Genomic DNA, 57111 nt, shown 5'->3' on the forward strand with positions numbered 1-57111 from the left:
GTTTTTCAACCAGTCTCAACCAAGCCCAAAGCTATCTGGCCAGCCACCATTTGGTGTTCGGTCAAAGCGCTCTAAGTCGGCTGCATGAAGAACAACAAATAGCAACGAGCATGGCTAAGAGCTTCACCCCCACCGAGCGCCAAAGCTACCTGGCGGCTTTGGTGGAAGCAGCACGGGCCAACCTTGAGCTATTGGCGGTACCCGACGCTGGTGCGGTTACTTTGGCCTCACGTGAAGGCGTAATTCCCTTGAGCGTGTTCAACTACAGCGGACAACCAGCCAAGGTTCAGTTGAGTTTGGAAAGTGACAAGTTGGTGTTCCAAGACGGAAACGTCATGGAACTAACTCTGACCGATGAGATCACCGCTCTAGAAATACCTGTGCGGGCACGTGCATCGGGTGCCTTTCCCATGCAAGTTCGCTTGGCCACACCTGACGGTGAAATTACCCTCGGTTCATTTCGTTACACAGTGCGATCCACCGCGGTTTCGGGTGTGGGTGTTGGCATTGCGGTTGCCGCGTTAGTAACAATCGGATTTTGGTGGCGAAAAACCACCGTTAAAGCACGTAAGGCCGCTGAATCCTAAGATTTATAAACCCCTGGCTCGGCCGGGGTGAACACTAGGCTTTGGCGACAAGAAATAGGGAGAGCATCGTGACCGTCAGAATCGTTACCGACAGCTCATGCGACTTGAGCCATGAAGAAACCACGGCCTTAGGAATTGAGGTGGTTCCACTCACCATCCGTTTTGGCCAAAAAGAATATGTTGATCGTGAAGAACTTTCGGTCGATGATTTTTATACAGAAATGGCCGCCAACGCTGAGCTACCTGAAACTGCGGCCCCCGCACCTGGTGCTTTTGAGATGGTTTTTCGCAAGCTGGCCGAAGAGGGCGCCTCAGGTGTGGTGTGCATAAACCTTTCCTCACAGCTCTCAGCTACTTTCCAATCAGCGCGCACGGCAGCCAACGCCCTTGAGGGTGGTGTTCCAGTTGCGGTCATCGATTCGAACTCCATTACCGCTGGCTTGGGGACCCAAGTATTAGAAGCCGCCAAAGCCGCGCAGCGCGGTGCCACGGTGGAAGAAATCACCGAGCTGGTAAACAACATGGTGAAACGAACCCATGTCGTAGGTGTTTTGGATACGCTCGAAAACCTTAAAAAGGGTGGGCGAATTGGTGGTGCGGCGGCACTCTTAGGCAGCATGCTGTCGATTAAGCCTGCTATCGATATTTCCTCTGGCGCTGTTAAAGAAGCTGGCAAACCTCGCACCCGCAAGAAGGCCATTCAATGGCTAGCCGACCAGGTGTTGGCATCAGGCGAGGTGGAACAGCTGGCCATTATGCATGGCAACGCTCCCGATGAAGAGATTGAGACGCTGCTTGGAATTTTGGCGCCACGCTTTGAACGCGAAAACATTCGCATCGGTAAAATCGGTGCCGTTATTGGCACTCATGGGGGGCCTCGAGTAATTGGGGCCTGCTTCCTGGCCGATAGTTAGACTCCAACCGGCGCTAACGTTACTAATGTGACCGAGTTCCGCCAACGCTCACCAGAGCCGTCGACAGGTGAGGCGCCGAGATTGTTGGCGGGCCGCTACCAGCTCCAAAACCTTATTGCTTCGGGCGGTATGGCAGAGGTTTGGCGCGCTCACGATCTGGTTTTAACCCGTGATGTGGCAGTTAAAATCTTGCATTCTCATTTCGCAACCGACGCTGCTTTGATTGAACGATTCGCTAGGGAAGCTAGGGCCGCCGCTCGTCTAACGCACCCCGCCATCGTGGCGATTTATGACACCATTGCTGATGGTGAAACAAACGCCATTGTTATGGAGCTAATCAGTGGCATAACGTTACGCGAATATATGGACTTGCAAGGTCCATTACCGCCTGAAGATGCCATCGAAATCGCGGCGGCGGTAGCTGATGCACTGCGTTGCGCCCACGAAGCGGGCATTGTGCACCGCGACATTAAGCCAGCCAATATTTTGCTGTGTGATGACCGGCGGGTGAAAGTAACCGACTTTGGTATTGCCAAAGTAGCGGTCGATGACGACATGACTCACGCTGGCACATTGTTGGGGACGGCTAAATATCTCTCACCAGAACAAGTTTCGGGTGCCGCCGTCGATCCACGAAGCGATATTTACTCCTTAGCGGTCGTTCTGTATGAAGCCCTCTGTGGCACCGTGCCCTTTAACGGAGATAGCGACGCTGCAATTGCCTTGGCCCGCCTGCAACGTGAACCTATTAGCCCTCGACAAATTCGGCCAAGCATTTCTCGTGATCTGGATGGTTTGGTGCGCCGGGCCTTGGCCGTGTCGCCTGAGGATCGCCCCCCCACCGCAGCCGCCTTTCGGGCCTCGTTACTAGGTTTATCGCACGACGCCGCGAGCGATTTGGGGCCCGACCCGACCACGGTGGCACACATTTTTGCCAACCCGGTTGACGATTCGTTCGTGAGAAGCGAGCGTCGCTGGATCGTACCCAGCCTGCTCATAGTGATTATTGGTGGCTCGTTGATTCTGGCCGGTGCGCTTTTCGGCCGCACCGACGCTGGTCAGAACCTATTTGAGCGGGCTCGTGAAGTGGTGCGATTCGAATCACCGCTAAGCTCCAAACCTAAATCGGCACCTTTACCAATTGTGGAAGCTATTCCCTTTGATCCCTTTGGAAGTGGTGCGCCAGGTGAAAACGATGAACAAGCCAGTGCCGCCATCGACGGCGACCCCAACACCTCGTGGCCAACCGAGTTTTATAGCGACCGAAACATGGGGGTTAAGCCAGGAGTTGGTTTTCGAATCAGCGTGGGCCAACCAACAACTCTTGACCGCCTCTCGATTACCTCTGAGAGCAGCGACTGGGCGGCTTCTATATATGTCCACCGTGGTGTTCCAGCAACTTTTGAGGAATGGGGCTACCCCATCACAACCGCCGAGGGCATTGCCCCCGGCGAAACTAACTTTGACCTTATGGGCAACACCGGGGACTCGGTGCTGATTTGGATCACCGACCTTGGACCAGGTCCACCAGGTGAGTTTCGGGTGCGGCTTGCTAATGTTGCGCTCTATGGGCAAGTACCAGGCTAAGTAGCAGCCACACCACATGGACGACACGGCGTTAGTAATAGCGGCGCAAAACGGTGACCGTGAGGCACTTCGCAAACTCTTGGCCAAACACCAAGACGGGATTTACGCTCTGATACGGCGGATCGTCGGCAACGACGCTGATGCGTATGACGCCACCCAAGAAGCGTTGCTCGCCGTGGTACGGGGCCTGCCGGGATTCAACCGCCAAAGCCGCTTCAGCACTTGGGTCTACCGAGTCGCTAGCAACGCCGCCGTCGATCAACTGCGTCGTAACCAACGAAACCCGGCACCCTCGGCCAATTTAGAAGACGATTACGCTAATACCATCGCTCGCCAAGACGCACACACGCCTAGCTTCTACACTGCGGTGGAAGATCGCCTCAGTATCGATCAGGCCCTCCAGCTTATTTCCCACGACTTCGCAATGGCAGTCGTTTTACGCGATCAACTGGGTTTCGACTATGCCGAAATTGGAAAGATTTTAGAAATTCCAATTGGCACCGTTCGTTCTCGAATCGCGCGCGGGCGACGAGAGTTAGCCCAGATATTAGGTCCGTTACGCCACAGCGGAGCGGAGGGAACTAATGAGAACCATCCAACGTCTAACTAATTGTCATGACTTCTGACACTCCCCAGACTCCGAACGAACCCCCGACTCCGCAAGGATCGGAAAGCGAAGACCCACAAGACGAGCTTGTTTCCAGTGTCCTCGACGGTGAGGCTTCGCCTGAAGAGGAAACCCAGGTTCGTGCGCAGTCCAAACTCTTTGAACGGCTCAGCACTTTTTCACGTGTTGCCAGCGCCGTTGGTGCCCCGGTTGCGCCTCTCAATGAATTAAGTGCTCGTCGCATGCTTGACGAAGTGATGGTTGAAGTCGTTCCTGGTGAGGATGCCCAAGCGCCACCACGCAATACAAGGTCACGGTGGCAGCGCCCCTGGCCTGCATTAGGCGCGGTGGCAGCGGTGATATTAATTGCTCTCGCGGTGCCTATCATCGGTTCACTAAACAATTCAGACTCAGCCAAGCAGACCACTGAAGAAGCCGGCGTGGCCGCAGATGCCACTCGAGAAGCGCACGATAGCGACAGCGCCGCCAGTAGCGTTCGAGGCCATGCCAGCGCTGACGGGAGCACTGACGAGCGCGCCAGTGATGAAAGTGACACCCACGCACCCTCTGCGTCTGCGGCCGCACAATCAACATGGCTGGGAGATTTCGACACCGTTGAGGGCCTAGCAAATGAGGCTTTACGCGTAGGCAGCTTGGATAATGCTCTCGATGCTTCCGGTGCCCTGGCTACCGACGATGATTCCGGCACGGCTGAATATGGTTCAGCCAACCCAAGTACCACGCCAGCTGATCGACGGCTTGAGGAAGAAATGGCCGCTTCGACCCCCGCGTTGTGTCCGCCGATATCACTAGAAACAGGCGAAACAATCGTGGAACGTTTCGCGGGCCGTGCCCAAGGCGTTGACTATTACGTATTGGTCACTGAGACCGCCTTATATACCCGACGGGTATATTTTCAACAGTGGGCAGACTGCGAGTCACACGAGATAGTGCCTTAAGTCTTGCTACTAGCTATGCGTGAGACGGGTAGGCTGAGTTTATGAACGACGGTGTGGCCCCGGAACCCGACCAACCTGAATCACTTCACCAAACGCCTCCCCCAGCTGGAACTCCACTTGGAGAACCGCTGGGAACAGCTGGCACCGGTGACCGAAATAGCGCTGGGCCAAGGTCGTATGGCCAAAGTTCCTACGGCCAAAATGGCTTTTCAGGAACATCCTTTGGGCCAGGCACCAAAGACGGCACTCGAAACGGTCCAAGCGGCTGGAGCGAACAGGCCGCTGATTTGGTAGTTGAAACCGTCGACAAAGTTCGGATTGCTACTACCGATCGCATTATCAAAGCTGCCAAAGCCGTGGTTTATGGCGTGACAATTGGGCTGCTCTTGTTGCTAGTGGTCCCATTGGTGCTAATTCTTGTTTTTAGAGTGGTAGACGTTTATCTTCCGGGAGACGTGTGGAGCACATACTTGCTCTTCGGTCTAGTTTTTGTGGTCGCCGGGTCAATAATGTGGGGGAAACGTAAGCCGCAAAACAGCCCTGTCCGCCACTAAACTCGACTTCCAGCACGGATTAAATACGGAATATACCCGGGTATGTATGTGTTAGAGATAGATGGTGCCCAACTTCTATTAGTTGACCAAACATACGTTCGCCCTTGTTAGTAATCTCAACAGGAGTTTCATGTCAGACAGCACTATTCACGACGTGATCATCGTCGGTTCAGGACCTTCAGGGCTTACAGCAGCCATCTATGCCGCCCGTGCTAGCCTCAATCCCCTAGTTATTGAGGGGGAACCCTCTTCCACCAGCGACCAGCCCGGCGGTCAATTGATGACCACCACCGACGTTGAAAACTTTCCGGGCTTCCCAGACGGAATTATGGGCCCCGAGCTGATGATGAACTTCAAGAGCCAAGCCCAACGATTTGGTACTGAATTTCTTACCGATAAGGTTACTCGGGTCGACTTTTCAGAACGTCCCTTCAAGCTATGGGTTGGCGATCCCAACGCCGACGAACCCAGCTACACCGCACACAGTGTAATTATTTCAACCGGTGCACGAGCTTTAATGCTGGGCTTGCCAAACGAACAAGAATTGACTGGTCATGGTGTTTCAACCTGCGCTACCTGTGACGGCTTTTTCTTCCGTGGCCACCATGTGGCCGTCGTTGGTGGTGGTGACACCGCAATTGAAGAAGCGATGTTCTTAGCTAAGTTTGCTGAAACCGTCACAATCATTCACCGCCGCGATGAGTTACGGGCCTCCAGGTTCATGCAAGACAAGGCCTTCGCAAACCCCAAGATCCAATTCATGTGGAACACCGTGGTAACCGCTGTTGAAGGTGACGATCGACTCAGTGGCCTCGAAGTAGAAAACGTCATCACCAAAGAACGAACCAAGCACCCCTTCACCGGCCTCTTTGTAGCCATCGGTCACAAACCAAACACCGACATCTTCCGCGACCAAGTGGAAATGCTTGAAGACGGCTATCTCGTCACCCAACCGGATAGCACTCACACCAATGTCGAAGGTGTCTTCGCCTGCGGTGACGTACAAGACTCAACCTATCGCCAGGCCATCACAGCCGCAGGTTCAGGTTGCATGGCAGCCCTCGACGCCGAACGGTGGCTACTGGCCAACCACGGCTAGCGCGCACGGCACTGGGGTCTGCCGCTAGGCCTCGACGGCTCGAACGCGGAATGTATGACCCCACCAATACGTTGAATACATAGGCATACCCTTTTCTGTCACTACCCCACCCCAAGGAGCACCCAAAATGGCTGCCTACATCAGTAATCTAACCGAATCTACCTTCGATGAAGAGATTGGCGCCGCCGACGAACCCGTACTTGTAGACTTTTGGGCTGAATGGTGTGGTCCTTGCAAAGTGGTGGCCCCAATTTTGGAAGAGATCGCCGAAGAACAACCTGAAAAGATTCGTGTTGCCAAGCTAAACGTCGACGATCATCCCGGCATTGCTCGCCGCTATGAGGTAATGAGCATTCCAACCATGATCCTCTTCAAAGATGGTCAACCAGCACACCGCATTGTTGGTGCGAAACCGAAGACCCAACTCTTGAACGAGCTAAATCCCCACCTTTAAACTCCCGCCAGCTAGGGTTCGAATATTACTAAATCACCCGATTAGGTAATACTTCAATCGTCATTGGTCGAATGACCTCGGCTGGCCTCGGTCATGGCACGATAAATTCGTTCTAAGTCTTCCAAGGTGGCGAACTCAACCACCACTTTGCCCCGTTTTGCGCCCATTGAAACTTGGACCCGGGTGGAAAGATGTTCTGACAAGAGCTCTTCTAGCTCCACTAGTCCTGGTGGGCGTAATCGCCGGGTGGCACCAGTAGCTTCCACCTTCGGTTTGTCAGCATCTTCCAGGTATTGGCGGACTGCATCTTCAACCTCACGCACACTCATTTGGCCGTCTGTTGATCGGGCGGCCAAACGTTCTTGTACCGCTCGATCAGGAATTCCAAGCAAGGCGCGAGCATGACCAGCCGATAAACGACCTTCGACTATCAGTTTCTGAATAGTGGGGGAGAGCTGGAAGAGCCGCAGAGCATTCGCTACCGCTGATCGACTTTTACCAACCCGCGAAGCCACCTGATCCTGAGTGAGATCAAAATCATCGACCAACTGCTGATAAGCAGCTGCCTCTTCGATCGGATTCAGATCAGCACGCTGTAGGTTTTCGACTAGCGCCTGTTCAAGCGACGCTAAGTTATCGGTGTCTTTAACAATGGCTGGAATTGCTGCCAAACCGGCACGCCTGGCCGCCCGCCAACGCCGCTCACCAGCGATCAACTCATACTTGTTCTCGCCTGACGGACGCACTCGGATTGGCTGCAGAACGCCCATCTCACGCACAGATTCAGTCAGACCCGCCAAATCTTCTTCATTGAAGACTGAGCGTGGCTGGTATTGATTGGGCTCAATCTGGTCAAGCGGAATATGCCGCAATTCGCCCTTTTCTTCGACGGAATCATTCGGAATCAGGGCATGAAGCCCTCTACCTAATCCACTACGCCGGGCCACCGCTTACCTCCTTAGCCAGTTCCCGATAGGCAATGGCCCCTCGAGATGTCGGATCAAAAGTGATTATAGGTTGTCCGAACGATGGCGCTTCCGACAGCCGAACCGTTCGAGGAATGATTTGACGACATACCTTGTCACCAAAATGCTCTCTGACTTCTGCCACCACCTGTTCAGAAAGTTTGGTACGGGCGTCGTACATGACCAACACAATGGTCGAGAGTTCCAATCCAGGGTTCAACTGGCGCTGCACTAAATCAACATTGCGAACCAGCTGGCCCAGCCCTTCAAGAGCGTAATATTCACATTGAATCGGAACTAAGACTTCGCTGGCCGCCACCAAGCCATTGACGGTAAGTAAGCCCAGCGAAGGGGGACAGTCGATCAAAATATAGTCGAACTGATCCAGAATCGGCTCTAACGCAATACGGAGACGTTGCTCCCGACTGAAAACCGGTACCAATTCAATTTCAGCGCCCGCCAGATCAAGATTTGCCGGCGCTACGAAGAGATTGCGAAGTGAAGTGGCCTCAATGCAGTCTTCCATAGGCAGATCATGGAGCAATACCCCATACATGGAATGCTCAATCGTTCGAGGATCTAGCCCCAAACCGCTGCTGGCGTTTCCCTGAGGGTCGAGATCAATAAGTAGAGTGCGATAGCCGAGCTCTGCTAACGATGCACCTAAGTTCACCGCGGTAGTGGTCTTTCCTACGCCACCCTTCTGATTCGCCAGCGCAATCACCCGAGGAAGGGGTCTTGACATCAATACCTCTTTCTAGCCACCCACACTGTGACAACCGTGCAATATCATAGACCGCCTGAGCGGGGAGAGGCCTATATACGTTAGCGCGATCTCTAATTTGCGGTCGGATTCAATCGATCAGAATGTTTCACGTGAAACATCACCCTCTACTAGACAGTGTTTCACGTGAAACATTGGTAGGGGCGATGTATTCGCTTAGGTTCCCCATAAGGGCCGTTTGGCAGGTACTCCCACCCGGCGTGGGTAGCGGCTCGAAGTTGGTTTAGTTAGCATAAGGCGGCGCCAACTATTGGTTAAACCTTGCAACTCCAGCCCGAGTTCGGCAAGACCCTCCGTTGACCAACGATCAGAGTCGACTACCGGAGGTTCACTTACGATTAAGTAACCTCGGAGCCTTAATAACGGTGCCGCGCATTCTGCTGTAATCGCTGGCAATCCGAAAGATCGACTACTTACCACATCAAAGATGCCTCGATACTGTTCATCGCGACCGACGGTTTCGGCCCGCTCGTTAAGCACGCTGACCCGCTGTGACAATCCAAGCTCGGCAACAGCCGCTTCCAGGAACTCCGCCCTTTTGACCATTGATTCCACGAAGATCCAACGGCTATTCGGGAAGTTCAAGGCTTCAATCAAACCCGGAACACCACCACCAGATCCGAGATCGGCACCTAGAAATTTGGCATCATCAAACAGATTATCGAGCTGAGCAATCAACCCTTCGGCATGTTCGATGTGAGCCAGGGGGTTTCCAGGCCCAAGGAAGCCAAGTTTCTGCGAACGACGCAGTAAGGCCTCCAAAGATTGCGATTCCTCTTCGTTCATTAGCCATTCCCGCGATCGATGCTTCTACAGACCCTGCTATACCTTCAGCAAGCTGGCAAAAGCCTAATGCACAAGCCGCTACATACCGTATTTGTTAGAAAATCAAGCGATTCAGGCGGAGCATCAGCGCTTCCGATGCTGAACCAGATCTGTGAATAAAGATCAAAAATGAAAATGGCCCCGAGAAATTTCGGGGCCATTACGACAACCGTTTGTTGGGTCGCATAGACGTATTAGGTCAGTCAGCCTTGTGTATCACCACACGGCGACGGGGTTCATCGCCTTCTGAGCTAGTCCGAATGCCCGCAACGCTTGTAGCGGTGTCGTGCACAATCTTGCGGTCAACTGAAGACATTGGCTCTAGAACCTTAGACACGCCGCTTTCCAAAACCTCGTCACAAATCTTTTTCACAAATTCTTCAAGGGCGCTGCGGCGTCGCGATCGATAGCCAGCCACATCTAGTCGTACCCGACCTTCATGTCGACCACTTGCACGGCGTTGGGTGACGGTGCGCGATAAATCATATACCGCCTGCAAAGTGTTCCCGCGAGGACCGACTAATAGGCCAAGTTGATCGCCCTGGATATCGATCTCAATGGTTTCTTCATCGATTTTTTCACTTGTAATGGTTGCGTCTAGTTCAAACGCCTCGAGCAGGCCGGTTAAGAATTCTGTAATGATCTCAGCTTGTTCATCGACGGTTAGATCGATTTCATCGCTTGCTTGGTCCATGGCGCCTGCACTCTCGGGGGTTTGCGCAGCATGCTGCGTTTCTGGATTTGATTGACTGACGCGAGAACCTGCCTTATCCGAGCGTGGCGAGGTTGGTTCTGGCTTGCTATCGGTACGAGACGGCGTGTTCGCCGAAGCCGATTCATCACTTTGGCGAGAACGGCTTTCACCACCGCGGCCGCCACGCCTGCGGTCGCGACGATCGATCTTGGCGCGGGCCTGCACCGGGCGCACTCGAGCCCGAATTCTAGCTTCGCCCTTCATCCGGCCGAAGATACCCTGACGTGGCTCTTCTAAAATTTCGAACTCAGCTTCTTGCTCATCGACACCAAGGCGATCTAACGCCAGGTCTTTGGCTTCTTCAACTGACTTTGCGGTGGTCTCAATCCACTCCAAGGTCAACTCCTCTTCTTCTTGCGAGGCTGTTGTACGCCTCGGGTAGCAGACTCACCGGCTTGGCGTTTAGATGGTGTCACTCGCCGACTTTGAGTGTGAGTCTTTTTCGGTGGGGAACTGTTTTTAGCCCCTTTACCCCCGGTTGGGGCGGACTTAGCGGATTTGCCGCTTCCACTGGTTTTCTTAGGCGCGGGTTTGCTGGTACTTTCCGACTTTTTCGGTTCGGCAATACCCTTAGCGGACTTTTCGGTCGCCGTGGTCTCAATGGCACCCTTGGTCATAACCGTGCCATCTGCCCCATAAATCTTCTTGGAAATATAGGCTTGTTGACCAATTCGATACAGGTTCGAAACCAGGAAGTAAACCACCAATGCGGCTGCAAACCGGAACGAAATGAAAGCAAAGAACACTGGCATTACTCGCAGTAGAATTTTCTGCTGCTGGGGAATTTCAGCGTTCGGGTTTCGGCCGGAAATCTGCTTCTGTTGGATGAATGAAGTGGCAGCTACTGCGATAATTAGCAATATGTATGGCAGGCCGGTGATGAAGTTGTCCGAGAGCATTGACGACGCAGAACTAGCTAAGTCGATACCCCATGAACGCATTTCAGTCTGCCCTTGAAGCGATTGGAATAGGTCGCTAGAAGACGAGATGTATTTGGGATCGAAGCCTCCACCCGCACCAGTTTGGGTGAGACCGGAAATAACCCGATACAAGATGATAAACACCGGTGCCTGCAGCAACATTGGCAGACAGCCGCCCACCGGGTTGATCTGGTTGTCCTTGTAGAACTCAAGCAGAACCTCGTTCATTTTGGCGCGATCATGCGCGTATTCTGCTTGAATTCGTTTCATTTCGGGCGCTAGGGCCTGCATGGCCATCATGGAGCGCGTGCCCTTAAGCGTTAAGGGCGTAACAATGATCATGACGGTGAGTGTGAGAAGGACAATTGCCCCACCGTAAGAGCCACCTACGATTGGTAGCTCATAAAACCAGGCCAGCAGCCCAGCGATCGCATTAAAAAATGCGTCGAACATTAGTGAACCTTCCGTTCAGCGTGAGTACCAACCGGCGCAACCATCGTTGCCCGAGCATTCTTAGGGGCCGGTACCAAATCGATTCCGTGACCGCCGCCCGGGCGGCAACGGCCAATGCGGCGAATGCTCAACCATGAGCCGCGTATCGCGCCATGGGTCTCAAGCGCCTCTAAGGCATAGGTAGAACAAGACGGGTAGTAACGACAAGGTGAGAGGCGTCCAGCAAACAGCCAACGATAGGCCTTGACCAAACCTAAAAGGAGTGAGGTCACATCATCCTCTTTTGTATTTTGGATAGGACAGTCTCAAGATGGGTTTCCAATGAGCTATAGCTCAGGTGAGCACCGGCATCAGACATGCCTACAAGGTATACCCCATGTGGCAAGTGATCTTCTTTCGCGAGCTCGGTAAAAATAGCTCGAACCCTCCTGCGTATCTTATTGCGGACTACGGCATTTCCAAGCCGTTTACCCAAGCTAAAGGCTAAACGCGGAGGGTCATCTATCTGATCAGGTGAGTATGGCAAGAAATTAATCCATAACGGACCGGAACGGAACCGCCAACCGTCTCGACGAAGCGAGGCGAAGGTAGCCCGATCTGTAACTCGCCAAATTAAGCGGACAGCTTGCTCCTACCCTTACGGCGCCGCGCCGCGAGAATGGCTCGCCCAGCGCGATCAGACATGCGGTGGCGAAATCCGTGGCGGCGGGCCCGTCGCCGATTGTTCGGTTGGAATGTTCTCTTCACTACTAAGGCCTCCTAAAGCCCGAATTAGTCGGAGGGCTTGACCTTGGTCTGTCTCGACTTACGACTAAAATTTTATGTCCGGCTGTAGTTGATCCGCTCCAAGCACGTCGGGTGACGACGTTGCAGCGACCCACGGCCGTGCCAGCGAACTAGATTAGAGCCCCGGCTGGCCTCGTGGCAACCAGGGCAGTCGTACTAAGTACCGAAACCATGTCCATTTAAAGAGTTATGGCTAGTTACATCAATGCAATTTAAACTACATTGGTCCCCAATACCCTTATTGACCTGGTCTTTCTCACTACACTATAAAATTGTCGTGCATCGCCTGGCGAGGTAATGCTAGGTTGGCCAATTCCTAATATATTGAGAAGTCAGCGCTAGGTTGAACGTGCCACCAACACGCTCCAACCTCCCACCGAGATTCGGTTGCGTCTGGTTTGCATTGGTTTTCCACACCTGTGGATTACCCTGTGGATGTCTAGTCAAGTATGGAGGCCTCGGACACGTGCGCGAAGCTGGAACGCTCTGGGACGCCTGTTCCGAGATTCTACGAGAACAGGTCTCCGAAGCTGTCTGGCTAAGTTCGTTCAACGCGGCTTTCCCAATCGAAATCAATAACGATGTGCTCACTTTGGCCGTGCCATCATCGGTGGTTAAGGAACGGATCGAAGGTCGTTATTTAGCGCTTGTGCGAGACGCACTTTCTGAAGTTGGCGCCAGCGAAATCGCGCTCGACATTCAAGTTCAAACCCAAGGCGAAACCGACTCCACGACCCCTGACTACGACCAAATCTCGAATCCACCCACAGTTGCGCTGGCTACAAGCGATCTCGGTCACCTAGATCAAGAGAACAGGGTCGCCGACCCAACCGAAAATCATTCCAGCGACGCCTACACACCTCGAAGTACAGAAGGACGATTCACCTTCGAAGCCTTCGTTATCGGGTCTTCTAACCGATTCGCCCATGCCGCAGCACTATCGGTGGCCGAACAGCCAGGTCGCTCTTACAATCCACTCTTTATCCATGGCCACGCGGGACTCGGCAAAACACACCTGTTACAAGCCATTGCCAACTACGTGCGCAGCGTTTATCCCCGCTACATAGTGCGATACATCACCACCGAAAGCTTTCTCAATCAGTTCGTTGACGCCATTCGTACCAACACACCGAATGAATTTAAGCGTCGATATCGAGAAATCGATGTGTTGCTCCTCGATGACATTCAATTCATAGAAGGTCGGGAAGGTTTACAAGAAGAGCTCTTCCACACCTTCAACCATCTTCACGATGCCGACCGACAAATAGTGCTGTCTTCAGATCGACCACCAGATGCCATGGCAACGCTGGAAGATCGCTTGCGTAGTCGTTTCAAGATGGGTTTGATCACTGATATTCAACCCCCCGACTTCGAAACCCGTTTGGCGATTGTGCGCAAGAAAGCTGAACGTGAAACAACGCCAATACCACCCGATGTACTCGAGTTCATTGCCTCAAATATCAAAGACAACATTCGGGAGCTCGAAGGTGCTCTAATTCGGGTGAGCGCCTATTCGAACCTGACCAAAGAGCCGCTTTCGGCTGATCTGGCTCGTGAGGTGCTGGCCGACCTCGTCAACGGCGACCTGCCGCATCTCATCACACCGAAGCTGATCTTAGAAGCCACTTCAGCCATGTTTGGTGACAGCGTCGAAGACATTGTGGGCCGCAGTCGACGCAAGCCTCTGGTCACAACACGCCAAATCGCCATGTACGTGTTTCGTGAAGCTACCGATTTAAGCTTCCCTGCCATTGGTCGTGAGTTCGGTGGCCGAGACCACACCACGATTATCCACGCTGTGGACAAGATTTCGGCATTGATGAAAGAACGCCGGGAAATTTATGACCAAGTTACCGAGCTTATGCAGGTCATCAGGGGTGGCGGAATATGATCACCACCTCTAAGCCCTCTGCCAACTACGCTGGGAAGAACTTGTTGGTATCGCGGGCAAAGACGTGCATAACTTTCTCACTGTCCACCGAATTACATGGCTGGAATACTCAAACTGTGAATCACTGTGGACAACCCTCGGACAACAAAATTGGCTCTGAGCTGGGTAAATGTGTGCCTATCCACAATCCACAGCCCTTATTAGAACTATCGCGAGTTAAGCAACTAAATAAGTACATAGAAAGCGGGAATCAAGTTGAAGTTCCTATGTGAACGAGATGCTCTTCTTGAAGCTTTATCTAACGCTGGTCGGGCTGTGTCGAATCGTGGCAACTCTGTAACAGCGCTCTCTGGTATTCGAGCTGAACTAAATGGTGACCAACTCACCCTCACCGGAACCGACCTAGATCTCACCATTTCGGTTCAAATCGAAGTTATGGGTGAAGTTGATGGCGTGGTAGTTCTGCCCGCCAAGCTGACCTCTGACATTGTGCGCGCCCTTGGTGAAGGGCGAGTGGAAATAACCGTTGAAGACGAAGAAGCTCGAATTGTTTCGGGACCAGCCAACTTCACTATCTTGTTGCTGCCGCCCGAGGGGTTCCCCACCCAAGCTCATGCCGATACCGAACCGGTAACCATTCCAGCCAAGTCATTCGCGGATGCCATAAAAATGGTGGTTCGCGCTGCCAGTCGAGATGAAACTCGCTCGGTTGCCCTAAACGGGGTGATGTTAGAGGCTGAAGCTAACGGACTGCGTCTGGTAGCCACCGACTCTTACCGCTTAGCAATTGCTGATTTGCCAGGCTTCTCATTGCTAGGCGAACAAAGCCAAGTCATCGTGCCAGCCCGTGCGCTACAAGAACTGATCCGTCTTACGAGCGCTAGTTCTGATGAGCTGGAAGTGCATTTCGAGGAAAGTTTTGCAACCTTCCGCCTTGGCACCACCGAGGTCATCACTCGACTAATTTCAGCTGATTACCCGAATTACAAGGGGCTCATACCAACTACCAACGAACGCAGCTTAAAAGTCGATCGCGACAGTTTTGTTGAATCAGTGCGGCGAGTTGCTCTAATGGTCCAAAGCACACAAACCCCGATTCGTATTTCGTGTGACACTGGCAATGTTGAGCTGCGGGCGGTAACACCCGATCGTGGTGAAGCCCGCGAGGCGCTCGAAGCGGAATATGAAGGCGAAGAGCTGCTGGTTGCTTTTAACCCCGAGTATCTCTTAGACGGTCTTGACGCGATTAGCGGCGAACAAGTGCAGTTGAGCTTGATCGATAATGTGCGGCCAGCCGTACTACGTGAGGCAGAGAGTGACGAGTTCACTTACGTTTTGATGCCCGTGCGTATTTCTTAAGACGCTGCGATGCGAGTTGAGCGGTTATCGCTGGACGGTTTTCGCAATTATCGCCAAGCCGAGTTCGTATTTTCACCTGGGTTAACGGCCATTGTCGGTGCCAATGGTGAAGGCAAGACGAATTTGGCTGAAGCCGTAGCCTTTTTGGCAACGTTGAGTTCGTTTCGCGGCGTAGCCAACGACGCATTGGTGGCCATTAACTCACCAGCAGCCATCATTCGCGCTGAAGGGGAGCGTAGTGGTCGCTCGTTGCTAATTGAGATCGAAATCTCATCGACCGGACGCACTCGAGCGCAGTTGAATCGCCAACGAATTACAAGAAACGCCGACCTGTTAGAAGCACTGCGGGTAACGGTGTTTTCACCGGATGACCTGGAGTTGGTGAAAGGTGCGCCGGCGTTACGCCGACGTTTCATGGACGACTTGTTGGTGGCTCTCGACCCGCGCTTGGACCGGGTGCGCAGCGACTTGGAACGAATTCTAAAACAGCGCAATATGCTCTTGAAACAACTTGGAGGTCGTCTCGATACCGACACCGCCGCCACCCTTGAAGTTTGGGATGAACGCCTGGGCAGTGTTGGCAGCACCCTAGGTCAGCAACGGGCGAGCTTGGTTGAAAAGCTGCGACCAGAGGTGGCGGTGGCTTATGAGTCTTTGGCGGGCGAGCCGAGCCACATCGAACTGCACTACAGCCCGAGTTGGCTGGAAGACTATCCCGCGGCGTTGGAAGCTAGTCGGGAAGCTGATTTACGGCGGGGTATCACCCTTGAAGGGCCGCATCGAGATGAGTTTCATTTGGGGATTAACCAGTTGGTGGCCCGTACCCATGCTTCACAGGGTGAGCAGAGAACGTTGGCCATTGCGCTGCGAATGGCTGCCAACCGGATGATCACCAACGAACTAGGGGTCTCACCGATTTTGGTGCTGGATGACATTTTCTCGGAGCTTGACCCTCGCCGTAGCCAGGCGTTGTTAGATTCGCTACCACCTGGACAGACCCTGCTTACCACCGCTGGTGGTCTACCAGATGCTGCCAAGCCTGAGACGGTTTTGCATATTGAAGCCGGGCGAGTGATAGCCGATCATTACCCCTAAATATGCCTACACTGGCAAGGCAATGAGCCGGTTTCGACCATATTCTCCTTCAGAACGAGACCCATCGACCTCGCCACGACCGATAAAGAATTCGCTCGATCAGGTGTTGCGGGCATTAGGTTCACCACCTGTGGACAAACTCACGTTATTACATGAGGAATGGGCGAAAATAGTGGGTGAGGCCATTGCTTCGGTGACCCAAATTGGGGCGTTGGTTGATGGTCGGCTCTCGGTGGCGGTTCCCGATGGTGGTTGGGCCAGTCAACTTCGCTGGATGGAAGCCGACTTAGTGCGTAAAATTGAGGCCTTTTTAGGCCCAGGAGTGGTTCTAGGCTTTGAAGTTCGCGTTCGTCCTCACTGAGGCCCTAAAAACGCCATGAAATAGGGTTAACTAGGCTGTTTAATGGCGTGTGGGCTGGTATAATTAAAGGACCACTTTTCGCAAAGGCAAGCGTTTATAACGCTGCTAGCGAACTTCGTTTCGAGGCGCGTAAATTGCGCTCTGCCGAAAGGCTCCGCTTGGCATCCCAAATAGATTCATATGGCGCGAAAGACATTCAGGTTCTTGAGGGCCTAGAAGCTGTTCGTAAACGTCCTGGCATGTACATTGGCTCCACTGGTCCCAGCGGTCTGCACCACCTTGTTTATGAGGTTGTGGATAACGCTGTGGACGAGGCCATGGCAGGCCACTGCGACCGTATAGATATTGTCTTGTGGCCCGACGGTAGTTGCGAAATTATCGACGACGGTCGTGGTATCCCAGTTGACCCTCATCCTCAATATCCCGAAATGTCGGCGGCCGAGGTTGTTCTCACCGTATTGCACGCTGGCGGCAAGTTCGGCGGCGACGGCTACAAAGTCTCTGGGGGTCTGCACGGCGTTGGTGTGTCGGTGGTGAACGCCCTTTCAACACGGGTTGAAGTCACCATTGATCGCGATGATATTCGCTATCGAATGAGTTTTATAAACGGAGGCAAGCTGGAATCGGCGTTGGCACCAGCCGGTGAATCGCCCCAAGGCCGCCGCGGTACTGCCGTTCGCTTTTGGCCCGATCCAGCAATTTTTGAAGATCTGCATTTCGATGCTAAGACCCTGCTAGAACGCTTCCAGATGATGGCGTTTTTGAACCGTGGCCTCGAAATTTCGTTCTCAGACAAGCGCCACGATTCCGAAGCCCGTGAAGAGCTTTACCGTTACGACGGCGGCATCATCGACTTCGTGCGGCATGTAAATGCCAGCAAAGAACCGCTGTTTGAGGCGGTTGGATACCTGGCTCAAGAAGAAGAAGTTCAAGAAGTCGAGCTGGCCTTCCAATGGAACACCGGGTACCACGACGGCATTCATTCCTTTGCTAACGGCATCAACACCACCGAGGGGGGAATGCACGTTGAAGGTTTCCGTAAATCTCTAACCAACGTCATCAACAAATACGCTCGAGCCAAGAACATCCTGAAAGAACGCGATGAGAACCTACAAGGCGAAGATATTCGTGAAGGTCTCACCGCCATCATCAGTGTTCGACTGCAAGAGCCACAGTTTGAGGGCCAAACCAAAGCCAAGTTGGGCAACGTTTCAATTCGGTCCTTAGTAGAACGAGCTACGAATGAGAAGCTGGCCGACTGGTTGGAAGAGAATCCAACGGAAGCCAAAGCTATCGTGGCCAAAGCAACCCAAGCCGCCCGGGCTCGCATCGCCGCTCAATCAGCACGTGCTGCTACCCGACGTAAATCGGCCCTTGATGGTGCTGGATTGCCCGGTAAGTTAACCGACTGTTCCTCGAACAACCCCGAAGAGTGCGAGCTTTACATTGTTGAGGGCAACTCGGCCGGAGGTTCGGCCAAAGACGCCCGCGATCCTCGTACCATGGCCATCTTGCCAATTCGAGGCAAAATTTTGAACGTTGAGCGGGCCCGCGAAGACAAAATGCTGGCCAACTTGGAAGTTCAAGCCTTAGTACAAGCTATTGGCGGCAGTATCGGCGAAGAGTTCGATGTTTCTAAGGCGCGCTACCACAAGGTGATACTTCTAGCTGATGCCGACGTGGACGGTAGCCACATTCGCACCTTGTTGCTCACCTTTTTCTTCCGCCAAATGAAAGATTTGGTAGCAGCAGGCATGGTTTACATTGCGCAACCCCCGTTGTATTCCACCGAAGTTGGCAAGTCGAAGATTTACTTGAAGGACGACGTCGCCAAAGCTGAGTTTTTGGCTGAACACCCCAATCATAAAGCTGAATTTCAACGGCTTAAGGGCTTAGGCGAAATGGACGCCGAAGAACTTTGGGCCACCACCATGGACCCTGAACAGCGAACGTTGTTGCAGGTCACCGTAGAGGCAGCCACGGTGGCCGACGAAGTGTTTTCCATTCTCATGGGCGAAGACGTCGAAAGTCGTAAGCGCTTCATCCAAACCAACGCTAAAGACGCAAGGTTCTTAGACATCTAATGGCAGATAACGAAAATTCCTCCGACGAAGAACCAACACCGGTAGATCCCAATAACCCCGGTCAAAATGGGGCCGAACCTGAAGGCATTTCCGTAGATGAAGCCGCGGAATTGGTGGCCCTAGGTGGGGTGCAGCCCATCGAAATCGAACGCGAGATGGAGCAGTCGTTCCTCGAATATGCGATGTCGGTGATCGTGGCCCGTGCCTTGCCCGATGCTCGTGATGGACTAAAGCCTGTACACCGCCGCATTTTATGGGCAATGTCGGAAGGGGGCCTTCGCCCCGACCGTTCGCACGTGAAGTGCGCCACCGTCGTAGGCGATGTGCTTGGCAAATACCACCCCCACGGTGACCAGTCGGTATACGACGCCCTGGTGCGGATGGGTCAGCCCTTTAGTATTCGCCACACCCTGATCGACCCCCATGGCAACTTTGGTTCTCCAAGTGATCCTCCGGCGGCTTATCGCTATACCGAATGCCGTTTGGCGCCAATTGCCATGGAATTGTTGGCTGACATAGGCGAAGACACGGTTGACTTTTCGTCAAACTTCGATGGTCGTCACGAAGAGCCCGATGTATTGCCATCACGTTTTCCAAATCTGCTGGTAAATGGCAGCCAAGGCATTGCCGTTGGTATGGCCACCAATATTCCGCCTCACAACTTAGGTGAGGTGATCGATGCCACCGTGCATCTGATTAACAACCCCGACGCCAGCGTGGAAGACCTGATGGCCTTTGTGAAAGGTCCCGATTTCCCCACCGGCGGTTTTATCATGGGCCGTGCTGGTATTGCTTCTGCTTATCGCACCGGTCGAGGATCAGTTCGTATTCGAGCGCGGGCCGAAATTGTGGAACGCAATGGCGGCGACCAAATCGTAGTCACCGAGATTCCTTACCAAACCAGCGTCGAGCAGATTGAACAGAAGGCCGCTGAGCTGGTCGAACGTCGTGAAATCGAAGGTATTCGAGCCATCAGAAACGAGTCAGCCAAGGGCGTAACTCGACTGGTCTTCGACCTCAAGCGCGATGCCCCGGCCTTGGTAATTCTGAATCAGCTTTACAAATACACCCCGCTGCAAACCAGCTTTGCGGTGAACATGGTGGCGCTAGTCGACGGCGTGCCACGCACGTTAAATCTACGCGACGCACTCTTGGCTTACGTCGACCACCAAATTGAAGTGGTTACTCGTCGTTCGGAATTCCGGCTCGCCAAAGCCCAAGATCGGGCACATATTGTCGAAGGCCTTATTCGAGCGCTTGATCTGATGGACCAAATCATCGCCACCATTCGAGCCTCAGCCGACACGGCCACCGCCCGAGCGGCTTTAATGGCAGCACCTTTTGAGTTCTCGGAAATTCAGGCCACCCATATTTTAGAAATGGCGTTGCGTCGGCTCACCCAACTTGGTCGAACCGAACTCGAAGAAGAGTACGCCAAGTTGATGGCCACCATCGCCGAACTTCAAGAGATTCTGGGTAGCGAAGGCAGACTTCGTGAGGTTATTTGCGAAGAGATCAGCACAATTCGCGAGAAGTTTGCGACCCCTAGGCGCTGCGAGTTGCAGGTTGATTTTGGTGATATCGATATCGAAGACCTGATCGATGACGAAGAGGTAGTGGTCACCCTTTCCGATCGCGGCTATATCAAGACCGTTTCAATTGATGCCTTCCGTACCCAACAGCGAGGCGGTGTCGGTGTAGCCGGAGCGAGACTGCGTGACGACGATTTTGTGACCCAGGTTATCCACACCTCGGCACACGCTTATCTGCTGTTTTTCTCAAACCGGGGGCGGGTTTACCGCTTGAAAGCTCACCAGATTCCCATGATGGACCGCACCGCCCGGGGCATGGCCATTGTGAACCTGCTGCAGCTACAACCTGACGAGAAAATTCAGGCTTTAATCGATACCCGTGACTACGAAACCAGTCGCTACTTGTTCTTCGCAACCAAACAGGGTCAAGTAAAGAAAACTCGTTTCAGCGATTACGACTCATCGCTTCGTGCTGGGCTCATCGCTCTACGTTTACGAGACGATGACGAGTTGGTATCGGTGTTCCCCACTTCGGGTGAAAGCGACATTTTGATGACTTCAAAACGAGGTCAAACCATTCGCTTCACCGAGTCTGAAGTTCGCCCGATGGGCCGTGCCGCAAGCGGGGTGCGCGGTATGCGACTACGTGAAGGTGACCAGGTTGTAGCCGCCGACGTGGTTCGAGAAGACGCTGATTATGTCATTCTCACCGATCATGGTTACGGCAAACGCACGCTGACCACCGAATTTCCGCGTAAAGGCCGAGGTACCCTCGGTGTCCGTGGAATGGCGCTGAACGAGCAGCGCGGCGAAGTTGTTTCAGCGTTTCTAGCCAATGAGTTGGACGAAATTGTGGTTATTAGCTCGGGTGGAATTCTCATCCGAACCAAAGTCGCCAACATTTCTACCCAAGGCCGGACTGCTACCGGGGTACGGGTGATGAGTCTCGATGAAGGTTCTAAGGTGGCCTCGGTGGCCTTAGTTGCACCTAATGGTGCCGACGAAGACGAATACGGTGAAGCCGATGCACTCGGTTTAGGAACCGAGGTCGTTGGAACTACTGGTGCCGATGTCACTGCCGACAACGATGTTACGGCTGAAATTGCTGATGACGCGGCGGTCGAATTTGCGCAAGATCAGGAAATAATCGTGGGTTTGCCAGAAGAGAGCGACGAGCAAGACGATTAATGCCGAAGATCACCTAGAACTTGGGTGTTGCTAACCGAGCGGCCTCTACTTCCTCTTTGTAACTACTTCCCCTGTTTAACCCAACCAGTTTTTGGATGGAATCATGGAAGTACGTGGACCGCTCGAAGCAAGTTTTGTTCGCCAAACTCGAGGTAACAAGAGCGAATACGGTTCGGTGTTGCCCTTAATGGCCGTGCTACTAGTCGCAACGGCGGCCGCTATTTGGGGTCTGGCCACTTATGGGTCTCTGTTAATTGAACGTGCTGAAGCTCAAAGCGCAGCTGACGCCGCAGCTTTAGCGGCAGGCCTAGGCAGCGACGACGACGCCCGCCTGGTGGCCAATGCCAACGGCGCAACTCTTGTGTGGATAAAGCGCAGCGGTGCCCAGGTGGAAGTAAAGGTGCAAGTAGGCCGAGCTCATGCTCGTGCTCGTGCCGAAATCGAGCGGCATTACCAAGGGCCACGCTATGAAACCGCTTCGATACCCTAGGTGGATGATCATGCCGTAGACTGGTGAAATGCCTGAACGCCCTAATGCACCCAACGCACGTGCTGAAGCGCCGACACAACAGCGCGAGGGCGCACCCAAAGCCGATCGCCGAAATCCCGTAGTTTCTAAGCCTGTACCTCAATTAGGTTTGACCAGAAAGAGGCCGACCGCCAAGGCGAACTCGTCCGCCAAGGGTGATCTGGTTACCCAACCAAAAGCAACCGGTGGTTTTCGGGCCCGACGAGTTCATCGCGTTGTCCTGCGGGTCGATCCATGGTCAGTGCTAAAGCTGTCGTTGGTTTTTCTATTCTGCTTTTGGTTGATGATGGTGATCGCCGCCATTTTGATGTGGGGAGCAGCGGTTTCATCGGGAACCGTTACCAACCTCGAAGATTTCATCGCCACCTTGTTGAGCTTTGAAGAATTCAAGCTCAACGGCAGTCAAATTTTGCGCTTTTTCGCAATGTTGGGTCTGATCATGGTCTTCGTAGGCACCGCGCTAAGCGCCATCGTCGCAGTATTGTTCAACCTGGTTACTTCGGTAATCGGTGGCGTTCGCTTTACGGTGATCGAAGAAGAATCTATGCGCCGGATCATTCGCGAATAGCAACGGTCGAAACTCTAGTGGTGGAAGTAGCACCTAAGCGCGGGTTCGTACTACGGTTTTACTTTCCTGCGGGGCTATAGCTCAGTCGGTTAGAGCGCACCCCTGATAAGGGTGAGGTCGCTGGTTCGATTCCAGCTAGCCCCACGAATCCGCTGGCCCACAGGCTTTAGCGTATGAGTTGCCGGAGGAGAAAATGCTAACCACTATCCGACGGGCCCTAGTGGCATTTAGTATTGCTGGTTTGGTAGCCGCTGTGCTGCGGCTACGTGGTGCGGGTGGAACGCCGCCCACAAATGGTGGTTGGCGTGAACTAAGCGGATCTGAACTTCGCTGATATGGCTGCCACGACCGTAAAAATTGTTGGCTTAGGTGCCGTTGGCTCAAGGGTGGCTCGCCAACTCGCCTCGTCACCCGAGGTTGGCACCATAGCGTTGTGGGATTCCAACGCCCCTAAAACACAAGCCGTGGCCCACTCGCTCGGTGCCGCTGCAAAGATAGATTCCTCTGCCACGAGCGTAGAACTGGCACCCAAACTAGTGGTGTTAGCCACCCCGGTCGGAACCCATGTGGAACTAGCGCAAGCTTATCTGGCGCAAAATATCTCGGTGGTTTCGGTTTCCGATTCAGTAGAAGACGTGCAGGGTTTGATGGGTCTCGACGCTGAGGCTAGAGAACGCGGCGTGTCGGTGGTGGTAGGAGCTGGCTTTTCACCCGGTTTAAGCTGTGTTTTAGCTAAACACGCTGGCGCTCTGTTCAGCCAAGTTGAAGAAATCCATGTCGCTACTACCGGTACCGGTGGACCGGCTTGCGCCAGACAACATCACCGTGCGTTGAGCTCAATTTCAATCGACTGGCGTGATGGAGTGTGGCAAAGCCGACAGGGTGGCTCGGGCCGTACCTTGTGCTGGTTCCCAGACCCGGTGGGTGCCAAAGATTGTTATCGGGCTGCTCGTCCCGAGGCTCTACTTTTGGCCCCGGCTTTTCCGGGTTTGGAGCGGGCAACCTCACGGGTTTCAGCTACCCGGCGTGACCGAATCACAGCCTGGTTACCCATGCTTTATCGACCCCATCCCGAAGGTGGCCCGGGTGCCATCCGGGTGGAAGTTCACGGCCGTATCGACGATCGAAGCGACGTGGTCGTGTACGGAGTAATGGACAGACCAGCAGTAGCAGCCGGCGGAGTGGCGGCCGTAAGCGCTTTGGCCGTGTTAAACAACACTGTGTTACGCCAGGGTGCCGCTGGTTTGGCCGAACTTGTGGAACCGGTACCGTTTCTGGCTGACTTACAACGCCGCGGCATTAAAGCTGCTGTGTTTGAGGGCGTTACTGTCTAGTTTCGGTGGTGGCAACAACCGGATTTGGAGTCTGGTCATCAGTGTCACCATTTTCAACTGGCAGAGGAACCTGCCACCACGATATGAACCGGGGTCCAAGTTCCAAAACGGCCGCCGCAACAGCCCCAGCCGCCAAGATGACTAACGTTTGGGTTTGGTTCGGAACCTCCAAAGCGAAAAAGTCGCGTGCCATGGGCCAAGCCATAGTAATCACGTAACCGGCGGCCATAGCACTCAACAATGCCAACCGGTAGGTGGTAAGCGGCCTACACAACTTGCCAAGGACCACCAAACTGGCGATGAGAAGCACAAAGACCGCGGCACTGCGAGCCTCAGCTATCGGCGTGTCGTTGTATCGTCGCAAACCTTCAAAGGCGGCAAAAGCCGCTAAACCAACGGTTAGCCCTGAAGGCACCGAAAACCGCACTACACGATCCACAAACCCGGTTGTGGCGCGGCGGGTGTTCGGTTCTAATGCCAAGAAGAAACCCGGGATGCCAATACTGAGAGAGCTAACGATGGTGAGGTGTCGCGGCAGAAACAGAAATGGTGCTGAAAATATGCCAGTCAAGGCTGCCAGGACCACGGCGTAGGCCGCTTTGGTCACAAATAGGTTGGCTACCCGTTCGATGTTGTTGATAACCCGGCGGCCTTCAGCCAACACATCGGGCAAGGTAGAAAAAGCATTGTCCAGCAGAACTAGCTGGGCTACAGCTCGACTAGCGGTGCTACCAGCGCCCATGGCGATACCCATGTCGGCGTCTTTTAGCGCGAGCACGTCATTCACGCCGTCACCGGTCATGGCCACCATGTGGTTGCGGCTCTGGAGCGCGTGAACCATGTCGCGTTTTTGGTGGGGGTTAACACGGCCAAAAACGGTGTGGTTGTCTAGAACCTCGGCTAACTCGGCTTGGTTGTGCGGAAGTTCTCGAGCGTCATAAGGGGCGTTCTTAACCTCGATGCCAGCCCGACGGGCAATGGCCGCCACCGTTTCAGGATGATCACCGGAAATTACCTTAAGCTCAATGCCCTGGCCGGCGATATAGCCCAGGGTTTCTTCAACATGGGGCCGTAGCTCGTCTTCCAAGAGAACCAGAGCTACTGGTTGAAGCTGATGTGGCGGCGGACCGGCTTCATAAGACTCGACTAATTCATCGTGGCATAGGGCCAATAGAACCACTCTTTGGCCCAAAGCCGTGTGTTCTTTGATGCCATCATTAGCTCGCTCGATCAGTGCTTGATCTTCGCTGGGAACGCACTGCAACAAGAACTCCGGTGCTCCCAAAAACCACAAGCCGTGTTCACCGAAGCTCGCTGCTGACCATTTGCGGTCAGACGAAAACGGTATCGCACGTTCTAATTGCCAACCTTGTGGCGCTGCCATGGCCGTCGCAATGGCAGCTTGAGTGGAATTTGGAATCGACTCGGCTCGGGTTAGGGCCCCTAAGGCTGCTTCGGCGGTTTCACGCGAGACAGTAGCGGCAGTTTCGCCGTTCCCGATCGTGATTATGTCGGCAAAGGTAATTTCACCGGACGTGATGGTTCCGGTTTTATCAAGGCACAACACGTCTACACGGGCCAACAGCTCCACCGAGGCTAATTCCTTGGCCAGAGCTTGTTTACGGGCCAAAGCCAAAATGCCCACAATAAAGGCGATGGAAGTCAGCAGAACTAATCCATCGGGCACCATGGCAACGGCACCAGCCACGGTGCCTCGAAGTGCTTCTCTCCAGGTATCTTCCGCCCGAAGCAGTGAGATCAATAACAAGATCGAAGCGGGTGGGATGATAAGGCTGAGCCAACGCAAGATTCGGTTGACACCGGTCCGTAGTTCAGAGTGGGCTAACTCGAACCGGCGAGCATCTTCCGCCAAAGTAGCGGCATACGAATCGGCCCCGATATGAGTTGCCTCATAACAGCCTGACCCAGCCACCGCGAAACTTCCTGACATTACTTTGTCGTCGATGGATTTAAGTACCGGGTCAGATTCGCCCGTTAGAAGCGCCTCGTTAATTTCCAAGCCTTCGCTTGAAACCACGCGACCATCGACCACAATTTGATCACCCGGACGAATTACCAGCACATCGTCTTGCACGACCTGGGTGACGTCGATTTCTAGGGTTTCACCATCGCGTAGAACTCGGGCTTTCGGAGCATTTAAAATTGCCAGACGTTCTAGCTCGCGGCGAGCTCGCAATTCCTGCACGATGCCAATCACGCTGTTCGAGATCACGACACCAGCAAACAAGGCGTCAGCACCGGGGGCCGCCACCATGATCAAGGCGAACATCACCAGAATTATGGCGTTAACCGGGGTAAAAACGTTGGCCCGCACGATCTGGGCGATCGTGCGGGCTGGGGCGTCAGGTACTTGGTTGGTGAGACCCGCATTAACTCGGTCTTGGACCTCGGCTTTAGTTAAGCCAACTACGGGAGCGGGAGTCGTTTCCATCTCGGGCCAGGTTACACGCTTGAGCGATTTGGGGGGTGCCCCTCCGAGACTAGGCACGCCCACTGGCTATTGAACGATGAGCCTATCTAATCAATCAGCTCCGACTCAGGAGTCTTGGCGTAGTGGATGAAACCAGCGATTGAAAGTAGCGCCATCAGCGCAGCTCCCACGAAGGCCACCGTGGCTGCCAAGGCGGCCTTTGTGCCAAGCACGCTAAAGCCATAGGCGGTCAAGAGCACGCCGCGAAGGGTTTCACCCTTGAACACGGTTTCGCGCTGACCTTGAACTTTCTTCAGTTCAGCTTGAAGCTCGGTGGTGTCTTTACCCTCATCTTCGGCTTCGGCAATCTTAGCCTTGACCTCGTTTTCAGGGCCGCCTAGCTGAGCGTAAGTGAGACCACCGCCGATTTGTTCAACGTGCAGACCGATGTAGTGGTTGGCGTAGCATTCCGCTTTTTTACCAGTATCGAGTAGACGGGCCGCTTCATCGCCTTGGCCGTATTTGACCAAGCAATCGAACTTGGCTTCTTCTTCGGTAAGTGAATCAGCGGGGGTGAAATAAATCTGTTGTTGGGCGAACTGCTCGCGGACGTAATTGTCGGCGAAGTCCCCCTCTTGTTTAAAGACAATCGCCAGTACCAGCAGTAGTAGTGCAATGCCCACACCGCCAATACTGAAGAATAAGTCGAGAGTACGTCGTTTCATGATGGGAATTCTCCTAGTGAGCCACAGGAATGGGCTTTATTACCATGTACCTTATAAGCGTACGAAGTATTATTTGAGGGCCAACCGGTAGGAATGAGCAATGACTAAAGTCCCCTCCCCCCGAGGCGCCAACCCACGTCGTGTGGTGGTTAATGTTAACGCGATCTCAGTGGTGCGAGGCACAAGGCTCTCACTTGATAATGTCAGCTTCCAACTAGAATCTAATACCTTAACAGCGATAATCGGTCCTAATGGTGCTGGAAAGTCAACCCTGCTGCACGCTTTGGTGGGGTTATTACCATTAACTAGTGGATCTATTGAAATTAATAATGATGAACGGCGTGGCACTGGTCGCAACGTCGCTTATGTCTTGCAGGGAACCGCCATACCAACCAACCTCCCCATGTCGGTTCGCGAGGTTGTGACTATGGGCCGATACCAGTCGCTTGGTTTCTTCCGCAGGCTACGTTCTCGGGATCGGGCGGTGGTGAATGAGGCGATGGAACGATTGGAGGTTGCCGATCTAGCTTCGCGCCAAATTATGGAGCTCTCGGGGGGCCAACGCCAACGGGTATATGTAGCACAAGGTTTGGCGCAACAAGCACCATTGTTGCTGCTAGATGAGCCAGTCACGGGTTTAGATGTCGTTTCCCGGCAACGTATTTTGTCGGTAGTGCAAGAGGAACGAGACGCCGGGACGGCCGTAGTGATGACCACGCATGATCTAGGTGAAGCGGCAAGCGCTGACAAGGTCCTGTTGTTAGCTAATCGCTTGGTGGCTGCGGGTAACCCACAAGAGGTGCTCCAGAGCGAAACTATTGGTGAGGCTTTTGGACAACGCCTAGTTCGCTTAGGACCAAACGTGCTCATGATGGATTCGTCACACCACCATGGTTCGACAGAGTGAACGCAGCGTCGCTACCAATATTTTCGAGCGGCAATTGTTGATGTCATAATAATCTAAATTGAGCAACTCCAACGTTGATGTCGCTCACTCGAGCACAACGGGTTGTCAGCAAGAACAGTCGAGACGCCGAGTTAAAAAATACGGTATTGGTGTCCGTTTTCACACCATTAATTCAATGTATCGGTATGCGATATACCGAGCGGTGAAGAGTTAATGTGACCGCGGTAACATATACGTTAAAAAGTACCGCTGCTCGGTGTGTTGACCAGGAACAAAATCATGGTTATTACCTGGCTTAGATCTGTTCAAGCGCCCATGCGAGGGGTGGCCACCGCACACACATCGGTGAAACCAAAAGGTCCTTCAAGATCGAAGAGGTCGGACCGACTTACCGCAATACCGTCAGCGCCAATATGGGCACCCACCTCAAGACCGATCCACTCGCCCCGCGGCAGGCGCCCCAAATAGACCGTGATGTCAGCGTTAATGAAAGCCAAGCCTTCTGAACCTGAGTTGCCTAGTGGACTCGCCATATCGGCGGCCATGACGGCTCGTGAAAATGCGCTAGTGCTTTCACCTTCAACTAAAGGCCGAAGATCACGCAGCCAAACTTTACGCTGACCGGACGAACCCATACCTTGACCATCAATTGGACGTAGGTCTAGTGAAGTAACCGACTTGGCACCGGAGTTGGGCGGAGCGGGTATCTCCTCAGGATTAGGTACAACCCAATCTTTCCGACTCCAAACTTCACCTGAGGGGTGCAACGACGTACGCATAAGCACCACCGTGGCTCGTGCTACATCGGCGTTGCCAACGGTTAAATCAACCTGTACAACCCGGATACGACGGCCGTCGCGGACAACCGTGGAGCTGCAACCTACGGTGTCCATGGTTGGCGAACGAAACAGGTCAATCGTTAGCCGTGCCGGTTGGAATTCAGCCGACTGATGATTTTGCTCAACGTGGCGCGCCGCGATTCCAGCCAGCAGTCGACCGTGCATCATGTCTTCGGCCCACGGGCTTCTGGCCTCGGCCCGGGGTGATAAACCGCCCTGTCCGTCGGTTTCGTAAAAGGCACTCAGCTCAGAAGTCATTAATGAATTCCTGTCGGGGAGAGAAGTTTGATTAGTTCATCGTGTAAGACGCCGTTGGTGGCTAATCCCGAACCATTATGGGCACCTTCGCGGCCGTTGGTAGATGAAAAGCGACCTCCGGCTTCGGACAGGATGACAGGCATGGGGGCCACATCCCAAAGCGAGACTTCCGGGTCTAACATCACATCGGCCCGTCCTGTCGCCACCAAGGCGTAGCCGTAGCCGTCGCCCCAGGTGCGTACGTGAATCCCACTTTGCTTAAGAGTGTTGAAGAGTGGCGCTGGCCAGTTCGTGAGGCCACTGGTCATGAGCCAAGCTTCGCTGACCTGGTTGGTGGTTGACACCGTCGCTGGTTCATCGTTACAAAAACAACCTCGACCTCGACCGGCCCACACCGTTTCACCCAACGCCGGGAGGTTAATCACACCAATGGCCGGACCATGTTCGTCTTCTAGAGCCAAAAGGTTGGAATAAAGCGGTACGCCATGGGTGAAAGCCTTCGTCCCATCAATGGGGTCAATAATCCAGCGATGGCCACTGCTGCCTTCACGCAAACCATCTTCTTCTCCCACCACGGTGTCATTCGGACGAAGCTCACCAAGACGGGCCCTAATCAGCGCTTCAGCACCCTGATCAGCTATTGTGACAGGCGTTCCATCTTGTTTGGTGACGACCTCCAAGTCGGTTGACCGGAAATACTTTAGAGTTAACTCGCCAGCCTCTTTAACCAGCTCAAGGGCCAAACTCAACAGCTCTTTTGAAACCGGAGGCTGCTCCGATGACGATGTAATAGTCATCCAAGTAGTTTGGCACTTTGTTTCAGTCACGTCTGGGTTTGTGGGCACACTAGAAGCATGACCACAACCGCTAATGAGCTTTCGATGCGACGTCGCGCTGTGGTGGCGGTGACACTTTTAGCCGTCTTAACGGTTGGCTTGGCAATGCTAACCATGACACGTGAGAGCCAAGCTGCTGTAGAAGGGACACCGTGGCCAAACAAGCAACCCGAAGGTCAAGGCTCGGCCTGGGTTGATCCGGCCACAGCTGGGCATCCTTGGGGTGAAGCCGTGTCAGGGATTCTCACCTTCCGAGGTAATCCCACTCGCAATTATTACGGGCAAGGCCCCGTGCCCACCAACCCGGTAGTGCGCTGGAGCTACCCCGAGTCTCCAATGTGTTCTGAATCAAGCGTTGAACAGGGCGACCACTCGGGTACTTTCAATTGGTGTGGCTCGGGGTGGACCGGCCAACCTTCGGTTTTCGAACGCGACGGTCGAACATGGGTGGTCTTTGGTGCTTATGACAAAGCCGTTCATTTTTTGGATGCAGATACCGGTGAGCAGATCATTCCCAGCTTTCCCACCGGCGACATTATTAAAGGTTCGGTAACCGTTGATCCCGATGGCTTTCCGTTGGTATACAGCGGTTCTCGCGACAACTACTTTCACATCTTGGCGATTGATGGTGACGAACCACGCGAGCTTTGGAGCTTCGACGCTAATTCGGTTGATGGGCTTTGGAACGATGACTGGGACGGTTCGGCTTTAGTCATTGACGATTACCTATTCGAAGGCGGTGAGAATTCGCTTTGGTTTATTTGGAAACTGAACCGGAGCTATGACGACGAAGGCCTGGTCACTGTTGACCCCACCCTGGTCTTTATGGCGCCGGGCTGGGATGAGGAACTTCTAGAAGCCGTCGGTGACGAAAACGTTTCTATCGAAAACTCGGTCGCAATCTCGGGCGATGTCATCTACTTCGGTAACTCCGGTGGGCTTATTCAAGGGTGGGACATCTCGGGAGTTAAGCACGGCCGCGATCCTGAACGCGTTTTCCGTTTTTGGGCTGGCGATGACACTGACGCCAGTGTGGTTATTGATGAGGAAGGTTTCTTGTATGTGGTGAGCGAGGTGAAGCGCCACACCGAGCGTTCGGCCGAGATCGGCCAGATTCTCAAACTCGACCCTCGTCAAAATGATGATCCGATCGTGTGGTCATTGGCCGACCCCGATAACAAGGGCATTTGGGCCACCCCAGCCATTTATCGAGATCTTCTCATTGTGCCAACCGACGGCGGCAGAATAATGGCAGTAGATCGCAACACCGGCACTTTACGTTGGGAGTTTTTTATGCGCGGTCCCACCTGGCAGTCACCGGTGGTCGTTGACGATGTCTTGATACAAGGCGACTGTCGCGGCGGAGTATTGAGCGGATTTGATCTAACTGATACCACCAAGGCACCACCGAAGCTTTGGTCGGTACCTCTTGGTGGTTGTGTTGAATCAACACCTGCCGTATGGGACGGTCAGATCTTTGTGGGCACCCGCGGCGGACATTTCTTTGCCATTGGAGAAAACCGTGGGACCGGCATTATGGCCCCCGGCGGAAACTAACCGCCCGGGGTTACCAGAATTCGGGCACCTACAAACGCCCCAATTCCAACTGGATCGCCCTCAATTTCCACAATAGTGGTGCCATCGGGCGCGATCGAGCGGACCACACCAGCGTGTCCCGGCATCACCGACGCCCCTTCCAAAAAATCGAGTAGACCGTCGGTGAACTCTAATTCTTCGGTGATACGCCGCACGGTGAAGCTGTCACCAACGTCTATCGAATCAAGAGTGACGGTGTTGGGGTGTTCAACATAACCGGATCCGGGAATGGGGTTGCCATGGGGGCAGGTGGTGGGATCACCTAATACTCGCTCCATAGCTTCTTCAACCACAGGCGAAATGATGTGCTCCCATTTGCCAGCCTCCTGGTGTGCGGTGGCCCAGGACAAACCCAAAATGTCGGTTAAGAAGCGTTCGGCTATGCGGTGTCGACGCACCACAATTGTGGCCAATGCTAAACCGCGTTCAGTGAGGGAGATGGTGCCCGCGGCGGTGCTAACCAATCCTTCAGCTTCCATACGTTTGATCATTTCGGAAACCGCGGCTCGCGAAACGGCCAAACGCTCAGCTACACGAGCTTGAATCACCGCCACGTCGTCTTCGTGGAGCTCGTAGATAGCCTCGCAATACTCTTCGAATGCCGGGTGATACTCGGGCGACTCGTAGCTATCCATGCCCCATAGCTTAGAGGGGAATACCTAAAGATGGGCCCTAGCTGGTGTAGGTGGGTTGCTACACTCGGTCCATGCGTGTGCGTAAAGTGGTCTTTGCCCTCTTGTTTTCACTTGTAGCGGTGGCGTGTAGCGATAATTCATCGGATGAGGGAACGGCAGGTGGTTCAACCGACGAAACCCCCTCAACCACCCAAAACAACACTTCGAGCACCCTCGACGACGACTCAGACGATGACGCTTCCGACCTTGACTCGTGCCCGGATGCCGCACCGATACCAGCGTCGGCTGCTGAACTTAGTGAAGCTACGGTCAACTTCGATGGGGACGGTGACGGTGAAAACGATCGCCTTGCCACCTACAAAGATGGCGACAATTGGTGGGTAGGGGTCGAGTGGTCAAACGGTGGTTCAAGCCGGGCCATAATCGACGAAGCTTTTATGGGCGCAGCTGCCGCCGGTGGTTACGACCTTGACGGTGATGGCAATGACGAAGCTTTTGTGTCTATTTACGGCCCTGCCAGTGGGGTTATGGTTGGAGTTTTCTATCGTGACGGCTGTGATTTGGCGCCGGTCTTAGACGAAGACGCCGCGGCGCCATTCGTCTTTCCAGTCACTGGTTCCATCGGGTTTTTCTCTGGGGCCAGCTGTAACTCGATTGGTGACATCTCGCTTATAAGTGGCGAATTGCTCGACGAGGAAGCCGGTGAATACGAGGTTTCTGAAGTGCCCTACAGCTTTGATTCCACTTCAGGAACACTAAGTTCAGGCTTTGGTGACGGCGGTTCGGTCACCTTTGATGAAATAGGCGATTTGTCGCAACTTGACTGCGGCGATTTGGCCAACGCTTTGTGACAAGTTGGTTAGAAGGTACTCAAACGGTTGGTTGCGCTAGGGGCAAACCGATAGCGTAGGAGGACAATGGACGCCACGGTTTCTTCCTCGAGCCCGGTATCAGCCCCTAACCGGTCACAGGCCGATCGGGCTATGCGCTGTGTGTTGTGTCTGCCCTCCGACGGAGAAAAGGCCAGCATCACCGGCGCTGAAAACGCATTTTCAAAATCGGTTGCAATTTCGGCTATTCGCTGCACCATTACATATTTGGTACTGCCTATTTTAAAGCCGATTGTCGATTTGAGCGGTGGTGTCGGCCCCTGGCTAGGGCTCATAATTGGTGCGGTATCAATGATCGCCATCGTGTTTTCGATCCGGCGGTTCTTCGCTGCCGATCACCGCTACCGTTGGCCTTATGCCGTTATTGGTAGCTCTATTTTGATTCTGTTGATCTACCAGGGCTTTGCCGATATTCGAACCCTGCTCGGTTAATGCCTAATACCGGCGAGCCGGCCGCTTTTGACGAGTTAATGCGCTCGATTTTAACGAGTCGCGTCTACGAAGTTGCCCGCGAGACACCATTAGAACTGGCCGCTCGTCTTTCGGCTCGCCTCGATAACAAAATCTGGTTTAAGCGCGAAGACTTACAGCCGATTTTCAGCTTTAAACTTCGCGGCGCTTACAACAAGATGGCCCATCTGAGCGAGCAAGAGCGTCAGCGCGGCGTTATTACGGCCAGTGCAGGAAACCATGCCCAAGGTGTGGCCTATTCGGCGCGGCACCTCGGAATCAAAGCGCTGATTGTCATGCCCGAAACAACACCGTCGATCAAGGTTGATGCGGTTAGAAATCTCGGTGCGGAAGTGGTTTTGGTGGGTGATTCGTATTCAGATGCCCAGGCCCACTGCGATTCGCTGCAACGCTCAACCGGAATGACCGCCATTCCACCTTTTGATGATCCGCTGGTGGTAGCCGGACAAGGAACCATTGCCGATGAAATAGTGCGTCAAAGCGCCGCCGATTTAGACGCCGTGTTCGTGCCGGTGGGTGGCGGTGGGCTGATTGGCGGGATCGGGGCATACCTAAAGACGGTGGTCCCACACGTAAAGGTTATTGGCGTTGAATCGACAGAGGCCGATGCCATGGCCCGTTCGTTGATGGCCGGTAAAATTGTGAAGTTAGACCAGGTTGGGATTTTTGCTGATGGCGTGGCTGTTCGCCAGGTTGGCAACTACACGTTTGGTTTGGCACAAGAGGTGATCGATGAAACCATCACCGTAAGTAACGACGAAATTTCAGCAGCCATTAAAGACATTTTTGAAGACACCCGCTCGATTGTGGAACCAGCCGGAGCACTGTCGGTGGCTGGGCTCAAACACTGGGTCGAACACAACGATGTGCACCAAGAAAACCTGGTCGCGATCCTAAGTGGTGCCAACATGAACTTTGACCGCTTGCGCTTTGTGACCGAGCAAGCCGAGTTGGGCGAAGCACGTGAAGCCTTATTTGCCGTGACTATTCCCGAGCAACCGGGTGCTTTCCGTGAGTTTTGTGCCCTGTTAGATACTCGTGTTATCACCGAGTTTAACTATCGCTTGAACACCCGTGATGTAGCTCACATTTTTGTGGGTGTAGCCGTGGAGTCGCGTTCGGATGCCGACACGGTCGCCAATCTGTTGCGCGCTACCGGACTTTCAACCATCGACTTGTCGAATAATGAAGTAGCCAAGTTGCACGTGCGCCACATGGTGGGTGGCCGAGCGGCAGATGTACATGATGAAGTGCTCTACAGGTTCCAATTCCCCGAGCGGCCAGGCGCCTTAATGCGTTTCTTGGAGACCTTGGGTGGTCGCTGGAACATCAGTCTTTTTCACTACCGCAACCACGGAGCAGACATCGGAAGGGTTTTGGCAGGCTTTGAAGTGCCCGAGACTGAACGAGATGAGTTTCGGTGGTTCTTAGATGAACTGGGTTACCGACACACTTTGGAAGATAGCAACCCAGCATATGATCAATTCCTAAAGATTGAACGCTAGGAAACCCTGATCTATTAACCCAATACAACCAACAACGCGAGTGGCACTACCACAAAGGTTCCCACTACCCACGCTAAGGCTAGCGTACGGCGCCGAGTAGCGACTTCTGCCAGAAACTCTGCGGCGGTGACGGGCAGCATGCGGGTGAGGGGTAGTGGGTATATCAGTAAGATTCCTGCCAAGTTGAAGAGGGTGTGTACTAAGGCGATGGCTAGGGCTTCGGGGCGACTGGCGGCCATGGCGGCTAAGAGTGCGGTGATGGTGGTGCCTACGTTGGCGCCGAGGGTGACTGGGTAGGCGGCGCGGATGCTGAGCACTCCCGAGGCGGCTAGTGGGATTAACAGCGACGTGGTGATGCTAGAAGACTGGACCACGACCGTGATCACCAGACCGAATGACATGGCGACCAAACCACCGCCACGGGTTAACAGGTCATTGAGTGAACGTTCCAGTCGATCAGCGATCAGCGTACGCATATTCTTGGTAATGAACGTGAGCGAAATCATCACCAAGACCAAGCCACACACAATGAGGAGAGCGCCCTGAGCTGTTCCTGAAACAGCTTTCGCAAACAGAGTCTCGATTAAATCGACAGGTCCGTCGACCAGCGTCTTAATCGGGCTTTGCCATTCACTCCCCGACGAACCGACCAGAATTTCGCTTATCCGTGTAGCCGTTTTGGCCAGAAAGCCGGTGGCCATCTCCAACGGAAAAAGCAGTATCACCGCAAAGAGGTTGAAGAAGTCGTGCACGGTGGCAGTAGCGAAAGCCCGCCGAAACTCGGGACCTTGGCGCATATGACCGAGCGACACAATGGCGTTGGTGATGGTGGTGCCGATATTGGCCCCCATAATCATGGGAACCGCCGCTTCCACACTGAGCGTTCCCGAGGCCACCAAACCCACGATCACTGAAGAGGTGGCTGAAGAAGATTGCATTAGGACGGTTACTAAAATACCCACCGAAAATGCGGCCAGAGGGTTGGTTACACGTTCTAACAGTTGAGTCTGAGTATCGCCTCCGAGCGCTCCCATCCCCGCTTGGAGTACCGAGACCCCAATGAGAAAGCCGTAGATGAGAATGACTACTAGCGCTGCTCGGCCGGCCGTTGGTACCTCAAGGCGCGCCGCAGTAGGAGGCGTAGTTTTCTCATCCATGGAACTTACCCGGCAAGCTAGTACGTAGAAGGGCCCGACAGACAACGCTCATAAAGGTAATTCGCCACAGAGTTGGCGAAGCGTTCCTTATTGCTCGTGTTCTATTGGGTTAATCAAGGTTGAGACTATGCCAACCAAGTTGCCCAAGACCCGCTTGAGGTATCGATGGAGCACCGCTCGGGGCACGGCATAGGAACCGGGCATTTCACTGTGCATAAGCTCACGAATTTTAACTACTTGGAGATCTTGGAGCTTGTTTGCCTTGACCCGGAACTCTTCCATGCGTTCAGAGTCGGGATCGAGAATCAGTTCGACTACTTCGCCCAACATGGCTGAGATTTGGGTGTGGATGGACTGCAACTCTTCGCGATCATCAGCTTCAGCGAACGAGACGTCTTCATCGGTGAGCTCGAAAATGTTCTTGGCTTGGTCACCAATTCGTTCAATGCGCTTGATGAGCAAGGTGTAGGCCATCACGTCGCCAATATGCTCGGCCCCTTGCACGGTAATGTGAACAATCAGCTCACGACGAAGGTCTTGTTCGGCACGGTTAATGCCTTCGTCAGTTCGTCGGATCTCTTCGGCAACAGCACTGGAGGAGGCACCGTGGAGAACCGCCGCTGTGGCCAGGTCGAACGAATGACGCACGTCGGAGAGCATCTGGACCACACGACCTGTAATTAGCTCCATGCCGGATTCACGCCGACGGAAAAACGACATCACCATGGTTGGCGGCCTTTCAACCTAGAAAAACAAGCAGTACGAGGGGTAGAACAAGGAAGGTACCAATCACCCAGCCTAAGGCTAAGGAACGCCGTCGGGTAGCCAGCACTGCTAGATGTTCTGCGGCGGTGACGGGCAGCATGCGGGTGAAGGGTAGTGGGTATATCAATAAGATTCCGGCCACGTTGAAGAGGGTGTGTACTAAGGCGATGGCTAGGGCTTCGGGGCGACTCGCGGCCATGGCGGCTAAGAGTGCGGTGATGGTGGTGCCTACGTTGGCGCCGAGGGTGACTGGGTAGGCGGCGCGGATGCTGAGCACTCCCGAGGCGGCTAGTGGGATCAGCAGTGACGTGGTGATGCTAGAAGACTGGACCACGACCGTGATTACCAACCCGAATGACATGGCGACTAAACCACCGCCGCGGGTTAATAGGTCGTTGAGTGAACGTTCCAGCCGATCAGCGATCAGGGTACGCATATTCTTGGTAATGAAGATCAAAGCCCCCATTAGCATCACCAAGCCCACCGCGATTAACGCCATGCCCAAACCTGTGCCGGTAAGCCCGCGCTGGAATAATTCGTCGATCAGATTGACCGGACCATCGACCAGCGTTTTTATCGGGCTTTGCCATTCTCCACCCGAGGAGCCAACCAGAATTTCGCTTATCCGAGTGGCGGTCTTGGCCAGAAAGCCGGTGGCCATCTCCAGTGGGAATAGCAAAAGTACCGTGAAGAGGTTGAAGAAGTCGTGCACGGTGGCGGTGGCGAAAGCCCGTTGGAATTCGGGGCCTTGGCGAATGTGGCCGAGCGACACTATGGCGTTGGTGATGGTGGTGCCGATATTGGCACCCATAATCAGTGGCACCGCCGCTTCCACACTGAGGGTTCCCGAGGCCACCAGGCCCACAATGACCGAAGTAGTAGCCGAAGACGACTGCATGATGGCCGTTACTAAAATGCCCACCGACAAAGCCGCCAGTGGGTTAGTTACCCGTTCAAGTAATTGGGTTTGAGTGTCTCCACCGAGAGCACTCATACCAATCTGTAATACTGACACGCCTACGAGAAAGGCGTACACGAGGACGGCTACGAGCGCCGCACGGGCGGGTGTCGGTACTTGAAACCGAGCCGCAGCAGGTGGGGTTATGTTTTTGTCCATGAGACTTACCCGGCAAGTTAGTACGAACCGGGCTCACATATCGAAATCGGTGGACAGTAATTTGCTGCCGTGCTTTCGCAGCGAAAACGCAGGTGGGGGTTCGCTCTTTGGTTGAACCCCCACCCACTATTGAAAGGTCAAAATGTTGTCATCGAGAAATGACTATTTTTCGATGTAGGCCTGGGTAAATCGGGCGATGGAACCCGGAGTTCCGTTGCCTTTGGTCCCGTCAGGGAAGGTCCAATCGGGAATGCCAACCACATCTTCGCGATAACCCACCAATGTAGGTGTGCCTACGTTCCAAATGTATGGCACCAGCTCAGAGGTTACCCGGCTTACTTCTTCAATAGCTGCGTAACGTTCCGCGAAGTCGGTCGTTTCGCGGAACTTGGTTAGGGCCTCATCAATGCGGGGATCGGTGAGATTGGAGAAGTTTCCGGCCGTGGTCTCAACTGGTCCGAAGTAGCCGCGCAAGTTGGTGAAGGGATCACCTTCGCCACCACTGGCACGGAAACAGGTGGTTTGGAAGTCGCCTCTAAACGGTGGGTCGGTGTCGGCCGTGCCAACCACCCTCGAAATCATGGTGGCTTGGTCGAGCTGTACCAAATGGACATCGATACCTACGTTGCCCCACAGGTTTTGCAAGAGCTGGGCGCCCTGCAACAGCGTGGGGTCGGGTTGACAGATGTACTCAATTTCGATGTCCGCACCGGCCGGTTTGTTGTCGGAACGCTCAGGGTCGTTTCGGTATTGTTCCACCAGCTCTTTGGCAGCCTCTGGGTCAGGGCCGTTGGCACCGGGATAATCAGCTACGGCTTCAGCTGAATACCAGGGGCTGTCCTCTGAGAAGAAGCCGTTTGCGGGTGGGGTGAGCCCATCGTCATCACGGACCTTGGCCATGGCTTCTGAGTCGTTGGCAAAAGCCAATGCTCGTCGGATCCGAATATCGTCAAGCGGTGGTGACAAGGTGTTGATGACTGTGATTGACGATTCGTTACCGATGTACAAGCTGGCCTCAAAGCCACCTTTGTCAACCATGGCGAGTACTCGTTTAATACTTGGGCCTCGCAGGGTTTGAATCACCTGGATGTCGTCGGAGGCCAAGCTGGCGGTTCGACTTTCATCGTCGGGAATAACTCGGAATTCGATTTCGTCCAAGTACGGCAGTTGATTTCCGTCGCTATCGGAGAGCCAATAGTTCTCGTTGCGCTTCACAACCAAGCGATCGTCTCGGGTCCAGGAGACAAATTCAAACGGTCCGGTGCCCACGGGATGATTGCCAAAGCCTTCCGGGTCAGCTTCATAGGCTGTAGGTGAAACCGGTAGACCTGGGTAAGTTCGCAATTGATCTGGGAAACCGGCGTTTGGTCCGCTGAGCGTATACATCACGGTCATGTCGTCAACAATCTCCATGCCCGTTACTCCCGCATTTACCAGTCCACCCCGGTTTCGAGCACCTTCTGCGAAATGGAGGTTGTCCCAGTTCCATTTCAGGGCTTCGGCATCGAGCGGTGTGCCATCGTGGAATTGCACCCCTTCTCGTAACGTCAAAGTCCACTCAGTTAGGTCATCGTTGGGTTCCAGCGATTCTGCCAGGAATGGCTCGAAGTTACCTTCAGCGTCGATGGCTACCAGTGGGTCGAAGAACGTTAAGGCGATCATGCTACCCGGGGCTGCCAACTCAGCCAGCTTGGGATCAAAGTGATTAGTTTCGGTTTCCACGCCCACCACGATCTTGCCCCCGTATTCGGGCTCTGAAGCTTGATCGTCGTCGTTACCAATCTCACCCGAGCGAATGGAGGTGGTAGAGGAATCATTGGGAGGTGAGCTATCCGAGTCGTTATTACCGCAAGCTGCGGCCACCAATCCCAGTGCCAGTACAGCGGCGGCAAGACGCCACCAAGCCCGTCTTTTGGTGTGCATGGGTGATTCTCCCTTATGTGTTGACCATCGTGGCTCTTCTAAGCCTAACCATTAGATGTGACATATGGCATAGGCCTTGACATGGCTATCGTATTTCTAGAGTACGGTGGCGAAATAGATTTACGAATTAATTTTTCTGGCGTTAAGGTTTTTTGCATCGCTGGCGGCTCATCCAAGGAGTACCTATGGCCTATCTACTTCCCGTCGACCCAATCACCACGCTTGATGAGTATTTGGCCACTGATTATGGCGGAATAGGTATTTCAACCGCCATGGAACTTGGTGAAGAAAAGACCATTGAGATTATCGCGGCTGCTGGGCTGCGTGGCCGGGGTGGAGGCGGCTTTCCCACCGGTAGAAAATGGCAGGGCGTAGCCTCTCAAACCGGCACGAATCATTACCTAGTCGTTAACGGTGCTGAAGGGGAACCGGGCACTTTCAAAGATCGTTATTTGCTTCGCCACAACGCGTATCAGGTGGTAGAAGGCATGATCATCGCTGCTTATGCCATTGGTGCCATGGAAGCTTTTATTTGTTTGAAGGCTTCATTTACAGAAGAGATTGAGGCTGTAACCCGTGCCATTGCCGAAATGCAAGAGGCAGGCATTTGCAAGGACTGCGCAATTCGGGTGGTTGAAGGGCCAGAAGAGTATTTGTTTGGTGAAGAAAAAGCCATGCTTGAGGTAATTGAAGGTAACTCGCCTCTACCCCGCTTGTTGCCCCCCTACGAACATGGCCTATTCGCGACCGCACCCCAAACCGGTTGGGTGGCCAAAGATCCAGAGCCAGGCAAAGCAGGCCGATTTTATTCCAACCCCACCTTGGTAAATAACGTAGAAACGTTGGCCAATGTGCCCCATATTCTAGCGAATGGCGTGGGCTGGTATCGCGAGCACGGCACTCAAGAATCACCAGGTAACGTGCTTGCTACCATCGTGGGTGACGTGCAGAGCCCAGGTGTTTTCGAAGTGCCTTTGGGAACTCCTTTACGAGAAGTCATTGAGATGGCCGGTGCTCCAGAAGCCGGTGTTAAAGCAGTTATGTCGGGGGTGGCGACACCGGTAATTACCGAAGCGATGCTCGACACGCCGCTCACTTACGAACACATGGTGGCAGCTGGCACGGGTCTAGGTGCGGCCGGCTTTATGGTATTTGATCAAACCGCCTGCATGGTCGAGGTTGCGCGTCTGGCTTCACACTTCTTGTGGATCGAATCTTGCGGCCAATGTCCACCCTGCAAGCTGGGTACCGAGGCCATCACCGATCGTCTAACGCGGATCGAAGGTGGAGCTGGTTCCATTTCAGATATTACCGAAATTGGGGGCTGGCTGGGCAAGGTAAATGATGGGGCGCGTTGTTATTTGGCTACCGAAGAACAGGTGATGGTGGCTTCGATGTTGCGCGAATTCCCTGAAGAGTTCGACGCTCATATAACCGGAGGGGCATGTCCCCGACCCCGCGAAGTGAAGTTTCCGAAGTTAGTGGACCTGCGAGACGGCGTTGCTACTTATGACGAAACCTATTATTTGAAGCAACCCGACTGGACATATTTGCCGTTGCCGTCTTGATATTTTCTTTGGGTTCAGCCTTTTGAGGGGCGGCGAAGCTTAAAGGGCGGCGCATCGATGCGGGGAAGGTTGGAGGTCACGGTACCAAAACGTTCGTGGCCTTCCTGCCAATCTTCATAGGCGGCGCGGGCTTCTTCGTCGGTACGCGCCACAAAGTTCCACCACATAATTAACTCGTCTTCAAAAGGCTCACCGCCTATGACCAAGGCCGTTGCGCCTTCGGTGGAGCGAAGGGCCAACTCGTCACGATCGGTGCCGATATACACCAGCTCACCCGGTGAAATTTGCTGTCCGCCAAGGCTTAAGGTGCCTTCTAGCACTACCACGGCATGTTCAAAGGTGGCATCAAGAGGAATGGTGGTTTGACTAGCGGTGTGGGCTTCAACCACCACACCAACCAGAGGCGTATCAATACGTGCGGGTGAGCGTAGGCCGTCGAGTTCGCCCATCATCACGGTAATATCCATACCGCCAGCGTCGAGGCGGGGAAGTTCCTCGTGGTGCTCGAATGCTGGTGCTGAGAAACGAGTTTCGTTCGGTTGGGCAACCCAAAGTTGAGCACCGTGTTGCCTACCAGTGAAATTCGTAGGGGTCTCCTCGGCGTGAGAAATTCCGTTCCCAGCGCTCATCAGGTTGAGTTGACCGGGCCGAATCGCCTGTTCATGTCCCAAGCTGTCGTGGTGCATGATCTGGCCCTCGATCAACCAGGTAACGGTTTGGAGCCCAATGTGGGGATGCGGTCCCACATTCATCATCACGTTGTTGGTGGTTGGGCCGAAATGGTCGAGGAAACACCAAGCTCCAACGCTGCGACGTTGCCGTTTGGGCAATGCTCGACGCACGGTGAGCCCGGCTAGGTCAGCACTGCGAGCCGAGTAGCGCTCTAAGCATGCTGTTTCAGGTGGCGTAGCTGGGGAAGTGTCCGGCGACGTTGAGGTGTTGATTGGTCCACTCATCACTACAGTGTGCCGTAGCAATAAAATTTCAACATCTCATGAAGCAACAGTGCTGATAACGCTAGGAGTCCCTAATGCCAAGTGTAGCGATCACGGATGTTCTGCCCGATGTAGTTGAGATGCTGGAAGGTGAAGAGCGCTTAGACGGCCTTGCCGAGCGACTGTATGACCTAGGTGAGCCCCTAAGCAGTGGGTCTTCGGGCGACGCTTTGCGGGGCGTTTGGTTGGGCCACCAATTACATCCTCTTCTGACCGATGTCACCATGGGTATGTACGTTTCCGCCATGGTGCTCGACGTGTTGGGTGGTAAAAAGTCGAAGGCAGCCGCCCAAAGGTTGGTTGGTCTGGGGCTTTTGTCGTCCTTGGGGACGGCTGTTACCGGGTTAGCCGACTATTCCACCGGTGGCTTTTACGGCAAATTCCACCGAGTTGGAGTGGTTCACGCCGCCGCCAACGGCACTGCGACATGCCTTTTCTATCGGTCTTGGCGTGCCAGACGTCGGGGCCACCATGTTGGCGGCATGGTTTGGGCATTGCTAGGTGCCGGGGCGCTAGCTTTCGCAGGCTATTTGGGTGGCCACATGGTGTTTGGCTCCAATCGCCCCAAAGATGATGAAAACGACGAAGACACAAGCAATAGCGGTGCAGATGCCAGCACCGGAAGTTCTTCTGAGACCGACACTTCCGCTGTCCCCGACGTTGACGATATTACTGGCGATGTGGCCGATGTGGCCGAAGCCATGGACACCACCCCGGCCGAGTTGGCCGAAGAAGTCAGCGAAGCGATTGACGACGTGGTTTCTGGTGACCAGAGCCTGGAAAACAGCTAGTAGCTATATTTGAGCAGCTAGAAGGCGGGTCTTAAGTCAGCAGTTCGTACCGGTTGGGTATTTTCGCTTTTTAGCTCGATAGAATTTTGGGCAGGCTCGCGGCGACAGTTCGGCGCGTATGGGTCGCGTGTGGAACGACCACACCCAAGCTCGCTTTGGAGGCGAAACATGGTAACTACCACCATCACCGTTGAAGGCATGACTTGTGAGCATTGCGTGAATGCGGTTCGAACCGAGATCTCGCAACTACCTGGGGTAGCCGACCTTTCAGTCGAACTAGACAGCGGTTTGGTAACCATTGAATCTGAATCCGAGCTAGATTCTGCCGCGCTTGAAGCTGCGGTTGATGAAGCTGGCTACGCCATAGTCTGATGACCTCCAGCGATGGCGACACCAAGGGTGGGCTTACTACACCACTGGTGGCCCCAAGCACCGTCACAATTGAGTTAGATGTTGGGGGCATGACATGTTCGTCGTGCGCCGCTCGAGTTGAGAAGAAGCTGAATCGGCTAGATGGGGTGCAAGCTTCGGTAAATTACGCTACCGAACAGGCCCACATCGTGGCCGATCCCGGTGTCGACGTTGAAGCATTAATAGCCACGGTAGAAGCAACCGGCTACACCGCGGCTCTGCCAGCGCCACCGCTTGCGAGCACGACTGAAGAGGTCGCGCCCGAGCGCGATTATGAAGCCGAAGCATTGCGTACCCGATTTTTGGTTTCGGCGGCATTGGCCCTACCAGTCATGGTGCTATCGATGGTGCCCGCTCTACAGTTCGATAACTGGCAGTGGCTGGCGTTAACGCTCACTTCGCCAGTGGTTGTTTATGGGGCTTATCCCTTCCACCGGGCCGCCTGGATTAATGCCAAACATGGTGCCACTACCATGGACACGCTGATTTCCCTGGGCACCTTAGCTGCATATATCTGGTCGCTGTACGCGCTTTTTATTGGTGAGGCCGGCCACGCGGGAATGAAGATGTCGTTCGAGTTCGCCTTGGCGCGCGGTTCGGGAACCCACGAGATCTACCTTGAAACCGCGGCAGTGGTGACCGCCTTCATTTTGGGTGGCCGCTATTTTGAAGATCGTGCCAAGAAGCAGTCTGGTGCTGCACTGCGTGCCTTAATGAACCTAGGGGCTAAAGACGTAGCCGTTCTTCGCAACGGTACCGAAACCCGAATTGCCATTGACCAGTTGGTGGTCGGCGATCTTTTCGTGGTGCGTCCCGGCGAAAAAATTGCTACCGATGGCGTGATCGAAGAAGGAAACTCTGCGGTCGACACTTCGTTGTTAACTGGTGAAAGTGTCCCGATTGAAGTGGGGCCCGATGACGTTGTTATTGGTGCCACCATCAACGCCGGTGGCCGCTTAGTGGTGCGCGCCACCCGAGTTGGCAACGACACCCAGCTGGCTCAAATGGCACGGTTGGTGAGCGAGGCCCAAAGTGGCAAGGCACCCATTCAACGCTTGGCCGATCGCATCTCGGCCGTGTTTGTGCCGATCGTAATTCTGTTGTCCATCGCCACTTTGGTGGTGTGGTTAGCCCTGGGCCATGGTGCTACGGCCGCGTTCACGGCTTCGGTGGCGGTATTGATTATTGCTTGCCCATGTGCACTTGGTTTAGCCACCCCAACCGCCCTGTTGGTAGGCACCGGCCGCGGGGCACAAATGGGCATTCTGATTCGTGGCCCTGAGGTTTTAGAATCCACTCGAACCATCGACACCATTGTCTTAGATAAAACTGGCACCGTGACCACTGGTGAGATGAAGATGGTCGACTTCGTGGTTGCCCTGGGCGTTGACGAAAACGAAGCATTAGCCGTTGTGGGTGGCTTGGAAGACGCCTCGGAACACCCGATTGCTAAGGCTATTGCTAACGGTGCTCGCTCCCGACTAGGCACCTTGCCTTTAGCCGAGGTAAAGGCTTTTACCAACCACGCCGGTTTGGGAGTTACTGCGCAGGTTGATGGCACCGAAGCTTTCGCCCTTCGTCCCTCGTACGCCGAATCGCAAGGTTATTCACTCTCGACCGAGTTGCAGGAAGCCTTAACCGAGGCCTATGCCGAGGGAAAGACGGCCATTGTGGCGGGTTGGAACGGCCAAGCCCGCGCGGTGGTAGTGGTCGCCGACACCGTTAAGGAAACGTCGGGCGAAGCCATCGCCAACTTCCGTCACTTGGGCCTGGAACCAATCTTGTTAACCGGTGACAACCAGGCAACCGCCGAAGCCGTGGCAAAGGAAGTTGGCATCCACCAGGTGCGCGCTGAAGTTATGCCGGCTGAGAAAATGGCGGTGATTCAAGAGCTACAAAACGGCGGTGCGGTGGTAGCCATGGTGGGTGATGGTGTGAACGATGCCGCGGCCCTTGCCCAGGCCGATTTAGGGCTGGCCATGGGAACCGGGACTGACGTGGCTATTGAAGCCAGCGACCTAACGTTGGTGCGAGGGGATCTGCGGGTGGCAGGCGACGCCATAAGGCTGTCGCGGCGCACTCTGGGCACCATCAAAAGCAACTTATTTTGGGCCTTCGCCTATAATGTGGCAGCCATTCCTTTGGCTGCGTTGGGTTATTTGAACCCAATGATTGCTGGTGCTGCCATGGCGTTTTCAAGCGTCTTTGTGGTATCTAACAGCTTGCGGCTTCGTCGATTTTCATAACAAAATTTTCGACTAAGCTGTTTCTTTTTCACCGATTCAGATTGTAGGTGTAGCTCTGGTGTTCGACGAGACGCTCGACGAAGCATACGGAGAGGTACTTAGGCGAAACCCTGGAGAAGTTGAGTTTCACCAGGCCGTGGCCGAGGTCCTCGGGTGTATTGGTCCTTCTATTGCCAAGCACCCCGAGTTTTCCCACCGCAAAGTTATCCAACGCATCTGTGAACCAGAGCGTCAGATTATTTTCCGTGTTCCTTGGGAAGATGACCGCGGTGAGGTGCATATCAACCGTGGTTTTCGTGTCGAGTTCAACTCAGCTCTAGGCCCCTACAAGGGCGGCTTACGTTTTCATCCGACCGTAAATCTAAGCATCATTAAGTTTTTGGGTTTCGAACAGACCTTTAAGAACGCGCTTACCGGTTTGCCGATTGGCGGTGCTAAAGGCGGCTCTGACTTCAACCCTAAAGGCCGTTCGGAAGGCGAAATCATGCGGTTTTGCCAAAGTTTTATGACCGAGTTGTATCGCCACCTGGGTGAATATACCGATGTTCCCGCTGGTGATACCGGTGTTGGCCAACGTGAGATTGGTTGGCTATTTGGCCAGTACAAGCGCATCACAAACCGCTATGAATCCGGTGTGTTAACCGGTAAAGGTGTGGCTTGGGGTGGCTCTTTGGTACGCACCGAAGCTACCGGTTATGGCACCGTATATTTCCTTGAAGAAATGTTGAAGGTGCGCCACGAAGATTTGGAAGGTCGCACCTGCGTGGTGTCGGGTTCTGGAAACGTGGCCATTCACGCTATTGAACAGCTGCAAGCCGAAGGGGCCAAAGTGGTGGCCTGTTCTGATTCAAACGGTGTAATTCATGATCCTTCCGGTATCGACCTCGAGTTGGTTCGACAAATCAAAGAAGTCGAGCGTGGTCGAATTTCGGAATACGCCGAGCGTAAAGGCGACTCCACCTACTATCCCGATGGTGTTATATGGGACATTCCCTGCGAAGTGGCCCTGCCCTGTGCGACCCAGAACGAAATTAGTGAACAGCACGCTAAAACCTTGGTAGCCAACGGCTGTATCGCGGTGGCCGAAGGGGCGAACATGCCCACTTCGCCTGAAGCGGTGAAAATTTTGCAGCAAGCTGGTGTGGCTTTCGGTCCGGCTAAGGCCGCCAACGCCGGTGGTGTGGCAACCTCGGCTCTAGAAATGCAACAGAACGCTTCTAGAGACTCTTGGAGCTTCGAATACACCGAAGAACGTTTGCGCAAAATCATGGAGAGCATCCATGAGTCGTGTTATGAAACCGCGGCTGAATATGGTCAACCAAACAACTACGTAACTGGTGCCAACATTGCTGGTTTCGAAAAGGTTGCTAAAGCCATGGTGGCCTTCGGTCTAATTTGAGTTGTCGTTCCGGCGTTGTTTAGAGCGCCGGTGCCCAATCGGTGCCCATCAGGCGCCGCGCCAAAGACCCCAAATTTTTTAAAGCGTGCTCTTTCGCGTGCTCAACATGGGGGCCTTCCCATCCCGCGTCAAGGGTTTCCCAAAATAGTTTGTGCCATTGCTCAAACCACGCCGGTTGGAAATCTTCAATCTCGTGTACATCTTGATGGGCCTGGAACATGGCACCGTTGTATCGGTTCTCGCCAATAAGGACCTTGCACCAATAATCCACCAACCGCGGAATATGACTGTTCCAGTCAACCTCGGCGATCTGCTCGAAAACTTCTTGAAGCAGGTCGTCGAACACGATGGCTCGGTAAAATTCGACCACAAAATTATGAATCTCGGTGCGGTTGTCTAGATCTAACTTCGTGGTGACCTGCGCAGGTGACATAATTCTATGCTGGACTAGAAGTAATGCTCGGGTCAATAGTTCTGGTTAATAGCTTGAGAGGTTCGAAATGGATAACAACGGTGGAGGCGAAGCGGCTTGCTCGCTTGGTGAGTATGGCGACCTGGTGGAATCGATTCCCACCGGAGTTTTGGCGTCGCTCCTTCACAACATTCCTGATGGGGTAATTATTGCCAACCGAGCCGGAGACATTGTGTTTTGGAACGCTGGTGCCACCCGACTTTTTGGCTGGAGCGAAGAAGAAGCCATAGGGCAACCCCTAGACATCATAATCCCGGAGCGTTTACGGAAACGCCACAACGACGGCTTCCACAAGACCATGGAAACCGGTATCACCAAATATGGTGACGACTCTATGCTGCAGGTGCCAGCAGTACGTCAAGACGGCAGCAGTTTTTCGGTGGCCTTTACCGTGTCGCTCTTGACGCAAGAGGGCCAAAAATCTCCCTACGCCATTGCAGCGGTGCTGCGTGATGATACCGAACGTTGGCAGCTAGCCCGAGCAGCAGCCAAAGCCCGCTCTAAGCAGCCTTAGCCGCGGCTTCACGGGTTTCGGTCGGCTGGCGGACAAAGATAACCAAACGAACCACCACGTCGGCCGCCCAGATGGATAGACCGGCAGCTATAGCTTCATTTACCTCGAACAACGCCCCCAAGGCCGCCACATTAGCCGCAGCTACCGACAGCCAAGAACGCGCCAGCGCAAAACCAGCTGATAGTGCGACATGGCCGCCGCCTCTCACCACCGGTCCAAAGTAGCTGAGCGAGGCCATAGCAATTTGGGCAAATCCCCCTATCGCTAGAGTGCGCAAAGCTGGCGTAATGTCGGCTTCAGTCGAGCTTTGATAAGCCAAGACCAAGACTGCCACCACCCACCAAGTAACCCCCAGGAAATACTGAACCAGTCGAGCCCCGGCCCACGAGAGCTGACGCTGCTTAATCCGCGGGAGAAGTGCCACATTGGCCACGATGGCACTGGCGTAGATCACCATGGCAACAGCGGCCACGCCCGGGCGGTTCAAAGCGGTGAAAACACTGATTAGAACAGTGGCACCGCCGGCCACTATGACCGTGGCATAAATCTTCCCTGCTGTGGCAACCGGTGCCATTTTCATGCGGGCCTGAGTAGCGGTAAAAAACGGTAAGGTGCCCAAGAGCACCAAGCCCACTAAACCAAAGAGGTTAATGCTGAGGTGCGCGCCGTGCAGGTTAAGCGATGACACGGTACCGCTTCCCAAAGCAGCGCCAATGCTGATTCCAACCACGCCAAATGCAATGGCCGCTAAGTAGGCGTCGATGGCGGGTCGGTACCTGGGAGTGGTGGCATTTTGGCGAATGATGACCAGCAAGGCAGCTAATAGCAACAAGGCCAGGGCAACCACAAGGGCACCTAGAACCAACAACCACGACTGTTGGTATTCACGGCCTGCCGCCACTGCTACCGCACCGCCGGCAACCATCACCCGCTGGATGAAGGCAGCTTGATCGTTGGGTGCTGGTGAAGTGGACCATGTGACCGCCAACATTTGCGTGGCGCCAGAGATGATGGTGAGCACGCCACCAGCCAAAAACCAGTGCAGCGGCAGCCATGCGCCAGTGTCGTGTGGGAGCAAGGCCATCAGAGGCGTAGTCACAAAAAACGCGAGCCCCAACCCAAAGGTACGGCGTGCTTGGTAATGAGTTCGACTTACCCGATCGGCAGTGTCGCGTTTTGGAGTTGGTGCCGTCACCAGAATGGCCTTATATTTCCCGATCTCTAATGGAAGCTCAACGAGGTCGAAAACCTAGTAAGTCCATGGCGGCTGGAGTCAACATGTCGGGCGTCCACGGTGGATCCCAAACGATCTGCAGGTCAATCTCGAATTCCGGTAGCGCTTCTACAAGCACCGTTCGGGCTTCTTGTGGGAGCGATTCAGAGACCGGGCAGCCCGGAGTTGTTAGGGTCATTTCCACATGCAGCACGTTGTCGAGCGCCTCAATGGAATACACCAAGCCAAGTTGCACGATGTCTAAACCCAATTCAGGGTCGATTACCGCCGAAAGCGCACGACTGGCTTTTTCTTCGGGCGATTGTTGGGCAGAACCTATGAGGTAGGTTCGACTGTCACTCATGCTGTCGCCTCCTTATGGGCCGCGATTACCCCTCGAGGTGTTATCGCTAAGTTCAGGGTAACGGTGAGCCCGGCAATTGAGATGGCGGCCGCGCCGAGACGCACCGGCCAAATTTCACCCACAATCAATCCCCCCACCACGCCAGCGAACCCCGCTGTTGTTAAAACCAGGGTTGCTTTGGCGGCCTTTAGATTGAACAAGTCGCCAAAGAGCAGTGGTTTGCCGGAAGGGGCCTTGTTGATACCGCGACCGCGTAGAGCGCTATAGCCAATGAAGGGCACAATTTTGTGGGTGTGGCCAATCACCGCCAGACCCAGCCAGGCTGCGATGGCCGCCACTTCAGCTGAAATTAACCGCACACGGGTGAGAGTGGAGAGGTTGGCAAAACCGATAACGGCGGCTAGCGCCACGGCCACGACCAAAAAACCGACTGAGATAAACAGGAACGCGTGCAGAAGTTCTAATTTACGCCGTCGATGAATGACACAGGCCCGTAGAGAAAGTACGTGTGCCACAAGACCAGCCACTACCAAAATGCCGCCCGCCCACGACAACGCTGGAACGCCAAATAGTAAACCGGGTGTCAGCACGACAGCCCCGCTCGACATCAATCCGACGGCTGCCACGCCTTCTTTGGAGCTAGGTCGGTGCGCTAAGAGAAACATTGGCCATAGTTTTTCGGCTACGGCCACATAAGTAAGCCCGAGCCAACCCAGCAAACCCAAGTGGGCATGGGCCATAACTCGGTTAGGCAGAAGTGGAAACCATCCAGCTTGGCGGTCAAACGCGTAGACCACTCCAAAAGTCACGGTCAGCACAAATAACGTGACCGACGCGCGAAGCCCCCAAAGCGGAAGGCTGTGGTCACTGGACAACAGCGGACCCGAAAGATTGTAGACGGCCAACACCACGCTAACGGCACCCACAACTGCGCCAGTGGCAACAAGATTTTCGTAGCCGTGTGCGAATCCGGTGGGAATTAGCCAGGCGGTGGCGACCCATCCGATGAGGGTGGCCCAACCGACGCCAACCGAGCGCAATTTTCTACGGGCTACAACCGGACCGAACTGGTGCAACGCCCCTAATACGGCTGTTGATAGGAACGCCAACATGGTGACGTGTACGGCGGAAAGTGCCCCATCGTTCATGGGTGAATTAACGAATTTATCGGAAGCCAGGGCCACGCCCACACCAGCTCCTACTAGCCCAACTCCGGCGGCACCTAGAAAACTGAGGGGCAAACTTGGCGGAGGTACAACATCGGGCGCGCCAGGCCCAGGTACTGCGACCGGCGGAACCATAGGTGTCACTGTGGTCATCGTGGAAGCCTCTTGCCAATAGTTCTATAGGGTACTAGAAATATATGGTAGGGGTTGGTTTAGGTCAACCCACCTTAACTTGCCCCCTTAACTGTAGGAGCTAAAAATGTCTGCCGATTCGTCAACATCAGGGGATACTGCTCGTGGGGGTGCTGCGGCGGAAGCCACCGCTACCACTAGCGAAAAGCAGGTTGTAATTCTAGATGCCCGACCGATTTTGGCCGACGGAGGAGAACCCTTCGGAGCGATTATGGAGGCTGCCCAAAAGGTAGAACCCGGTGGTGAACTCCATGTTTGGGCACCTTTTGAGCCCGTACCATTGCAGGGTGTTCTAGGCGAGCAAGGTTTTAGCTATTCGTCTCGTGAAGACAGCCCCGGCAACTGGTTGACGGTATTTAGCCGAGAAAACGACTAGTCGGACTAATTGCTATGTCTGGGGTTTCTCGCAAAGTCGGGCACAATGGTCATGTGGCTACGATTCAAGAACAAGCGCGTGCCCTTGGCGATCCAACCCGGCATTCAATTTTTGAGTACATCTATGAAGATGAAGAATTGGTGAGTGTTGCCGAGCTCACTGAGCATTTTGGCCTGAACCACAATGCTATTCGCCAGCACTTAAACAAGCTGCTGGCGGCAGGTCTGGTGCTCGAAGAGCGGGTACCTACTGGTGGGCCCGGACGACCGCGCGCCATGTATCAGGTGGCACCTTCGGCTGAGAGCCGTTGGGGCGTGGCTGGGCCTTACGAGCGTTTGAGCTTAATGCTCACCGAGATTATTCGTACTGGCGATGCGCCCGATGAGGTCGGTCGTCGTGCTGGCGAACGTTATCGCTCGGGTGAGGCCGAAACCCTTGACGAGGTGCTGGCCGAGGTTAACGAAGCCATGGCCCGTGAAGGTTTCGAGCCCGAAATTGTTGAACACGGTGAAGGCCGTGTTGAGGTGGTTCTTCACAATTGCCCGTTTGCGGCTTCGGCAGCTCTAGATCCCGACACGGTGTGTTCTTTACATCGTGGTTTGGTAGAAGGTGTGACCGGCAGTCAATCCAAGGTCGTGCTCGACCAGCTCATCCGGCACGACCCTCATGAGGCTGGTTGTCGTATGTGTCTGCGGGTAGATGCTGAATAAGGTTTTCTAAGGCCTTGTTATTGGTGACAAGCACACGTTTAGAACGGCTTTTGTGACCCTTGGTAAGGGTGACGGAACTTGGGCTGACCAGCATTGAATTAGCCAAGAACTTAATCAGGGCCGAGTTGGCTTTGTCGTCGGTGGCTGGTGCCGCTATTGACAGCTTCAGTTCTTGGCCGTGCAAGCCTAAAAACTGTGAACGTTTGGCACCGGGTTGAACCCGTAGCTTAAACAGCCATCCATCTGGACATTTCTCGGCCCAAATGGGTATCACGATTTCGGGCCGTGGTCTTCCGGAGGGTCACGCCAGTCGATTTTTACGCGACCGGCTTCGTAAGGGTGGTGTTGCAGCCAATTTCGGGTGTAGCTGCACCACGGCACGACAGTTAATTTCTCAGCTTCCGCCCAGTCGAGGGCGGCTTCAACTAAAGCGCCAGCCACGCCACGTCCGCCAATTTCTTCTGGCACTGAAGTGTGTTCCAAAATCAGCTCGTTGTCATCGAGCGAATATTCAAGCTTGGCCAAGTGTCCGTCAACGTGAGCGGCGAAGCGATGGCCATCTTGTTCGTTGATCACTTCGATTTCCATAGCATCACCGTACCGGAGTTGATCATTTGTCTTCGGCGTTTGTGCCAGAACGTGTTTCTTTAATCAGGTCGCGCAGGACCACGGCGTTGTTGTGTTCTTCATCGGCCGCCGCGTAAATCAGCGTTACCGGACCTTTGTCGGCCAGCGTAAATAGCTTGCTTAAATCATCGTTTTTCGAGGGGTCGAGCTCTGCGCGATAACGCTTTTGGAATTCATCCCAGCGTTCGGCATCGTGTCCGAACCACTTACGCAGATTGTTGCTAGGTGCAACCTGTTTCAGCCACTCATCCAACTCGAGGTCTTCCTTTTTGATGCCTCGGGGCCAAAGACGGTCAACCAGGATTCGTTTGCCAACCGATTTTGACTCATGGTCGTAGGCTCTTTGGAGCTTAATTGAATGGCTCATGTCGCCTCCTAGCGACGGCGTGGTTTTACCTAGGCTTCAGAATAGAAAACCTCTTCCCCGATCAGTTGCCCGCTATGCACACGGGCCACATTCTGAGCGATGAGGCTGGCGCGCTCGGCGCTAGGGCCAACCCAGCCGAGGGATAGTGTTTCGTGGAACAAACTCAACCAGCGCTCGAAATGCTCAACCTGGAACGGGCTTTCATTGTGAACAATGGCATGAGCTCGAAATGGGTTACCAACGTAACCATGTAGTCCCAGTAGATTTCGGCACCAAAAAGCTGTCAGTTTAGGTAGATGTTCCGCCCAGTCCACCTGTGCAACGTCGTTAAATAGCGGACCCAAAATGTCATCTTGAGCCACATCGGCGTAAAAACGGCGCACCATTTCTGCAATTTCTGCGGGAGAGTCTAAATCGCAATTGCGAAAGTGATGTTGACCTTGACCCATGTGCCTTCCTAGCTGGTTAATTGCTGCGGGTACAGTGTTTAGAGTGATAGTTCGAGTCTAGAGTGACTACTTCTTTTATCTACCATCAGCTAGATAATCGAGGTGTTATTCTAAGGATGTCAAGTAGAAGATGCTAGAGTGAAGCTTCCTTGGGCCAAACGCAATCTTTCATCATTTCGCTGGGACGGAGGTCTGTGATGGCTAGCGGTGAAGAACAACTTCCACTCGAAAAACAGGCTGGGCAATACGCCATCCGCGGTGCGATATCGGGCTTTATTATTGTGCTGGTTCTGGTGACCGGAATTGGCCTCTGGCAAGACCAAACCAGTGCCTCGGCGCTTGGCGTTGGCATCTTCGTGGCCGTCTGGGCAGGCTCTGGCTTCGGTGCCATGATGGGGGCCGCCATCGCAGCCATGAAGAACACCTCCTGGTTCGAGTAGGCCGCACTTCTAGCCAGCAACCGGGTTAGCAACAGCAACTGGCGTTCGGCGACTTGTGAAGGCACACGCCGCTAAATATTGGCGCCACGGCGTGGTGGGCGTGGTAGCCGGATTGACCTCTGGCCTTTTTGGCGTGGGTGGCGGCATAGTAATTGTGCCACTCTTGGTGGGTTTAGTTGGCTTTGGTCAGCGACTGGCGCACGGTACTTCTTTAACTGCCATTTTGCCTATTTCGACCGCCAGCGCATTGGGATACGCCACCCAGGGTGAGGTCGAGTGGGTTATTGCGGCGCTTATTTCTGTGGGTGCGATGTTGGGTGCGATTGTGGGCTCGCATCTCTTGCAGCGATTACCGGTTCGGGCTTTGCGCCTCGGATTCGCACTGATTCTTATCGTGACCGCGGTGCGGATGGTGGCGTCGTCGGGTGATGGTGGCGGTATTGGTGATTTGGGCTTGGCCGGTGCCCTTGGTTATCTGGTTCTGGGCTTGGCTTCGGGGGTGTTGGCTGGCACTTTGGGTGTTGGCGGGGGTGCGGTGCTGGTCCCGGCACTCACTTTCTTCGCTGGCTTCCCGCTATTGGCCGCTAAGGGAACCTCGTTGTTGGTCATTATTCCCACTTCGTTGATTGGCACTTGGCGCAATGTCGTCGCCAAGAATACTGACGTGATGGCAGGTTTGGTGGTTGGTGTAACCGGCATCGTGTTCGGACTAATCGGAGTGCAGATTTCAATGGAGCTGAGTGCTAAATGGGGCTCGGTGCTGTTTGCCATGTTGTTGGTGGTAGCGGCGGCGAAGTTGGTTTTCCAAGCCGAAGAAGACGAACCGACGGTGACCGTAATTCCTGATCCTTCAGCTGAGACTGCTTAAGCCCCTGCTTTATTACCGGTCGCGACTATGGTTTTGAAAGATTTAGGGGGTTTTGATGTTAAACGAGAATTTTGAACTGGGGCAGATTGGGCTTTGGACAGGCGTCTTCGATGCCATGCCGTCTTCTCTCGCCAAAGAATATGTGGCCTATATCGAGGAGCTAGGTTTCTCGACGTTATGGCTGCCTGAAACCGTGGGGCGTGATCCGTTTGTGTCGGCCACCATGTTTCTAGGTCACACCACCAAATTAAACCTGGCCACCGGTATCGCCAACGTTTATGCCCGCGATGCCGTGACCATGGCTAATACTCAGCGGGCTTTGGAAGAAGCTTTCCCAGGAAGATTTTTGTTGGGCTTAGGTGTGAGCCACGAGCACCTGGTTAATCGAGTTCGCAAACACGATTACTCCAAGCCCTACTCCTATATGGTCGACTACTTAGACGATATGGACAACACCATCTTTAAAGCTGTTGGACCTTCCGAGCGTTCGGGCACCGTGCTGGCCGCTTTAGGTCCGCGAATGTTGAAGCTGGCAGCAAGTCGGGCTGATGGTGCGCATCCTTATTTCGTGCCCGTGGCACATACCGCCTACGCACGTGAAATTCTGGGCGGTGAGGCAATCTTGGCGCCCGAGCAAATGGTGATTCTAGATACGAACGCCGAATCTGCTCGAGCCACCGCTCGTTTACACATGAGCCCATACATGCGAGCACCCAACTATCAAAACAACCTGCTGCGACACGGTTTTGTCGAAGATGATTTGGCCGATGGGGGTAGCGACAAGCTGGTAGACGCCATTGTGGCTTGGGGCGATGTATCGGTAGCAGTGGAACGAGTGGCGGCGCATTTGGACGCCGGTGCCAACCATGTGGCGGTGCAGCTGTTATCGGCTGATGGGGCTTCGTTGCCTAGGGAACAGCTAAGTGAGTTGGCTAGCGGGTTATTAGCGCTCTAATCGCTATTCAATCTCGAGTGTTTTCGGGGCATCTTGGTCTGATGTTTGATGGACCTGAATTTTGGTGCCCTCGTTTTTGGAATTTTGGTTCTGTTCGAACTTTTTACTTTGCTCAGAGATGGGCTCGGTGACTTCTTCAACATAAGCCGGGAAGTGCCGCGGGGTATTTAGCAGTACCGCCACTGTGATCACGGCCATTACCAAAACACCTAAGAATATGGCGTGAGTTGAATTATGTAGGGCCATAATCTCGCCTTGGTGGCTGTTGCGCTCCAACATTGTGTTGGCGATGGCACCAAAGGCGGCGGCACCAATACTTTGACCAAAGAAGCGGGCGTACATAAGGGCACCGGTAAGCGTGCCACGTTGTTGCCAGCCCACGGTGTTTTGTAGGCCGACCATTAGCGGAGTGAAAATTAGCCCCATTCCCACACCCATCAGGCCTACGTAAACGACGGGCTGCCAAACCGAGGCGTTCGCCGTGAGAGTGGAAAGCCCAATTCCCGAGGCCAAGGCGAATAAGGAACCAATTAATGCTGTATCACGAAAGCCGATGCGAAGGTAGAGGCGGGCCGACAGACTTGAGGTTAACGGCCAAGTGATGCTCATGGTAGCGAGGACGAAACCGGCTGCGACCGGTGCTAAACCGAGTACGATTTGGCCCCAGTTCGGAACATAAACTGAAAGTCCGATTACCGTCATCCCAGCGGTGATTGAGGTTATTGCGGAAGCGGCAATACGGCG

General features: G+C 54.1%; 60 protein-coding genes and 1 tRNA gene (2 of these 61 cut by a window edge). 35 read left to right on the forward strand and 26 right to left on the reverse strand.

Annotated features, from left to right (window positions below; all coding sequences use genetic code 11):
* The 8 genes from WC184_05660 to trxA form a co-directional block, all read left to right on the forward strand.
* Window positions 1–587 carry the 3' end of a DUF6049 family protein gene (locus WC184_05660; GenBank protein ID MFA7477362.1) on the forward strand. Its footprint begins 1519 nt before the window's first position, so only the last 587 of its 2106 coding nucleotides appear in the window; its start codon lies beyond the left edge, outside the window; the stop codon is at window positions 585–587.
* A gap of 68 nt (window positions 588–655) precedes the next feature.
* Entirely contained in the window at window positions 656–1501 is an 846-nt protein-coding gene (locus tag WC184_05665; protein ID MFA7477363.1) for a DegV family protein, read from the forward strand.
* 27 nt (window positions 1502–1528) lie between these two features.
* A complete protein-coding gene (locus tag WC184_05670) occupies window positions 1529–3088 on the forward strand; it encodes a protein kinase (GenBank protein ID MFA7477364.1) in 1560 nt (519 codons plus the stop codon).
* A gap of 16 nt (window positions 3089–3104) precedes the next feature.
* Entirely contained in the window at window positions 3105–3698 is a 594-nt protein-coding gene (locus WC184_05675; protein MFA7477365.1) for a sigma-70 family RNA polymerase sigma factor, read from the forward strand.
* Between the two features lie 5 nt (window positions 3699–3703).
* The gene (locus WC184_05680; protein ID MFA7477366.1) at window positions 3704–4654 is read left to right on the forward strand and encodes a hypothetical protein; all 951 of its coding nucleotides are present in this window, start codon (window positions 3704–3706) and stop codon (window positions 4652–4654) included.
* Between the two features lie 41 nt (window positions 4655–4695).
* Window positions 4696–5208, forward strand: coding sequence for a hypothetical protein (locus WC184_05685; protein ID MFA7477367.1), 513 nt, complete (start codon window positions 4696–4698; stop codon window positions 5206–5208).
* Window positions 5209–5338: 130 nt separating this feature from the next.
* The gene (gene trxB, locus WC184_05690; GenBank protein ID MFA7477368.1) at window positions 5339–6307 is read left to right on the forward strand and encodes a thioredoxin-disulfide reductase; all 969 of its coding nucleotides are present in this window, start codon (window positions 5339–5341) and stop codon (window positions 6305–6307) included.
* A gap of 127 nt (window positions 6308–6434) precedes the next feature.
* The gene (gene trxA / locus WC184_05695) at window positions 6435–6761 is read left to right on the forward strand and encodes a thioredoxin (protein MFA7477369.1); all 327 of its coding nucleotides are present in this window, start codon (window positions 6435–6437) and stop codon (window positions 6759–6761) included.
* Between the two features lie 53 nt (window positions 6762–6814).
* Here the strand turns inward: trxA and WC184_05700 are convergent, their stop codons facing one another.
* From WC184_05700 to rpmH, 7 genes are all read right to left on the reverse strand, one after another.
* Window positions 6815–7708, reverse strand: a complete 894-nt coding sequence (locus tag WC184_05700; protein ID MFA7477370.1) for a ParB/RepB/Spo0J family partition protein — start codon at window positions 7706–7708, stop codon at window positions 6815–6817.
* Window positions 7695–8471 carry an AAA family ATPase gene (locus WC184_05705; GenBank protein MFA7477371.1) on the reverse strand — a complete coding sequence of 259 codons (777 nt, stop codon included), beginning with the start codon at window positions 8469–8471 and terminating at the stop codon, window positions 7695–7697. The genes WC184_05700 and WC184_05705 overlap by 14 nt, the downstream gene beginning before the upstream one ends.
* 195 nt (window positions 8472–8666) lie before the next feature.
* Window positions 8667–9296: an RsmG family class I SAM-dependent methyltransferase gene (locus WC184_05710; protein MFA7477372.1), complete on the reverse strand. Its 630-nt coding sequence runs from the start codon at window positions 9294–9296 to the stop codon at window positions 8667–8669.
* 238 nt (window positions 9297–9534) lie between these two features.
* Complete coding sequence (gene jag / locus WC184_05715; GenBank protein MFA7477373.1) at window positions 9535–10425, reverse strand: RNA-binding cell elongation regulator Jag/EloR; 891 nt, start codon at window positions 10423–10425, stop codon at window positions 9535–9537.
* Between the two features lie 2 nt (window positions 10426–10427).
* The gene (gene yidC / locus WC184_05720; GenBank protein MFA7477374.1) at window positions 10428–11462 is read right to left on the reverse strand and encodes a membrane protein insertase YidC; all 1035 of its coding nucleotides are present in this window, start codon (window positions 11460–11462) and stop codon (window positions 10428–10430) included.
* Window positions 11462–11734, reverse strand: a complete 273-nt coding sequence (gene yidD, locus WC184_05725) for a membrane protein insertion efficiency factor YidD (protein MFA7477375.1) — start codon at window positions 11732–11734, stop codon at window positions 11462–11464. The genes yidC and yidD overlap by 1 nt, the downstream gene beginning before the upstream one ends.
* 340 nt (window positions 11735–12074) lie before the next feature.
* Window positions 12075–12209: a 50S ribosomal protein L34 gene (rpmH, locus tag WC184_05730; protein MFA7477376.1), complete on the reverse strand. Its 135-nt coding sequence runs from the start codon at window positions 12207–12209 to the stop codon at window positions 12075–12077.
* A gap of 505 nt (window positions 12210–12714) precedes the next feature.
* Between rpmH and dnaA the strand changes: the two genes are divergently transcribed.
* The 11 genes from dnaA (at window position 12715) to WC184_05785 (ending at window position 24189) form a co-directional block, all read left to right on the forward strand.
* Entirely contained in the window at window positions 12715–14139 is a 1425-nt protein-coding gene (dnaA, locus tag WC184_05735) for a chromosomal replication initiator protein DnaA (GenBank protein ID MFA7477377.1), read from the forward strand.
* Between the two features lie 255 nt (window positions 14140–14394).
* A complete protein-coding gene (dnaN, locus tag WC184_05740) occupies window positions 14395–15498 on the forward strand; it encodes a DNA polymerase III subunit beta (GenBank protein MFA7477378.1) in 1104 nt (367 codons plus the stop codon).
* 9 nt (window positions 15499–15507) lie between these two features.
* Entirely contained in the window at window positions 15508–16593 is a 1086-nt protein-coding gene (locus WC184_05745) for a DNA replication/repair protein RecF (GenBank protein ID MFA7477379.1), read from the forward strand.
* 22 nt (window positions 16594–16615) lie between these two features.
* The gene (locus WC184_05750) at window positions 16616–16954 is read left to right on the forward strand and encodes a DUF721 domain-containing protein (GenBank protein ID MFA7477380.1); all 339 of its coding nucleotides are present in this window, start codon (window positions 16616–16618) and stop codon (window positions 16952–16954) included.
* Between the two features lie 134 nt (window positions 16955–17088).
* Window positions 17089–19038: a DNA topoisomerase (ATP-hydrolyzing) subunit B gene (gene gyrB, locus WC184_05755; GenBank protein MFA7477381.1), complete on the forward strand. Its 1950-nt coding sequence runs from the start codon at window positions 17089–17091 to the stop codon at window positions 19036–19038.
* Window positions 19038–21758: a DNA gyrase subunit A gene (gyrA, locus tag WC184_05760; protein MFA7477382.1), complete on the forward strand. Its 2721-nt coding sequence runs from the start codon at window positions 19038–19040 to the stop codon at window positions 21756–21758. Before gyrB ends, gyrA begins: the two co-directional genes overlap by 1 nt.
* A gap of 103 nt (window positions 21759–21861) precedes the next feature.
* Entirely contained in the window at window positions 21862–22248 is a 387-nt protein-coding gene (locus WC184_05765; GenBank protein ID MFA7477383.1) for a pilus assembly protein TadG-related protein, read from the forward strand.
* Between the two features lie 28 nt (window positions 22249–22276).
* A complete protein-coding gene (locus WC184_05770; GenBank protein MFA7477384.1) occupies window positions 22277–22855 on the forward strand; it encodes a DUF3566 domain-containing protein in 579 nt (192 codons plus the stop codon).
* 70 nt (window positions 22856–22925) lie between these two features.
* Window positions 22926–22999, forward strand: a tRNA-Ile gene (locus WC184_05775).
* Window positions 23000–23048: 49 nt separating this feature from the next.
* Complete coding sequence (locus WC184_05780; GenBank protein MFA7477385.1) at window positions 23049–23189, forward strand: hypothetical protein; 141 nt, start codon at window positions 23049–23051, stop codon at window positions 23187–23189.
* A gap of 1 nt (window position 23190) precedes the next feature.
* Window positions 23191–24189 (forward strand): Gfo/Idh/MocA family oxidoreductase, encoded by a 999-nt coding sequence (locus tag WC184_05785; GenBank protein MFA7477386.1) that lies wholly within the window; start codon window positions 23191–23193, stop codon window positions 24187–24189.
* Here the strand turns inward: WC184_05785 and WC184_05790 are convergent.
* Both WC184_05790 and WC184_05795 read right to left on the reverse strand, forming a co-directional pair.
* Complete coding sequence (locus tag WC184_05790) at window positions 24179–26641, reverse strand: HAD-IC family P-type ATPase (protein ID MFA7477387.1); 2463 nt, start codon at window positions 26639–26641, stop codon at window positions 24179–24181. The two genes, WC184_05785 and WC184_05790, sit on opposite strands and share 11 nt — an antisense overlap.
* A gap of 86 nt (window positions 26642–26727) precedes the next feature.
* Window positions 26728–27345: a hypothetical protein gene (locus tag WC184_05795; protein ID MFA7477388.1), complete on the reverse strand. Its 618-nt coding sequence runs from the start codon at window positions 27343–27345 to the stop codon at window positions 26728–26730.
* A gap of 100 nt (window positions 27346–27445) precedes the next feature.
* Here WC184_05795 and WC184_05800 point away from each other — a divergent pair, with 100 nt between their 5' ends.
* Window positions 27446–28252, forward strand: a complete 807-nt coding sequence (locus tag WC184_05800) for a metal ABC transporter ATP-binding protein (GenBank protein MFA7477389.1) — start codon at window positions 27446–27448, stop codon at window positions 28250–28252.
* Between the two features lie 305 nt (window positions 28253–28557).
* On the opposite strand, the gene WC184_05805 is transcribed toward WC184_05800, so the two are convergent.
* A complete protein-coding gene (locus WC184_05805; GenBank protein ID MFA7477390.1) occupies window positions 28558–29349 on the reverse strand; it encodes a thioesterase family protein in 792 nt (263 codons plus the stop codon).
* A complete protein-coding gene (locus WC184_05810; protein ID MFA7477391.1) occupies window positions 29349–30146 on the reverse strand; it encodes an inositol monophosphatase family protein in 798 nt (265 codons plus the stop codon). Before WC184_05810 ends, WC184_05805 begins: the two co-directional genes overlap by 1 nt.
* A gap of 57 nt (window positions 30147–30203) precedes the next feature.
* On the opposite strand from WC184_05810, the gene WC184_05815 reads away from it, so the two are divergent.
* Window positions 30204–31742 (forward strand): PQQ-binding-like beta-propeller repeat protein, encoded by a 1539-nt coding sequence (locus WC184_05815; GenBank protein ID MFA7477392.1) that lies wholly within the window; start codon window positions 30204–30206, stop codon window positions 31740–31742.
* On the opposite strand, the gene WC184_05820 is transcribed toward WC184_05815, so the two are convergent.
* The gene (locus tag WC184_05820; protein ID MFA7477393.1) at window positions 31739–32416 is read right to left on the reverse strand and encodes a metal-dependent transcriptional regulator; all 678 of its coding nucleotides are present in this window, start codon (window positions 32414–32416) and stop codon (window positions 31739–31741) included. The two genes, WC184_05815 and WC184_05820, sit on opposite strands and share 4 nt — an antisense overlap.
* Window positions 32417–32487: 71 nt before the next feature.
* Between WC184_05820 and WC184_05825 the strand changes: the two genes are divergently transcribed.
* The 3 genes from WC184_05825 to ilvA all read left to right on the forward strand — a co-directional run bounded on the left by WC184_05825 (window position 32488) and on the right by ilvA (window position 35282).
* On the forward strand, window positions 32488–33267 hold the full coding sequence (locus tag WC184_05825) for a hypothetical protein (protein MFA7477394.1): 780 nt from the start codon (window positions 32488–32490) through the stop codon (window positions 33265–33267).
* A 66-nt stretch (window positions 33268–33333) separates the two neighbouring features.
* A complete protein-coding gene (locus WC184_05830) occupies window positions 33334–33738 on the forward strand; it encodes a hypothetical protein (protein MFA7477395.1) in 405 nt (134 codons plus the stop codon).
* Window positions 33738–35282 (forward strand): threonine ammonia-lyase, biosynthetic, encoded by a 1545-nt coding sequence (gene ilvA, locus WC184_05835; GenBank protein MFA7477396.1) that lies wholly within the window; start codon window positions 33738–33740, stop codon window positions 35280–35282. The genes WC184_05830 and ilvA overlap by 1 nt, the downstream gene beginning before the upstream one ends.
* 14 nt (window positions 35283–35296) lie before the next feature.
* On the opposite strand, the gene WC184_05840 is transcribed toward ilvA, so the two are convergent.
* The 4 genes from WC184_05840 to WC184_05855 all read right to left on the reverse strand — a co-directional run bounded on the left by WC184_05840 (window position 35297) and on the right by WC184_05855 (window position 40244).
* Window positions 35297–36439 (reverse strand): Na/Pi symporter, encoded by a 1143-nt coding sequence (locus WC184_05840; GenBank protein MFA7477397.1) that lies wholly within the window; start codon window positions 36437–36439, stop codon window positions 35297–35299.
* 87 nt (window positions 36440–36526) lie between these two features.
* Window positions 36527–37159 (reverse strand): PhoU domain-containing protein, encoded by a 633-nt coding sequence (locus WC184_05845; protein MFA7477398.1) that lies wholly within the window; start codon window positions 37157–37159, stop codon window positions 36527–36529.
* Window positions 37160–37178: 19 nt separating this feature from the next.
* Window positions 37179–38321: a Na/Pi symporter gene (locus WC184_05850; GenBank protein MFA7477399.1), complete on the reverse strand. Its 1143-nt coding sequence runs from the start codon at window positions 38319–38321 to the stop codon at window positions 37179–37181.
* 162 nt (window positions 38322–38483) lie between these two features.
* Entirely contained in the window at window positions 38484–40244 is a 1761-nt protein-coding gene (locus WC184_05855) for an ABC transporter substrate-binding protein (protein ID MFA7477400.1), read from the reverse strand.
* A 185-nt stretch (window positions 40245–40429) separates the two neighbouring features.
* Between WC184_05855 and WC184_05860 the strand changes: the two genes are divergently transcribed.
* Complete coding sequence (locus tag WC184_05860; protein ID MFA7477401.1) at window positions 40430–41812, forward strand: NADH-ubiquinone oxidoreductase-F iron-sulfur binding region domain-containing protein; 1383 nt, start codon at window positions 40430–40432, stop codon at window positions 41810–41812.
* 14 nt (window positions 41813–41826) lie between these two features.
* On the opposite strand, the gene WC184_05865 is transcribed toward WC184_05860, so the two are convergent.
* Window positions 41827–42768, reverse strand: a complete 942-nt coding sequence (locus WC184_05865) for a pirin family protein (protein ID MFA7477402.1) — start codon at window positions 42766–42768, stop codon at window positions 41827–41829.
* Window positions 42769–42842: 74 nt separating this feature from the next.
* Here WC184_05865 and WC184_05870 point away from each other — a divergent pair, with 74 nt between their 5' ends.
* The 4 genes from WC184_05870 to gdhA all read left to right on the forward strand — a co-directional run bounded on the left by WC184_05870 (window position 42843) and on the right by gdhA (window position 47654).
* A complete protein-coding gene (locus WC184_05870) occupies window positions 42843–43598 on the forward strand; it encodes a DUF2231 domain-containing protein (protein ID MFA7477403.1) in 756 nt (251 codons plus the stop codon).
* 168 nt (window positions 43599–43766) lie between these two features.
* Complete coding sequence (locus tag WC184_05875; protein ID MFA7477404.1) at window positions 43767–43970, forward strand: cation transporter; 204 nt, start codon at window positions 43767–43769, stop codon at window positions 43968–43970.
* On the forward strand, window positions 43970–46255 hold the full coding sequence (locus WC184_05880; protein MFA7477405.1) for a heavy metal translocating P-type ATPase: 2286 nt from the start codon (window positions 43970–43972) through the stop codon (window positions 46253–46255). The genes WC184_05875 and WC184_05880 overlap by 1 nt, the downstream gene beginning before the upstream one ends.
* A gap of 58 nt (window positions 46256–46313) precedes the next feature.
* A complete protein-coding gene (gene gdhA / locus WC184_05885) occupies window positions 46314–47654 on the forward strand; it encodes an NADP-specific glutamate dehydrogenase (GenBank protein ID MFA7477406.1) in 1341 nt (446 codons plus the stop codon).
* Between the two features lie 19 nt (window positions 47655–47673).
* On the opposite strand, the gene WC184_05890 is transcribed toward gdhA, so the two are convergent.
* Window positions 47674–48087, reverse strand: a complete 414-nt coding sequence (locus WC184_05890; protein ID MFA7477407.1) for a group III truncated hemoglobin — start codon at window positions 48085–48087, stop codon at window positions 47674–47676.
* A 67-nt stretch (window positions 48088–48154) separates the two neighbouring features.
* On the opposite strand from WC184_05890, the gene WC184_05895 reads away from it, so the two are divergent.
* A complete protein-coding gene (locus WC184_05895) occupies window positions 48155–48640 on the forward strand; it encodes a PAS domain S-box protein (protein MFA7477408.1) in 486 nt (161 codons plus the stop codon).
* On the opposite strand, the gene WC184_05900 is transcribed toward WC184_05895, so the two are convergent.
* From WC184_05900 to WC184_05910, 3 genes are read right to left on the reverse strand one after another with little or no spacing between them, the layout of a single operon-like run.
* Window positions 48627–49835: a hypothetical protein gene (locus tag WC184_05900; GenBank protein MFA7477409.1), complete on the reverse strand. Its 1209-nt coding sequence runs from the start codon at window positions 49833–49835 to the stop codon at window positions 48627–48629. The genes WC184_05895 and WC184_05900 overlap by 14 nt on opposite strands.
* A 37-nt stretch (window positions 49836–49872) precedes the next feature.
* The gene (locus WC184_05905; protein MFA7477410.1) at window positions 49873–50217 is read right to left on the reverse strand and encodes a metal-sulfur cluster assembly factor; all 345 of its coding nucleotides are present in this window, start codon (window positions 50215–50217) and stop codon (window positions 49873–49875) included.
* A complete protein-coding gene (locus tag WC184_05910; protein MFA7477411.1) occupies window positions 50214–51536 on the reverse strand; it encodes a hypothetical protein in 1323 nt (440 codons plus the stop codon). The genes WC184_05905 and WC184_05910 overlap by 4 nt, the downstream gene beginning before the upstream one ends.
* Window positions 51537–51642: 106 nt before the next feature.
* Here WC184_05910 and WC184_05915 point away from each other — a divergent pair, with 106 nt between their 5' ends.
* A complete protein-coding gene (locus tag WC184_05915; GenBank protein ID MFA7477412.1) occupies window positions 51643–51951 on the forward strand; it encodes a DUF2249 domain-containing protein in 309 nt (102 codons plus the stop codon).
* A gap of 53 nt (window positions 51952–52004) precedes the next feature.
* Window positions 52005–52661, forward strand: a complete 657-nt coding sequence (locus WC184_05920; protein ID MFA7477413.1) for a helix-turn-helix domain-containing protein — start codon at window positions 52005–52007, stop codon at window positions 52659–52661.
* Here WC184_05920 and WC184_05925 read toward each other — a convergent pair.
* Genes WC184_05925 through WC184_05940 form a run of 4 tightly spaced genes read right to left on the reverse strand, consistent with a single transcriptional unit; the run spans window position 52600 to window position 54104 of the window.
* Window positions 52600–52935 carry a DUF167 domain-containing protein gene (locus WC184_05925; protein ID MFA7477414.1) on the reverse strand — a complete coding sequence of 112 codons (336 nt, stop codon included), beginning with the start codon at window positions 52933–52935 and terminating at the stop codon, window positions 52600–52602. The genes WC184_05920 and WC184_05925 overlap by 62 nt on opposite strands.
* The gene (locus WC184_05930) at window positions 52932–53249 is read right to left on the reverse strand and encodes a GNAT family N-acetyltransferase (protein MFA7477415.1); all 318 of its coding nucleotides are present in this window, start codon (window positions 53247–53249) and stop codon (window positions 52932–52934) included. The genes WC184_05925 and WC184_05930 overlap by 4 nt, the downstream gene beginning before the upstream one ends.
* Window positions 53250–53271: 22 nt before the next feature.
* Window positions 53272–53655, reverse strand: coding sequence for a DUF488 domain-containing protein (locus WC184_05935; protein ID MFA7477416.1), 384 nt, complete (start codon window positions 53653–53655; stop codon window positions 53272–53274).
* A 29-nt stretch (window positions 53656–53684) separates the two neighbouring features.
* Window positions 53685–54104, reverse strand: a complete 420-nt coding sequence (locus WC184_05940; GenBank protein ID MFA7477417.1) for a group III truncated hemoglobin — start codon at window positions 54102–54104, stop codon at window positions 53685–53687.
* A gap of 197 nt (window positions 54105–54301) precedes the next feature.
* On the opposite strand from WC184_05940, the gene WC184_05945 reads away from it, so the two are divergent.
* The 3 genes from WC184_05945 to WC184_05955 are packed head-to-tail and all read left to right on the forward strand — an operon-like array spanning window position 54302 to window position 56367.
* Window positions 54302–54544 carry a hypothetical protein gene (locus WC184_05945; protein MFA7477418.1) on the forward strand — a complete coding sequence of 81 codons (243 nt, stop codon included), beginning with the start codon at window positions 54302–54304 and terminating at the stop codon, window positions 54542–54544.
* 55 nt (window positions 54545–54599) lie between these two features.
* On the forward strand, window positions 54600–55412 hold the full coding sequence (locus tag WC184_05950) for a sulfite exporter TauE/SafE family protein (GenBank protein MFA7477419.1): 813 nt from the start codon (window positions 54600–54602) through the stop codon (window positions 55410–55412).
* Between the two features lie 55 nt (window positions 55413–55467).
* Complete coding sequence (locus tag WC184_05955; GenBank protein ID MFA7477420.1) at window positions 55468–56367, forward strand: LLM class F420-dependent oxidoreductase; 900 nt, start codon at window positions 55468–55470, stop codon at window positions 56365–56367.
* 3 nt (window positions 56368–56370) lie between these two features.
* Here WC184_05955 and WC184_05960 read toward each other — a convergent pair whose 3' ends face one another.
* Window positions 56371–57111, reverse strand: the end of a protein-coding gene (locus WC184_05960; protein MFA7477421.1) for an MDR family MFS transporter. Its footprint extends 783 nt past the window's final position; the window shows 741 of its 1524 coding nt (coding positions 784–1524); its start codon lies off the right edge, out of view — the gene reads right to left on this strand; it ends in the stop codon at window positions 56371–56373.

Source organism: Acidimicrobiia bacterium, from assembly GCA_041676705.1.
Lineage (GTDB): Bacteria > Actinomycetota > Acidimicrobiia > Acidimicrobiales > SKKL01 > Actinomarinicola.

What these genes read in the sequence shown, in the direction of transcription:
- WC184_05710 (MFA7477372.1), bottom strand. Translation starts at nt 9,296, where the DNA reads ATGAACGAAGAGGAATCGCAATCTTTGGAGGCCTTACTGCGTCGTTCG.
- WC184_05705 (MFA7477371.1), bottom strand. Translation starts at nt 8,471, where the DNA reads ATGTCAAGACCCCTTCCTCGGGTGATTGCGCTGGCGAATCAGAAGGGT.
- ilvA (MFA7477396.1), top strand. Translation starts at nt 33,738, where the DNA reads ATGCCTAATACCGGCGAGCCGGCCGCTTTTGACGAGTTAATGCGCTCG.
- WC184_05780 (MFA7477385.1), top strand. Translation starts at nt 23,049, where the DNA reads ATGCTAACCACTATCCGACGGGCCCTAGTGGCATTTAGTATTGCTGGT.
- WC184_05930 (MFA7477415.1), bottom strand. Translation starts at nt 53,249, where the DNA reads ATGGAAATCGAAGTGATCAACGAACAAGATGGCCATCGCTTCGCCGCT.
- WC184_05890 (MFA7477407.1), bottom strand. Translation starts at nt 48,087, where the DNA reads ATGTCACCTGCGCAGGTCACCACGAAGTTAGATCTAGACAACCGCACC.
- WC184_05830 (MFA7477395.1), top strand. Translation starts at nt 33,334, where the DNA reads ATGGACGCCACGGTTTCTTCCTCGAGCCCGGTATCAGCCCCTAACCGG.
- WC184_05910 (MFA7477411.1), bottom strand. Translation starts at nt 51,536, where the DNA reads ATGACCACAGTGACACCTATGGTTCCGCCGGTCGCAGTACCTGGGCCT.
- WC184_05880 (MFA7477405.1), top strand. Translation starts at nt 43,970, where the DNA reads ATGACCTCCAGCGATGGCGACACCAAGGGTGGGCTTACTACACCACTG.
- WC184_05870 (MFA7477403.1), top strand. Translation starts at nt 42,843, where the DNA reads ATGCCAAGTGTAGCGATCACGGATGTTCTGCCCGATGTAGTTGAGATG.
- WC184_05765 (MFA7477383.1), top strand. Translation starts at nt 21,862, where the DNA reads ATGGAAGTACGTGGACCGCTCGAAGCAAGTTTTGTTCGCCAAACTCGA.
- WC184_05795 (MFA7477388.1), bottom strand. Translation starts at nt 27,345, where the DNA reads ATGAAACGACGTACTCTCGACTTATTCTTCAGTATTGGCGGTGTGGGC.
- gyrA (MFA7477382.1), top strand. Translation starts at nt 19,038, where the DNA reads ATGGCAGATAACGAAAATTCCTCCGACGAAGAACCAACACCGGTAGAT.
- WC184_05940 (MFA7477417.1), bottom strand. Translation starts at nt 54,104, where the DNA reads ATGGGTCAAGGTCAACATCACTTTCGCAATTGCGATTTAGACTCTCCC.
- WC184_05680 (MFA7477366.1), top strand. Translation starts at nt 3,704, where the DNA reads ATGACTTCTGACACTCCCCAGACTCCGAACGAACCCCCGACTCCGCAA.
- WC184_05805 (MFA7477390.1), bottom strand. Translation starts at nt 29,349, where the DNA reads ATGACTTCTGAGCTGAGTGCCTTTTACGAAACCGACGGACAGGGCGGT.
- WC184_05790 (MFA7477387.1), bottom strand. Translation starts at nt 26,641, where the DNA reads ATGGAAACGACTCCCGCTCCCGTAGTTGGCTTAACTAAAGCCGAGGTC.
- WC184_05955 (MFA7477420.1), top strand. Translation starts at nt 55,468, where the DNA reads ATGTTAAACGAGAATTTTGAACTGGGGCAGATTGGGCTTTGGACAGGC.
- WC184_05875 (MFA7477404.1), top strand. Translation starts at nt 43,767, where the DNA reads ATGGTAACTACCACCATCACCGTTGAAGGCATGACTTGTGAGCATTGC.
- WC184_05845 (MFA7477398.1), bottom strand. Translation starts at nt 37,159, where the DNA reads ATGTCGTTTTTCCGTCGGCGTGAATCCGGCATGGAGCTAATTACAGGT.
- WC184_05840 (MFA7477397.1), bottom strand. Translation starts at nt 36,439, where the DNA reads ATGGATGAGAAAACTACGCCTCCTACTGCGGCGCGCCTTGAGGTACCA.
- WC184_05825 (MFA7477394.1), top strand. Translation starts at nt 32,488, where the DNA reads ATGCGTGTGCGTAAAGTGGTCTTTGCCCTCTTGTTTTCACTTGTAGCG.
- WC184_05860 (MFA7477401.1), top strand. Translation starts at nt 40,430, where the DNA reads ATGGCCTATCTACTTCCCGTCGACCCAATCACCACGCTTGATGAGTAT.
- WC184_05895 (MFA7477408.1), top strand. Translation starts at nt 48,155, where the DNA reads ATGGATAACAACGGTGGAGGCGAAGCGGCTTGCTCGCTTGGTGAGTAT.
- WC184_05785 (MFA7477386.1), top strand. Translation starts at nt 23,191, where the DNA reads ATGGCTGCCACGACCGTAAAAATTGTTGGCTTAGGTGCCGTTGGCTCA.
- WC184_05820 (MFA7477393.1), bottom strand. Translation starts at nt 32,416, where the DNA reads ATGGATAGCTACGAGTCGCCCGAGTATCACCCGGCATTCGAAGAGTAT.
- WC184_05800 (MFA7477389.1), top strand. Translation starts at nt 27,446, where the DNA reads ATGACTAAAGTCCCCTCCCCCCGAGGCGCCAACCCACGTCGTGTGGTG.
- trxB (MFA7477368.1), top strand. Translation starts at nt 5,339, where the DNA reads ATGTCAGACAGCACTATTCACGACGTGATCATCGTCGGTTCAGGACCT.
- WC184_05815 (MFA7477392.1), top strand. Translation starts at nt 30,204, where the DNA reads ATGACCACAACCGCTAATGAGCTTTCGATGCGACGTCGCGCTGTGGTG.
- trxA (MFA7477369.1), top strand. Translation starts at nt 6,435, where the DNA reads ATGGCTGCCTACATCAGTAATCTAACCGAATCTACCTTCGATGAAGAG.
- WC184_05770 (MFA7477384.1), top strand. Translation starts at nt 22,277, where the DNA reads ATGCCTGAACGCCCTAATGCACCCAACGCACGTGCTGAAGCGCCGACA.
- WC184_05685 (MFA7477367.1), top strand. Translation starts at nt 4,696, where the DNA reads ATGAACGACGGTGTGGCCCCGGAACCCGACCAACCTGAATCACTTCAC.
- WC184_05850 (MFA7477399.1), bottom strand. Translation starts at nt 38,321, where the DNA reads ATGGACAAAAACATAACCCCACCTGCTGCGGCTCGGTTTCAAGTACCG.
- WC184_05810 (MFA7477391.1), bottom strand. Translation starts at nt 30,146, where the DNA reads ATGACTATTACATCGTCATCGGAGCAGCCTCCGGTTTCAAAAGAGCTG.
- WC184_05945 (MFA7477418.1), top strand. Translation starts at nt 54,302, where the DNA reads ATGGCTAGCGGTGAAGAACAACTTCCACTCGAAAAACAGGCTGGGCAA.
- WC184_05675 (MFA7477365.1), top strand. Translation starts at nt 3,105, where the DNA reads ATGGACGACACGGCGTTAGTAATAGCGGCGCAAAACGGTGACCGTGAG.
- WC184_05915 (MFA7477412.1), top strand. Translation starts at nt 51,643, where the DNA reads ATGTCTGCCGATTCGTCAACATCAGGGGATACTGCTCGTGGGGGTGCT.
- yidC (MFA7477374.1), bottom strand. Translation starts at nt 11,462, where the DNA reads ATGTTCGACGCATTTTTTAATGCGATCGCTGGGCTGCTGGCCTGGTTT.
- WC184_05750 (MFA7477380.1), top strand. Translation starts at nt 16,616, where the DNA reads ATGAGCCGGTTTCGACCATATTCTCCTTCAGAACGAGACCCATCGACC.
- WC184_05855 (MFA7477400.1), bottom strand. Translation starts at nt 40,244, where the DNA reads ATGCACACCAAAAGACGGGCTTGGTGGCGTCTTGCCGCCGCTGTACTG.
- WC184_05865 (MFA7477402.1), bottom strand. Translation starts at nt 42,768, where the DNA reads ATGAGTGGACCAATCAACACCTCAACGTCGCCGGACACTTCCCCAGCT.
- WC184_05745 (MFA7477379.1), top strand. Translation starts at nt 15,508, where the DNA reads ATGCGAGTTGAGCGGTTATCGCTGGACGGTTTTCGCAATTATCGCCAA.
- WC184_05935 (MFA7477416.1), bottom strand. Translation starts at nt 53,655, where the DNA reads ATGAGCCATTCAATTAAGCTCCAAAGAGCCTACGACCATGAGTCAAAA.
- WC184_05905 (MFA7477410.1), bottom strand. Translation starts at nt 50,217, where the DNA reads ATGAGTGACAGTCGAACCTACCTCATAGGTTCTGCCCAACAATCGCCC.